At 38.1% G+C, this 57,671-nt stretch carries 48 protein-coding genes, 4 tRNA genes, 1 pseudogene and 1 CRISPR repeat array (2 of these 54 cut by a window edge); of the genes and pseudogenes, 18 read left to right on the top strand and 35 right to left on the bottom strand.

The genetic code is table 11. The features are described from left to right. From gltB to CFY84_RS08575, 9 genes are all read right to left on the bottom strand, one after another. Positions 1-301, bottom strand: partial view of a glutamate synthase large subunit gene (gene gltB, locus CFY84_RS08615; RefSeq protein ID WP_171289069.1) — the start only. It extends 4,175 nt beyond the left edge of the window; 301 of the gene's 4,476 nt are visible here — the first part of the coding sequence; the start codon lies at positions 299-301; the stop codon falls past the left edge of the window. 462 nt (positions 302-763) lie between these two features. Beyond that, positions 764-1,561, bottom strand: a complete 798-nt coding sequence (locus tag CFY84_RS08610) for a hypothetical protein (protein ID WP_088823812.1) — start codon at positions 1,559-1,561, stop codon at positions 764-766. Positions 1,562-1,565: 4 nt separating this feature from the next. After that, a complete protein-coding gene (gene aroB / locus CFY84_RS08605) occupies positions 1,566-2,651 on the bottom strand; it encodes a 3-dehydroquinate synthase (protein WP_088823811.1) in 1,086 nt (361 codons plus the stop codon). 35 nt (positions 2,652-2,686) lie between these two features. After that, complete coding sequence (aroK, locus tag CFY84_RS08600) at positions 2,687-3,214, bottom strand: shikimate kinase AroK (RefSeq protein ID WP_088823810.1); 528 nt, start codon at positions 3,212-3,214, stop codon at positions 2,687-2,689. Positions 3,215-3,262: 48 nt separating this feature from the next. After that, on the bottom strand, positions 3,263-5,416 hold the full coding sequence (pilQ, locus tag CFY84_RS08595; protein ID WP_088823809.1) for a type IV pilus secretin PilQ: 2,154 nt from the start codon (positions 5,414-5,416) through the stop codon (positions 3,263-3,265). A gap of 59 nt (positions 5,417-5,475) precedes the next feature. Further along, positions 5,476-6,000 carry a pilus assembly protein PilP gene (locus CFY84_RS08590; RefSeq protein ID WP_088823808.1) on the bottom strand — a complete coding sequence of 175 codons (525 nt, stop codon included), beginning with the start codon at positions 5,998-6,000 and terminating at the stop codon, positions 5,476-5,478. A 2-nt stretch (positions 6,001-6,002) separates the two neighbouring features. Then, positions 6,003-6,728, bottom strand: a complete 726-nt coding sequence (locus tag CFY84_RS08585) for a type IV pilus inner membrane component PilO (RefSeq protein ID WP_088823807.1) — start codon at positions 6,726-6,728, stop codon at positions 6,003-6,005. Then, complete coding sequence (locus CFY84_RS08580) at positions 6,725-7,369, bottom strand: PilN domain-containing protein (RefSeq protein WP_088823806.1); 645 nt, start codon at positions 7,367-7,369, stop codon at positions 6,725-6,727. The genes CFY84_RS08585 and CFY84_RS08580 overlap by 4 nt, the downstream gene beginning before the upstream one ends. After that, the gene (locus CFY84_RS08575; RefSeq protein WP_088823805.1) at positions 7,369-8,427 is read right to left on the bottom strand and encodes a pilus assembly protein PilM; all 1,059 of its coding nucleotides are present in this window, start codon (positions 8,425-8,427) and stop codon (positions 7,369-7,371) included. The genes CFY84_RS08580 and CFY84_RS08575 overlap by 1 nt, the downstream gene beginning before the upstream one ends. Positions 8,428-8,588: 161 nt before the next feature. Here CFY84_RS08575 and CFY84_RS08570 point away from each other — a divergent pair, with 161 nt between their 5' ends. Further along, positions 8,589-11,090, top strand: coding sequence for a penicillin-binding protein 1A (locus tag CFY84_RS08570; protein ID WP_088823804.1), 2,502 nt, complete (start codon positions 8,589-8,591; stop codon positions 11,088-11,090). Positions 11,091-11,105: 15 nt separating this feature from the next. Here CFY84_RS08570 and CFY84_RS08565 read toward each other — a convergent pair whose 3' ends face one another. Genes CFY84_RS08565 through rsmH form a run of 7 tightly spaced genes read right to left on the bottom strand, consistent with a single transcriptional unit; the run spans position 11,106 to position 19,105 of the window. Further along, positions 11,106-11,933, bottom strand: coding sequence for a putative RNA methyltransferase (locus CFY84_RS08565; RefSeq protein WP_213062829.1), 828 nt, complete (start codon positions 11,931-11,933; stop codon positions 11,106-11,108). Between the two features lie 52 nt (positions 11,934-11,985). After that, complete coding sequence (mraY, locus tag CFY84_RS08560) at positions 11,986-13,104, bottom strand: phospho-N-acetylmuramoyl-pentapeptide-transferase (protein ID WP_088823803.1); 1,119 nt, start codon at positions 13,102-13,104, stop codon at positions 11,986-11,988. Next, positions 13,105-14,505 carry a UDP-N-acetylmuramoyl-tripeptide--D-alanyl-D-alanine ligase gene (locus CFY84_RS08555; RefSeq protein ID WP_088823802.1) on the bottom strand — a complete coding sequence of 467 codons (1,401 nt, stop codon included), beginning with the start codon at positions 14,503-14,505 and terminating at the stop codon, positions 13,105-13,107. It lies immediately after the preceding gene. A gap of 12 nt (positions 14,506-14,517) precedes the next feature. Beyond that, positions 14,518-15,999 (bottom strand): UDP-N-acetylmuramoyl-L-alanyl-D-glutamate--2,6-diaminopimelate ligase, encoded by a 1,482-nt coding sequence (locus CFY84_RS08550; RefSeq protein WP_088823801.1) that lies wholly within the window; start codon positions 15,997-15,999, stop codon positions 14,518-14,520. Positions 16,000-16,004: 5 nt separating this feature from the next. Beyond that, positions 16,005-17,828 (bottom strand): penicillin-binding protein PBP3, encoded by a 1,824-nt coding sequence (gene ftsI, locus CFY84_RS08545; RefSeq protein WP_088823800.1) that lies wholly within the window; start codon positions 17,826-17,828, stop codon positions 16,005-16,007. A gap of 10 nt (positions 17,829-17,838) precedes the next feature. Then, positions 17,839-18,180: a cell division protein FtsL gene (ftsL, locus tag CFY84_RS08540; protein WP_088823799.1), complete on the bottom strand. Its 342-nt coding sequence runs from the start codon at positions 18,178-18,180 to the stop codon at positions 17,839-17,841. Positions 18,181-18,187: 7 nt separating this feature from the next. Then, positions 18,188-19,105: a 16S rRNA (cytosine(1402)-N(4))-methyltransferase RsmH gene (rsmH, locus tag CFY84_RS08535; RefSeq protein ID WP_088823798.1), complete on the bottom strand. Its 918-nt coding sequence runs from the start codon at positions 19,103-19,105 to the stop codon at positions 18,188-18,190. A 361-nt stretch (positions 19,106-19,466) separates the two neighbouring features. Between rsmH and CFY84_RS08530 the strand changes: the two genes are divergently transcribed. The 4 genes from CFY84_RS08530 to CFY84_RS08515 all read left to right on the top strand — a co-directional run bounded on the left by CFY84_RS08530 (position 19,467) and on the right by CFY84_RS08515 (position 21,637). Continuing rightward, positions 19,467-19,793, top strand: a complete 327-nt coding sequence (locus CFY84_RS08530; protein WP_143218780.1) for a DUF4179 domain-containing protein — start codon at positions 19,467-19,469, stop codon at positions 19,791-19,793. Between the two features lie 103 nt (positions 19,794-19,896). Continuing rightward, positions 19,897-21,402 (top strand): glutamate--tRNA ligase, encoded by a 1,506-nt coding sequence (gltX, locus tag CFY84_RS08525; RefSeq protein WP_088823797.1) that lies wholly within the window; start codon positions 19,897-19,899, stop codon positions 21,400-21,402. A gap of 61 nt (positions 21,403-21,463) precedes the next feature. Beyond that, a tRNA-Ala gene (locus CFY84_RS08520) sits at positions 21,464-21,539 on the top strand. A 22-nt stretch (positions 21,540-21,561) separates the two neighbouring features. Beyond that, positions 21,562-21,637, top strand: a tRNA-Glu gene (locus CFY84_RS08515). Between the two features lie 120 nt (positions 21,638-21,757). On the opposite strand, the gene CFY84_RS08510 is transcribed toward CFY84_RS08515, so the two are convergent. From CFY84_RS08510 to cas1f, 6 genes are all read right to left on the bottom strand, one after another. Beyond that, positions 21,758-23,941, bottom strand: a complete 2,184-nt coding sequence (locus tag CFY84_RS08510; RefSeq protein WP_088823796.1) for a TonB-dependent receptor family protein — start codon at positions 23,939-23,941, stop codon at positions 21,758-21,760. A 130-nt stretch (positions 23,942-24,071) separates the two neighbouring features. After that, positions 24,072-26,379: a CRISPR direct-repeat array (repeat unit 28 nt; unit sequence TTTCTAAGCTGCCTATGCGGCAGTGAAC). 132 nt (positions 26,380-26,511) lie between these two features. Beyond that, positions 26,512-27,117, bottom strand: a complete 606-nt coding sequence (gene cas6f, locus CFY84_RS08505) for a type I-F CRISPR-associated endoribonuclease Cas6/Csy4 (RefSeq protein ID WP_088823795.1) — start codon at positions 27,115-27,117, stop codon at positions 26,512-26,514. A 9-nt stretch (positions 27,118-27,126) separates the two neighbouring features. Then, on the bottom strand, positions 27,127-28,149 hold the full coding sequence (gene cas5fv / locus CFY84_RS08500; protein WP_088823794.1) for a type I-Fv CRISPR-associated protein Cas5fv: 1,023 nt from the start codon (positions 28,147-28,149) through the stop codon (positions 27,127-27,129). A 12-nt stretch (positions 28,150-28,161) separates the two neighbouring features. Then, entirely contained in the window at positions 28,162-29,106 is a 945-nt protein-coding gene (gene cas7fv / locus CFY84_RS08495; protein WP_088823793.1) for a type I-Fv CRISPR-associated protein Cas7fv, read from the bottom strand. Between the two features lie 91 nt (positions 29,107-29,197). Further along, entirely contained in the window at positions 29,198-32,227 is a 3,030-nt protein-coding gene (locus CFY84_RS08490; protein ID WP_088823792.1) for a CRISPR-associated endonuclease Cas3'', read from the bottom strand. Then, a complete protein-coding gene (gene cas1f, locus CFY84_RS08485; RefSeq protein WP_088823791.1) occupies positions 32,224-33,186 on the bottom strand; it encodes a type I-F CRISPR-associated endonuclease Cas1f in 963 nt (320 codons plus the stop codon). The genes CFY84_RS08490 and cas1f overlap by 4 nt, the downstream gene beginning before the upstream one ends. 245 nt (positions 33,187-33,431) lie before the next feature. Between cas1f and CFY84_RS08480 the strand changes: the two genes are divergently transcribed. Both CFY84_RS08480 and CFY84_RS08475 read left to right on the top strand, forming a co-directional pair. Beyond that, positions 33,432-33,770, top strand: coding sequence for a hypothetical protein (locus CFY84_RS08480; protein ID WP_088823790.1), 339 nt, complete (start codon positions 33,432-33,434; stop codon positions 33,768-33,770). A 177-nt stretch (positions 33,771-33,947) separates the two neighbouring features. After that, a complete protein-coding gene (locus CFY84_RS08475) occupies positions 33,948-34,748 on the top strand; it encodes a DUF4198 domain-containing protein (protein WP_088823789.1) in 801 nt (266 codons plus the stop codon). A gap of 51 nt (positions 34,749-34,799) precedes the next feature. On the opposite strand, the gene ettA is transcribed toward CFY84_RS08475, so the two are convergent. Further along, positions 34,800-36,461 (bottom strand): energy-dependent translational throttle protein EttA, encoded by a 1,662-nt coding sequence (gene ettA / locus CFY84_RS08470; RefSeq protein WP_088823788.1) that lies wholly within the window; start codon positions 36,459-36,461, stop codon positions 34,800-34,802. 350 nt (positions 36,462-36,811) lie between these two features. On the opposite strand from ettA, the gene CFY84_RS08465 reads away from it, so the two are divergent. Continuing rightward, entirely contained in the window at positions 36,812-37,699 is an 888-nt protein-coding gene (locus CFY84_RS08465; RefSeq protein ID WP_088823787.1) for an SDR family NAD(P)-dependent oxidoreductase, read from the top strand. A 48-nt stretch (positions 37,700-37,747) separates the two neighbouring features. Here CFY84_RS08465 and CFY84_RS08460 read toward each other — a convergent pair whose 3' ends face one another. Next, entirely contained in the window at positions 37,748-40,087 is a 2,340-nt protein-coding gene (locus CFY84_RS08460) for a Tex family protein (RefSeq protein ID WP_088823786.1), read from the bottom strand. A gap of 326 nt (positions 40,088-40,413) precedes the next feature. On the opposite strand from CFY84_RS08460, the gene ompR reads away from it, so the two are divergent. From ompR to CFY84_RS08440, 4 genes are all read left to right on the top strand, one after another. Next, a complete protein-coding gene (gene ompR, locus CFY84_RS08455; protein WP_088823785.1) occupies positions 40,414-41,178 on the top strand; it encodes an osmolarity response regulator transcription factor OmpR in 765 nt (254 codons plus the stop codon). Between the two features lie 41 nt (positions 41,179-41,219). Further along, the gene (locus CFY84_RS08450; protein WP_088823784.1) at positions 41,220-42,629 is read left to right on the top strand and encodes an ATP-binding protein; all 1,410 of its coding nucleotides are present in this window, start codon (positions 41,220-41,222) and stop codon (positions 42,627-42,629) included. A gap of 121 nt (positions 42,630-42,750) precedes the next feature. Further along, complete coding sequence (locus tag CFY84_RS08445; protein ID WP_088823783.1) at positions 42,751-44,241, top strand: succinate CoA transferase; 1,491 nt, start codon at positions 42,751-42,753, stop codon at positions 44,239-44,241. Positions 44,242-44,291: 50 nt separating this feature from the next. Then, positions 44,292-44,711, top strand: coding sequence for a GNAT family acetyltransferase (locus CFY84_RS08440; RefSeq protein WP_088823782.1), 420 nt, complete (start codon positions 44,292-44,294; stop codon positions 44,709-44,711). Between the two features lie 2 nt (positions 44,712-44,713). Here the strand turns inward: CFY84_RS08440 and CFY84_RS08435 are convergent, their stop codons facing one another. From CFY84_RS08435 to CFY84_RS08420, 4 genes are all read right to left on the bottom strand, one after another. Then, positions 44,714-46,063, bottom strand: a complete 1,350-nt coding sequence (locus tag CFY84_RS08435; protein WP_088823781.1) for an Nramp family divalent metal transporter — start codon at positions 46,061-46,063, stop codon at positions 44,714-44,716. Between the two features lie 270 nt (positions 46,064-46,333). Further along, positions 46,334-46,409 (bottom strand) — tRNA-Phe (locus CFY84_RS08430). A 126-nt stretch (positions 46,410-46,535) separates the two neighbouring features. Then, positions 46,536-46,611 (bottom strand) — tRNA-Phe (locus CFY84_RS08425). 83 nt (positions 46,612-46,694) lie between these two features. Further along, positions 46,695-47,084: a GNAT family N-acetyltransferase gene (locus CFY84_RS08420; protein ID WP_171289068.1), complete on the bottom strand. Its 390-nt coding sequence runs from the start codon at positions 47,082-47,084 to the stop codon at positions 46,695-46,697. A gap of 83 nt (positions 47,085-47,167) precedes the next feature. Between CFY84_RS08420 and hisB the strand changes: the two genes are divergently transcribed. The 4 genes from hisB (at position 47,168) to hisA (ending at position 49,845) form a co-directional block, all read left to right on the top strand. Then, positions 47,168-47,761: an imidazoleglycerol-phosphate dehydratase HisB gene (gene hisB, locus CFY84_RS08415; RefSeq protein WP_088823779.1), complete on the top strand. Its 594-nt coding sequence runs from the start codon at positions 47,168-47,170 to the stop codon at positions 47,759-47,761. Beyond that, positions 47,761-48,378, top strand: a complete 618-nt coding sequence (gene hisH / locus CFY84_RS08410; RefSeq protein WP_088823778.1) for an imidazole glycerol phosphate synthase subunit HisH — start codon at positions 47,761-47,763, stop codon at positions 48,376-48,378. The genes hisB and hisH overlap by 1 nt, the downstream gene beginning before the upstream one ends. A gap of 153 nt (positions 48,379-48,531) precedes the next feature. Beyond that, positions 48,532-48,966, top strand: a complete 435-nt coding sequence (locus CFY84_RS08405; protein ID WP_171289067.1) for a DUF805 domain-containing protein — start codon at positions 48,532-48,534, stop codon at positions 48,964-48,966. Between the two features lie 153 nt (positions 48,967-49,119). Further along, entirely contained in the window at positions 49,120-49,845 is a 726-nt protein-coding gene (gene hisA, locus CFY84_RS08400) for a 1-(5-phosphoribosyl)-5-[(5-phosphoribosylamino)methylideneamino]imidazole-4-carboxamide isomerase (protein WP_088823776.1), read from the top strand. A 62-nt stretch (positions 49,846-49,907) separates the two neighbouring features. Here hisA and CFY84_RS08395 read toward each other — a convergent pair whose 3' ends face one another. Further along, positions 49,908-51,332, bottom strand: coding sequence for an NAD(P)/FAD-dependent oxidoreductase (locus CFY84_RS08395; RefSeq protein WP_088823775.1), 1,425 nt, complete (start codon positions 51,330-51,332; stop codon positions 49,908-49,910). Between the two features lie 12 nt (positions 51,333-51,344). Further along, positions 51,345-52,664 carry an APC family permease gene (locus tag CFY84_RS08390; RefSeq protein ID WP_088824050.1) on the bottom strand — a complete coding sequence of 440 codons (1,320 nt, stop codon included), beginning with the start codon at positions 52,662-52,664 and terminating at the stop codon, positions 51,345-51,347. A gap of 148 nt (positions 52,665-52,812) precedes the next feature. On the opposite strand from CFY84_RS08390, the gene CFY84_RS08385 reads away from it, so the two are divergent. Further along, positions 52,813-53,172, top strand: a complete 360-nt coding sequence (locus CFY84_RS08385; RefSeq protein WP_088823774.1) for a COG3415 family protein — start codon at positions 52,813-52,815, stop codon at positions 53,170-53,172. 549 nt (positions 53,173-53,721) lie between these two features. On the opposite strand, the pseudogene CFY84_RS11385 reads toward CFY84_RS08385, so the two are convergent. From CFY84_RS11385 to CFY84_RS08365, 4 genes and pseudogenes are all read right to left on the bottom strand, one after another. After that, positions 53,722-53,935 (bottom strand): annotated as a pseudogene (locus CFY84_RS11385) (DUF4870 family protein); the annotation flags it as partial. 214 nt (positions 53,936-54,149) lie between these two features. Then, positions 54,150-54,548, bottom strand: a complete 399-nt coding sequence (locus CFY84_RS08375; RefSeq protein WP_088823772.1) for a DUF4870 family protein — start codon at positions 54,546-54,548, stop codon at positions 54,150-54,152. 29 nt (positions 54,549-54,577) lie between these two features. Next, positions 54,578-55,207, bottom strand: coding sequence for a cold-shock protein (locus CFY84_RS08370; protein ID WP_088823771.1), 630 nt, complete (start codon positions 55,205-55,207; stop codon positions 54,578-54,580). A 3-nt stretch (positions 55,208-55,210) separates the two neighbouring features. Further along, complete coding sequence (locus tag CFY84_RS08365) at positions 55,211-56,167, bottom strand: homoserine kinase (protein ID WP_088823770.1); 957 nt, start codon at positions 56,165-56,167, stop codon at positions 55,211-55,213. 104 nt (positions 56,168-56,271) lie between these two features. Here CFY84_RS08365 and hisF point away from each other — a divergent pair, with 104 nt between their 5' ends. After that, positions 56,272-57,030: an imidazole glycerol phosphate synthase subunit HisF gene (hisF, locus tag CFY84_RS08360; RefSeq protein WP_088823769.1), complete on the top strand. Its 759-nt coding sequence runs from the start codon at positions 56,272-56,274 to the stop codon at positions 57,028-57,030. 50 nt (positions 57,031-57,080) lie between these two features. On the opposite strand, the gene CFY84_RS08355 is transcribed toward hisF, so the two are convergent. Beyond that, positions 57,081-57,671, bottom strand: partial view of a CDP-diacylglycerol diphosphatase gene (locus CFY84_RS08355; protein WP_088823768.1) — the 3' portion only. The gene runs 141 nt beyond the window's last position; only the last 591 of its 732 coding nucleotides appear in the window; its start codon lies off the right edge, out of view; the stop codon is at positions 57,081-57,083.

Here is a 57,671-nt window from a genome sequence, read left to right as displayed (position 1 = left end):
TTAAAAACACTGACCCAACGGCAAAAATTTCACTCAGTGTAATGTCACTGATTTTTTTTGCTTCATTACGGAAAAAGCGTTTTGGCATGGCTAAAAGCAAACCACAACCATCTCCTGTTTTACCATCTGCGGCAATACCACCACGATGGGTCATACAACTGAGACTATGTATGGCTGTTTTAACAAGATCATGACTTTCATTGCCTTTCATATGGGCAATTAAACCAAAACCACAATTATCCTTAAACTCATCAGGTTGATATAAACCTTGAGCGGGGGCTACAGTTTTTAGCGATGGCATGTGCATAGCGTACCCTTCTATCTATCTATGCTCATAAGAGCAACACATTTGGAGGTTTATTGGAGACAAACCAATGCAGAATAAAGTAATGACTTGGCTTGTCTTTCAACACAGTGCAATTGGCTTGCTTAAGCAATCTTAAAGCAATACTGCAAATGACAATAACAGCATTTTGCAGTCGAACCGTTTGGCACGTTCACTTCATTCACTTGCACAAAGTATACGCAAGTGAGTCGCATAAAAACAAATGTATGCACCAATTGCATGCAATATAAATGCCAAGCAGTAATTTTAATATTTAATGATTAATTAACAGTACCTTAGGTAACTTTATAATCTATATTTATTCTTATAAAGATTCAAAATGGTGCAATAACATCAAATTTAACGTTTATTGTTTTATGATGGTGCATAAAATACACACAAATACTACTTTAGTATAAGGCATTTAAAGCTTTCAATTTAAGGTGTTGCTGTGGTGGTGTTGTCTGCATGGCTTTTAGATTGCTCAACATGAACAACCTGACCTTTTTGGTCTTTTTGTGTCACAACAATTTGTGTAGTTACCGGTTGTTTTGGTTCTTCTTGATTAAATACATCAGTTGAGTTTTGCACTGGGTTTGGTAATGCTGCACGCGGTACAGGTGCATTACTAAGCTTCACATCATACACAGGTTGGCCAGATGAAAACTCATCTGTTCCTAAATCATTCACTTCTTTAGCATATTGCTCAAATGCCATCACTTTAGGTTTTATTGACGCTGGCAAATTTAACTGAAGCCGTGCCAACATTGCTTGTGCGTCACGTGCAGTACGGTATACACCATAAAGCAACACATAACGTTCTGGCTGATTCACTGAAGATAAGCGTAAATAAACAAATTGCTGTCGGTCATTTCGTTGTGCTAAAAAATCTTTTAAAATGTTTTCTTTGCTGACCTGTAATAATTCAATACTGTAATTCTTTTTAACAGATTCGACATATTTTGTACCGCGAAACTCAGGAGCATGAACACCTGTAGTCACCACACGAGTAGTTTGTTGTAACGGGCGAACTTGTTCAGTTAACACCCCTAAACTTGGTACTGCAGCAACTTGCTCTGATTGAAATTGAGGATGAATGTCCTCTTCAGCTGTCGCTTCTTTTTTTTCAATCGCCTTGGTCATCAAGTTAAAAATGCAAGCAGCAATCAAACATAAAATCCCTGTCACAAACAATAGACGATATTTAACTTTATTTGGTTGAGATTGCTGCTGCATATTCTTATTCCTTTAATTGATTATTCACAATTGCTTGTTTCATTGCCTCAAGATTAAATTCTTTGGTAATAACAGCTTGTCCTACACCTTTCATTAAAATCAAACGTAACTGACCGTTTAACACTTTTTTATCATGTACCATATATTCCAAAAATTGTTCTAATGGAATTGGTGGACAGGCAATAGGTAATTGTGCACGCTGAAAAATCACTTTGGTACGGATGAGATCTGCCTCTGAAATCCAGCCCATTTGGCATGATAAATCAGCAGCCATAACCATACCTGTGGCAATTGCTTCACCATGCAGCCAAACACCATACCCTAAATAGGATTCAATGGCGTGGCCAAATGTATGACCTAAATTTAACAACGCGCGTTCACCATGTTCTTTTTCATCATTAGCCACAATACGGGCTTTATGTGCACATGAGCGATATACTGCTTCGGCCAATAATGCTTCATCACCTTGTATTAAACCATCCATATGCATTTCTAACCAAGCAAGAAACTCGATATCTCCAAGGAGTGCATATTTAATAATTTCAGCTAAACCTGCTGAGAGCTCACGTGGTGGTAAAGATTTTAGCTGTGCCATATCTGCAAATACCACAGACGGCTGTTTAAATGCACCAATCATGTTTTTGCCAAGCGGGTGATTTATTCCAGTTTTTCCACCGACACTTGAATCGACTTGAGATAACAATGTGGTTGGTACTTGGATAAAGTTAACCCCGCGTTGAAAACTTGCAGCAGCAAAACCTGCCATATCGCCAATGACACCACCGCCTAAAGCCAGTACCGTGCAATCTCGATTAAAGCCTGCTTGTAATAATGCATCAAAAATTAAATTTAAATTTTCTAAATTTTTATATTTTTCACCATCACGCAGCACACATAACTTGACTGTTTTACCAAGTGCTTGTAAAGCCTGTTGATAGGTATTGGCATATAATTTTTCTACTGTGTCATTGGTGACAATCATCACTTGATGACCTGTTATATAAGGCAACAACAGTTCATTTATATTTAAATGACTACCAATAAAAATTGGGTAACGTCGATCACCGAGTTCTACATGTAAAGTTTGCATAGTTGAAACCATTTATCCATTAAATATGCTAAAAGCTAGAAAATATCTTCTAATATTTGATAAGCAAGGTCACGAGCAGCACCTGAATGTGTATTAATAATATGGTGTGCAATTTCTCGATATAAGGGATCACGAATACTCAGTAAATCATGTAAACGTTGTTCAGGATTTTCAACCTGTAATAAAGGTCGATTTTTATCACGATGTGTTCGCTGTAACTGAACTTCGACAGGTGCAAATAAGTAAACCACAATACCGCGACTTTTTAAATGAAGTCTATTTTTATTTTGAGTCACAACACCACCACCTGTGGCAAGCACGAGGTTGGATTGCTGCGTTAATTCATCAATAACAGCTTGCTCGCGCTGTCTAAATCCAATTTCACCTTCTTTTTCAAAAATCCATGGAATTGACGCGCCAGTTTTTTTTTCGATTTCATGATCGCTGTCTATAAATTCACGACCAAGAATCTCTGCAAGATGACGACCGACTGTGGTTTTACCAGCCCCCATAGGCCCTACCAAGTAAATGTTTGGTAGGGAGTCTATAGCTTGTTTTGGCACGAGGCCACCTATTTTATTACATCGATTAAGCTTATATTAATGATTTCTTTAAAAGGTGTCATTAACAATTCGTGGTGTAATAAAAATCAGCAGCTCTCTTTTTGCTTCAGTTCGGGTTTTATTTTTAAATAAATTACCCACCACTGGAATATCACCTAATACAGGGACTTTATTGGTTCCATTCGAAGTTGTGTTCTCATAGAGACCGCCCAGTACAACCGTTTCACCATCACCAACCAATACATTGGTTTGTAACATATTGGTATCAATTGCATAACCTGCTTCAGTTAATATCCCAAGAGTATCTTTTGTGATATTTAACTTCATTTGTATACTGCCATCAGGTGTAATACTCGGTGTCACTTTAAGCTCTAATACAGCATCTTGGAAAGTGGTGGTTGTACCATTATTCGCACTTGACGTCGTATAAGGTACTTTAGCACCTGAACGAATGACTGCTTCTTGCTTATCACCAGTCATGACTTTTGGTGTTGATAATACTTCACCTAAACCATCTGACTGTAAAGCAGAGAGCTCTAAATTCAAGATCGAATTCGCTGTATTTAATAAACCAAATGCAATACTTGATGAGCCAGCCAAAGTTGAACCTAAGTCAACGTTCAAATTATTATCTGTTGTTGTACCATTATTTCGAAGACCGACTACATTATTAATCGTACTGCCATATAATGTACCGCCACCATTTTCACTACTACGGCCTGAATAACCCCACTTAATCCCCATTGAGCGTGAAAAGTCAGTTGATGCACGAACAATACGAGCTTCAACCATGACTTGTTTTACCGCGCTATCAAGCTTTTTAATGAGTTTTTGAATTTGTTCAATTTTTTGCGGTGTTTCATTAATAATAATGGTATTTGTACGTTCATCTGCTACAACACTGCCACGGGAACTAATTAAGAATTGATTTTCACTTTCTTTGGCTGCCGAATTCTTTTCAACTTGTTCCTGTGTTTTCAATTCATTTTTGTCGGTTTGAGATGCATTATTTTTCTCTGAATTTTTAAGTAACTTAAAAATTTCTGAGGCTTTTGCATAATTCAATTGAATATATTCGGTCACCAGCGGGACTAATGTAGCTGATTGCATATAACGTTTCGCTTGGTCTTCGTCATACTTAATCATTTCAGTAATAGGACTGATCCAAACCACATTGCCAGTTTGTTTTTTTGCTAAATTCTTTGCATTTAAAATGACATCAAGCGCTTGATCATAAGGCACATCTTTTAAACGTAATGTGATGTTCCCTTGTACACTGTCAGCTGCAATGATATTAACACCTGAAAAATCAGCCAAAAGCTGCAAAACACGACGCACTTCAATATCTTGAAAATCTAAAGAGACCTTTTTACCTGTATATTTCGATTCATTAATACTGGTAGATTGCTGACTGATTTTAGGCGATACATTAATGATGAGCTTATTTTCAGTCTGGTAAGCCATATAATCAAAGCTACCGTTATTTTGAATTTCAATGACACCATTGCTGCCATCATTAAAGCTATTAATCCCTGATACTAATGTCGCGAAATCATTGACATTTAAACGGCGTACCAAATCAAGTGGTATTTTTGCACCCACTAAACGTACAATAATTTTGCCATTTTTTTGTTGCACATCCACAGGGGTGTTTGAATCTAAAAGTCCAATCAGAACCTGACCATCACCTTTGCTGCTACGCTGAAAATCAATTTTTGATACGCCTTGTGTCGGCTTAGCTACTTGTAATGCTTGTGGCTTTTCAACAGCAGCAACTGCTTGTATTGGTAATTTACCAACAGATGCAGGTGTCACAGCAGGTGAAATCTTTAATACATAATTATTGCCATCTGATTTCGCAGAAAACTTTGCTTCTGATTTCAAATCAATAGTTAATCTGGTTTTATCTGTATCTGCCACCACATTAAATTGTTTAACCAATTTGCTATTCGCAATGGCAATATCTTTTAACCCTGAAACACTTTGTGTTTTTGGAAAATCCAAAATCAATCTGGCTGGTTTTTCCAGTTGATAAGCCGTTGGCTGAGATGGCAAATTATTAAAAGCCACACGCAACTCTGTTGTATCAAGTGTCTGAATTGGTGTAATACTTGTGATGGTTAGACCACTTGCTTGTACTGTTGATATTGATGCTGTAATTACAATACCACCAAGTAAACTTCGGTAAGTTCCTAGATACATAATCAGTTTATTCCCCAAAATATTTAATAAATGTCACACTATCTTTAGCCAATATGGGCTTAGGAAATTTGTCCAATTAAGATAAGTGATCGTGGTCTTTCTACATATCCATCTTGGCCATCCGAAACGATTTCTAAGATTTGGAGACCTTCTGAATTTAAGCCAACAATTCGACCTTGGTTTAAACCCAAATGACTCCCAACTTCTACACGATACACTTGCTTGGTTGGCGCTTGGATTAAAGCAATCAATTGACCCTTTGCATTTTTCATTGTTCCACGCATCAACAATGATTCAAGTGGAAATGACTCTAATGGTTCTGCTTGACGAGATAAATTTGGATACACTCGTTTGCCTGCATTTAAACTCAGCTCTCTATAAAGTGAGCTTGGTAAAAATGGGCTTCTCAAGTTTTGTGCAGCATATTGAAAACTTGGTACGGTATCAAATTTTGGTGGTTCATCTGCTTTTAGCGGTGGCTGCTTTTTAATTTCTGCAATTTGATTCTCAACATCTTCTATACGAGAACTACACCCCGTTACTAAACTAACAAGACAAGCAACATAAATCAAACGCTGTAACATTTCTATGGCCCCTTCTTCACAGGTGAACTACCTGTAGCATTAACTTCTTTATCTTCCCCGTCTTTATCATGACTATCACCTAAATAACGATAAGTCTTAGCTTTAATCATGTAAGTCAGTTCAGGTACATCTGTTTTTTGATTGCTACTTGGTGATGCAGTCACGGTAAAGTCATGCAGTGTCACAATACGAGGCAGCACAGCTAAGTCACTGGTAAATTGAGCAAAAGCATGATAGTCACCCGTTGCCTCAATAAAAATAGGTTGTTCAACAAAAAAATCTTGTTCAATCTCTTTTTCTAAACGAATATTTTTCAGTTTCAGTCCTGCTTTTACGCCAGTTCTATTGATATCTTCAACTAAGCCCGGAATTTCAGATTCTTTAGGTAGTTGCTGTAGTTGTTTATTAAAACTCAGTCGCATCGAATCAAGCTGTGTTTGATAGCGCTCTAAATTACGTAACTTGGATTCTTTATCACGATATTCATTTAAAAGCACTGTTTCTTTCGCAGCTTCTAGTGAGCCTTCTTCAATTACACTACTAATAAAAGTGAAATAACCCAAAGCACCAATGAACGCGACAATAAAAACCCAACAGGTGATCTTGACTGACTTGGGCCAGCTGCCATAATTATTTGGGTCTAATGCATTAAATTGATCTAAAAACTGTTGTACAGACAACCCTTTTTTTGCACCATCTGCATCTATCGAAGGATTTTTTTTACTCATTGCGCACTCCCCCCTTGCACTGATGCTTCAACTGACTCATCAACATTTTTTTGTGCAATTTTATCTAAATTCGCAGTCACCATAAAAGTGCCATACTTTTCTTCTTCTCTTGGAAGTATTGACATCTTTTGTGCGGTTTGTTGGTTATCTTTCTCTGTAGATGTGATGAACGAGCTCATAAATACATTACGAAACCATAATGAGTTTTCCATTGATCGCATCATTTCAGCCACTGCATCTGGATTTTCAGCTTTGCCATCTAAGACAAACATATCACCATCGCGAGATAATTTTTGTAGGAAAACATGTTTTGGTATGACATGAACCAGCTCATCCACAATTCGTACAGTCACAGGACGCTGACCCTGTAAATCTTGAATTAGCCCCATACGTGCAACAATCGCTTTCTTTTGTTCTTGTAAACCGTCTAAAGCTTTCAGTTTTGCATCAACTTGAGTGTTGTTATCAATAATCAATTGGTTAGCTTTAAGCTGGTCAGTCAATGCATGATCAAAGTAAGACCACACCCCAGCCGTGAGTACGATACCAACAACGGCAACTGCTGATGAAATCAGCACAAATGATTTTTTTCGTGTTTCACGAAGCTCTTCACGCCATGGCAATAAATTAATTTTTGACATTAACTAAAGCTCCTTAAAGCAACACCACAGGCAACCATCAATGCAGGTGCATCTTCTTTAATTTTTTGCAAATTAACCTGTGGTGAAAAAGACATTTGCAAAAATGGATTGGCTGTAGTGACACGATAATTCAAATCATCTTGTAGATATTTAGCAAGTCCCTTTAAATTTGCACTTCCACCCGCCAATAGCACATGATCAATTTCTGTATATTGAGACGTTGAGAAAAACAATTGTAAAGAGCGTCGTACTTGCTGAGCAATTGTTGCCATAAATGGCTCTAATACAGCGAAATAATAATCTTCAGCCAACGTATTATTTCGTTTTGCTTGTTCTGCATCAGGATAAGACAATCCATAATGACTTTGAATATCTAGTGTCAACTGCTTACCACCAAACATTTGCTCTTTGGTATAGACTGTTTCACCATTATTTAGGACGGTAATGGTCATCATCGATTCGCCAATATCAATGACAACAACAGTCTTAGCAGAGATCGGTAACATGTCAGAAAATGTTTCATAAGCACGTTCTAATGCCAAATTCTCAACATCAGCGACTTTTGGTGTTAAGCCAGCATAAATGAGAACTTCATTACGGGTATCTACATTTTCTGTACGTGTTGCCACTAATCGAGTCTTCACTCGATCTGTACGTCCAAGCTCATCTGCCAATACTTCAAAATCCAAACTGACTTCATCAAGTGGAAACGGAATGTACTGTTCTGCATCCAAACGAATTTGTATTTCTCGCTCGTCATCAGTCATATTACGATCCATATCAATCGTTTTATAAATGACATGTGTCGTTGGTAATGCAAACACAGCCAAGTCTGATGCTGGATTTGCTTCTTGAATTGCAGCTTCAATGGCCTCAGTCACCGCTTCTGCATTTACAATGTTACGATCTACAACAGAGCCTTCTGCCAGTGGTACAGATGCATAGCTATTTACGACATAGCGACCATTTTTCACTGACAACTCAAGCAATTTTACAGAGGAGGAACTGATGTCCACTCCCACTAACCCCTTTTTTGGTTTACGATTGAACCTAAACACGATAATATCCCCAAGAAACTTTTATAAGCAAAATGCTTGTTTACAATATACCACTTGCAATATTATCCGTACTATAACCTATATAATGACCAAGAGGCGACACTTACTCACCAGACTTTTGTTTCAAGCCCTAAATCATGCCCTAAAAATTAATACTTATTATGACAAAATCTTCTTCAGCTGGTCGAATCTATCCGTTTTTTCTTCTTATTCTGATTCTTCTCATGACGATTCCGATTGGATTTTATGGCATGTATTTATACATTGCACCGTCATTACCAGATATGAGTAATATGAAAAAGGCGCCCTTACTCAAGCCTATTCAGATTTATACCTCAGATCACCAGCTGATTGGAGAGTACGGCGGAAAACTATCAATTCCTGTTGAATATCAACAAATACCGCCACAGTTTATTCATGCATTTTTGGCCGCAGAAGATTCTTCTTTCTTTGAGCACAGTGGTATTAGTTTTAAAGGGCTTGGACGAGCAATCAGTGAAAGTGTCACAGGTTCTGATGTTCAAACCGGTGGCTCGACCATCACCATGCAAGTGGCAAAAAACTATTACCTCACGCCAGAGCGCACATTAAAAAGAAAATTAACTGAAGTTTTTTTAGCACGAAAATTAGAAGAAAATTTAAGTAAAGAAGATATTTTAATGTTGTATGTCAATAAAATTTTCTTAGGGAAAAATGCATATGGCATCGCAGCAGCTGCAAAAATTTATTATAACAAAAGCATCGATCAGCTCAGCATTGCACAAATGGCAATGATTGCTGGACTCCCTAAAGCACCTTCTCGTTATAACCCTGTGGCTGATCCAGAGCGAGCTTTAGAACGCCGAAATTGGATTCTAGGGCGCATGTTACAGCTTGGATATCTTGATCAAAAACAATACCAAACAGCAATTGCTGAATCTATTAATTTAGATATGCCCGATCGTGGCGTAATGACTCGTTTTCCGTATATCGGTGAAATGGTACGTGCTGAAATTGTCAATAAATTTGGTGAGCATGCGGTCGATTCTGGCTTTAAAATTTATACCACCATCAATAGTAAACGCCAAGCGTATGCTGAATCTGCTGTACAGTCAGGTTTAGAAGAATATGACCGCCGACATGGCTGGCGCGGTGCTGAAGCAAATGATAAACCGCTAAGTCGTTATTATGCATTTGCTGATATTTATCCTGCCAAAGTAATTAAAGTTACAAGCAGTACCTTTGAGGCTGAATTTAAAGATGGGAGTAAAACCACTGTTCCTTGGTCAGGTATGGCATGGGCAAGACCATATCGAAGTGCCAATAGTGTTGGTCTTGCACCAACACAAGCATCACAAATTGTAAAAATCAACGATATTGTTCGTTTAAGACCAAATGCCAATAAAACATTATGGTCGTTGATACAAATTCCAAGGGTTCAAGGACAGCTCATTGCACTTGATCCAAACAACGGCGCCATCGAAGCGGTCGTTGGTGGTTATAATTATTATCAATCGACATTTAATCGCTCAATGCAAGGCTGGCGTCAGCCTGGTTCAACCATCAAGCCATTTATTTATGCCTTAGCGTTAGAACGTGGTATGACACCTTTTACCATCGTGAATGATGATCCGATTACCATTGGCAAATGGTCACCAAAAAACTCAGATGGTCGATACTTAGGTGCAATCCCACTTAGACGTGCCTTATATTTATCTCGAAATACAGTATCCGTTCGCCTATTACAAGAAGTGGGTATTGAACGCGCACGTCAATTGCTGATGGACTTTGGATTACAAGAAAATCAAATTCCACGAAATTATACCATTGCACTAGGTACACCGCAGGTCTTACCTGTACAAATGGCAACAGGCTATGCTGCATTTGCCAATGGTGGTTACCGTGTTGAACCTTATTTCATTGACCGAATTGAAGATGCTTATGGCAAAACCATTTATAAAGCCAATCCTGAATATGCATGTATTTCATGTATAGATCAAAATAACTCTACGGCACAAAATACTATGGCCACCCCTGATGATGAAGCTTTTCAACACCATATGGACTCAGCCAACCATGCCTCTCAAGGCAAAGCCACTGACACCAATAAAAGCGATTATCGTCAAGCTCAGCGTGTGATTAAATCAAGTTCAGCCTATGACATGGCCAATATTTTACGTGATGTAATTCAGGTCGGTACTGGACGAGCAGCGCTTGCGATTGGGCGTGATGACTTAGGTGGAAAGACAGGAACAACCAATGATGCACGTGATGCATGGTTTGCAGGCTTTAATGGCCGATTAGTGACCATTACTTGGGTTGGCTTTGATCAACCTACAACATTGGGACGACGTGAATATGGTGGCATTGCAGCACTGCCTATTTGGGCTGATTTCATGAAGAATGCTTTGGCAGGTACACCTTATGCTTGGGTTAACTTAGATAAAAATGCAGCAGATCCAAGTTTACATGCCAGTGTATCTACCATCTCTCATCGTGAAAATGGTATTGCACCGCCTATGGCTCGACCTATTTATAAACCAGCACCAGTCGTTCAAGCACCACAAAATAATGACTTTGCAGACTTAAATACCGACAATGAGTTACCAAATACTCAACCACAACCCGTTAAAAAGCCAGAACCTAGAGATGATCTTGAAGATCTGATTAACCAAGTACAATAAAAGAAAAAAGCCGTTTTATACGGCTTTTTTCTTGAATAGGTAAATCTGAAAACTGGCATTTACAACAAAAGCTTGCTGTTGTTCGAGCTGTACGCGTTTTTCTAATTTTGCTTTATAAGCATATGGTGTCATAGCAATAAGATGTTTTAAATCAGCTTGTGACAATGTCATGGGATAGGTTAATTTTTCCTGCTCAATCAAGTCAAAATGTTCAGAAAATTGTGTCGAAAACTTAGATGGATCATGTAAATTGACCTGATCAAATAATGCATCACGCATGGCATATAAATGATCCTCAGCTGGCGTCACAATCAGCATATAGCCATTGGCTGTTAAAACACGTTGTATTTCAGATAAAGGGAGTGGACTAAATAAGCTAGTGCATAAATCGATTTGTGCTGATAGAACAGGTAAAATAGTACCTGTACCCACCACCCAAGTGACATTGCTATTTAATTTGGCTGCACGTTGTACCGCAGTTTTCGCAATATCTAAGCCAATAACATGCTCAGCATGCTGCTGCATTGCATGAGTATAATAACCTTCGCCACATCCAATATCTAACACAGATTGAATATGATATTTTGCAATGAGTTGAGTCATGGTCTGTTGCAATGGGGCATAAAAACCAGCTGACAAAAACTCGCGCCGTGCTGTAACTGACACGGTGGTATCACCTGGTGTTTTACTGTGTTTATGCTGTACCACATGTAAATTCACATAGCCTTGCTTAGCAATATCAAAACTATGGTTGGTATCACATTGCCATGTACGCTCAAATAAATATAACGGTGTACGACATATTGGACACATCAAAGGTACAGATGATTGTTGCTTACTCATTGGTTCTCCCCATAAAAAAACTGGCCGCAGCCAGCTTTTAATTTCAGATTGCTTAACGCAATTTTAATGTCATTAACCCAACAACCACCAAGAAAATTGTAATAATCCAAAAACGGATGACAACTTGTGTTTCTTTCCAGCCTTGTTTTTCATAATGATGATGTAATGGTGCCATCAAAAACACGCGTTTATTACGCATTCTTAATGAACCAATTTGTAAAAATACAGAAATTGCTTCCATCACAAATACACCGCCCATAATAGCAAATACAATTTCTTGACGTACCATGACAGCAATGGTTCCTAGCATGGCTCCAAGTGCTAAAGCGCCGACATCACCCATAAAAATTTGCGCAGGATGTGCGTTATACCATAAAAATGCAAGGCCAGAACCCACCATTGCTGAGCAAATTACCACAAGTTCAGATGTATATTTTATATACGGAATATGTAAATAATTGGCAAATCTTACATCACCTGATAAATAGGCAAAAACCCCTAAGCCTGCTGCAACCAAGACCACAGGCATAATAGCTAAACCATCTAACCCATCTGTTAAGTTAACTGCATTTGATGCGCCATTAATTACCAAATAAGTGAATGCAATAAATGCTAAGCCGTAAGGCACCATTGACAATGGAATATGTAAGTTCTTAAAAAACGGAATTAACAGGTCTAACATGTTGTGTGTTGTGACCGGATGGGCTTGCGATTGTGCAATATAATAAAGCGCAATCCCTGCACCTAATGAGGCGATAGACGTCCATAAAAACTTTTTACGTGCAGGTAATCCTGCATTGTCTTTATAGCGAATTTTAATCCAATCATCAGCCCAACCCACAGCACCAAAAATCACCATCACACCAAGTACAATCCACACATACGGATTCGATAAATCGGCCCACAGTAAGGTACTGATTCCAATGGACATCAGCACCAATACACCACCCATGGTAGGTGTACCCATTTTTTGCGCATGGCCTTCAGGAGCAAAAGAACTGACAGCTTGACCATATTTCAATTCACGTAATTTACGAATCATGATTGGACCTAAAAAGAGTCCAATAATTAATGCCGTCATGACACTGAGCAAGGTTCGTAATGTGAGATAACGTACCACAAGAAAAGTACTGTCGTACCCACCTAATAATTCAAACAACCATAACAGCATTTAAAGTGTCTCCATCAATTCAGCCATCAACGTTTCCATGTGAGTAAAGCGAGATCCTTTAAATAAAAAATTCATGGTCTGAGGTTGATGTGTTTTAATTAAATTAACCAAATAAGGCAATGCCTGTGCTTGCGTATCAAAAGCAACCACAGATGCAATCTCTCCCGCCCCTGTTCTCACAGCCGCTGCATAATCTCCAACCGCGATCAAATAATCAATAGGTAATGTCGATAATTTCTGCCCAAGCAGACGATGTTCATCAAATGCTGCTTCACCAAGCTCACCAATATCGCCCATGACCATGACATGAATGCCATCTTGCTGCAAAAGAACATGCGCAGCTGCCAACATTGAAGTTGGATTGGCATTATAAGTATCATCAATAAATAAATGCTGTTTGTGCTTTATAAAATTCAAGCGTCCTTTGGCTGCCACAGCATGTGATAACCCAAGGGCAATATCGTCTAGAGCAACATCTAACGCCAAAGCAAAGGCAACAGCAGCTAAAGCGTTTTGAATATTATGTGCACCTGCAAAAGGCAATTGAATTGTGGTTTCACCTGATGGTGTATGCACCTGAAATGTTGAATAGGTTGCATACAGCTGAATATTTGTTGCAAAAACATCGCCACCTTGCCCAAAACTGATTCGTCGCTGATGTGTTGTTACGCTTGCAATCTGATCTGCGTAATCATCATCACTTGGAACTATGGCATAACCGTTCGGTTGAATATGCTGATATATTTCTGATTTTGCAGTACAAATGCCATCACGACCACCAAATTCACCTAGATGTGCTGTACCAATATTTAAAATGCCTGCAACATCAGGCAAAACGAGACTAGATGTATAGTCAATTTCACCTTGATGGTTTGCACCCAATTCCATGATGGCATAGCGATGTGCATGCGTCAGTTCAAGCAACATCATTGGTACGCCCAAGTCATTATTTAAATTGCCACGTGTTACCAAAGTTGGTGCCAAACGCGCAAAAATACTGCCTAGCATTTCTTTAGTCGTGGTCTTACCACTACTGCCTGTTAAGGCAATGACTTTTAAATCAGTACAATGCTTACGGCGATAAGCACCAAGATGACCAAGTGCCAAACGAGGATTAGCAACAACCAATTGGTATAAATCAAGGTCTTCTCGTGCTTGGCTTACAATTGCAACCTGTACCCCTTGTGCAAACACTTGATCTAAAAACTGATGTGCATCAAAACGCTCACCCTTTAAGGCAAGGAATGCATCACCTGCGACAGCGTCGCGTGAATTGGTAACAATACGCTGAATGTGGTCGGCTGGCTGCTTACCCTGATACCATGTACCCTGCGTCACATCTGCCAATTCATCGGCAGACCAAGGCATCAGGGGATTTGTACTTGTTGTTGATGTATGCATCATGTTCACCACTTAATTTGCAGCATCAGGCATATGCCCTAATGCCAATTTCACTTCGACGACATCATCAAACCAATGTCTTACACCATCAATCTCTTGGTAATTTTCATGCCCTTTACCCGCGATCACAATAATATCCCCAGCTTGAGCATGCTGTACCGCATAACGTATTGCATCACGGCGATCTTGGATGTTTTGACATGTTGCTGTAGACAGATCCACTCCCTCTATCATATCTGCAAAAATTTGTGCTTTAGGCTCAGTTCTTGGATTGTCAGAGGTCAATACCACTTGATCTGCATGTGTTAAAGCCGCTTGAGTCATTAACGGTCTTTTGCCTCGATCACGGTCACCACCACAACCAAAGATGGCCCACAATTGATGATCTACATGACGTTTTAAACTGATTAATACTTGTGACAGTGCATCGGGTGTATGCGCATAATCCACAATAAATAACCGCTGATTGTCTTCGATCACTTGCATGCGTCCTGGCGCACCGACAAGTTGATGTAATTTAGGCGCAAGCGGATGCAAATCTACACCAACTGCACTGACTGCAGCCAAACTGGCCACTAGATTTTCAATATTAAATTGGCCCAATAATGGACTGCTTATTTCAATCAAGCCTTTTGGCGTATGTAATTTAAACTGCGCACCTTTTAAATTAAACTCAATCTGATCAACAAAAAAATCAGCATTTGATGCTTGTCTTGAATAGGTCAAAATTTTAGGTTGAGCAGGGTTTTGACGCGCAGTCGTTAACATTAACTCGGCATAGTCATCATCTAAATTAATCACTACAGTTTTTAACGAAGGTAAAGCAAATAACTGAGCTTTTGCTGTCGCATAAGCATCAAGCGTATGATGAAAATCTAAATGATCACGGCTTAAATTACTATACACAGCCACTTGAATATCACAACCGACCAAACGCCCTTGCACTAAACCATGTGAACTGGCCTCAAGTGCCACAAAATGAGCACCGTCTTGTGCATATTCAAACAGCATGTCTTGCAATGTAAGTGCATCTGCTGTGGTATGTGTTGCAGGTACTAAATGAGGAAGTATTCCATTGCCTGTGGTTCCCATCACTGCACAACATAAATGATTTAAAGTTAATAATTCAGCCATTAAGCGAGCAATGGTGGTTTTTCCATTGGTCCCTGTCACTGCCAATACAGGTGGTGGATCAATGGCATATTTTTGTTGTAAATAATGTTTTTGCCAAAGCCCCATTTGCTGCCGAACCTCTGGACAAACCACACACGGTATAAGGTCAAGTGGGACTTCAGAAATAATTGCCAAAGCACCTTTATTTAAAGCAGCTTGGGCAAATTCAATGGTTTTTTCAGGTCGGGTATAACTGTTTAAAGCAATAAAAATTTGTTTGGGACGCACATAACGGCTGTCTAGACAAAACCCTTCAAAAGCCTCGTTTGCCCATGCTTCTGAATATGTAGTGCCGCAAATTGTGTTTAAAGTCATCGACATTCTCTCTATCGCCGAGGGTTTGTAGGCTGTAAGGGTTTATCAAGTGGTACATTCAATAAGCGCAATGACTCTTGCATCATGCGAGAAAATACAGGTGCTGCCACCAAGCCACCATAGTAGGCACCTTGTGGGTTTTCCACCACCACAATCATGGCAATACGTGGGTCACTGATCGGTGCAATCCCTGCAAACAATGCACGATATTGTGTTTTTGAATAACCTTTACGATCAGGATTTAATTTATGTGCCGTACCTGTTTTACCACCTACACGATAACCAGGAATTTGGGCTTGTCTTGCGGTACCGCCGGGCAATGTGACTTGTTCAAGCATACTCACAATTTCATCGGCAATTTTAGGCTCTAAGACTTGTTTGGCCTCAGCAGGCTTGTCACGCTTATACAATGACAATGGAATTTCTTTACCATGATTCGCAAGCATGGCATAGCCTTGAGCCAACTGTAACACCGTGGCATTAAGGCCATAACCATAGGCCATGGTGCCAATTTCAGAAACATTTAAATACTTTTGCGGCAAGATTAAACCTGCACTTTCACCAGGAAAACGCACAGCCGATTTAGAGCCAAAACCAAAACGTCTGAATGTTGTTGGCAAGGTGGTTGAAGGTAGCGATAATGCAATCTTCGCAGAACCGACGTTAGATGATTTGATAATCACACCAGCTAGAGTTAATACACCATGGTCATGGGTATCACGAATGGTATGCCAACCAATTCGCATAGAACCTGGATGTGTATCTATAATCGACGATGTGCTGTATTTACCACTTTCTAATGCAGCAGCAATGGTAAATGGTTTCATGGTTGAGCCTGGCTCAAACATATCAATTGCACCCCGGTTACGCATCGCATCTTTATTGCTTAAATCATTTTTATCATTTGGATTATAAGATGGCCAACTGGTCATCGCCAAAATTTCACCTGTTTTTACATCCACTGCAATCGCTGTTGCTGAACGTGCGTTATTCGCAACACCTGCTGCTGTCAACTCACGATACATGACATATTGAATGCGAGAATCAATACTTAAAGTAAAGTTTTTACCATTTTCAACCGGTCGAACCACTTCAGGATCACGCACACGATTACCAAACTTATCGCGAATATTGGTTTGTAACCCAGCTTCACCTGTGAGCTCTTTATTCAGCTTCATTTCTAAGCCTTCCACCCCTTTGCTGTCATTATTGGTTAGACCAATAATTTGTGCATTCGGCTGAGGCTGTGGATAATAACGTTTATATGATTTTTCAGTATAAACACCTTGGAAATTACGCTGTAAAATAACATCTGCTTCTGGTGGCGGCACTTCTGTTTTCAACACCAAATAACGAGAACGTGGATGCGCAAGCATTTTTTGTTTAAGCTCTTCACGGTTCATCCCTACAGCATCGGCCAACTCATCCAAATTAAAATCTTTATCTGGCAATTTTTGTTTTGGTTTTTTTCTTTTTCCATCTGTCGATGGTGCTGTCATTTCATCATAGAGCTTTTTATTTTCAAAATAGTCACGTGGGTCCATGACAATTTTCATAATGGGTGAGCTGATCGCCAAAGGCACACCATTTCGATCACTAATCACACCACGCATAGGCGCTATTTTTTGATCTCGCTGAATTAATGCATTGGCTTTAGTTTGTAAAAAGGCTTTATCAATGACTTGAACATAAAAAGCTCGTGCAATTAATGCAAAAAAGCACAACAGGACAATGCCCCACATCAGATAAAAACGCCATTTATCAAATGCAACTGTTGGTTTCTCAGTGACTGAGTGTTTTATTTTACGCGTGTTCTTCATGTGTTTTTCAGCCATAGAGCAAATCCTATTTATTTTGCTCTAGTGATGGTAAAGAGATAACAATGGTGTCAGAGGTTGGAGGTGAAAACATCCGCAATTGTGTCACTGCTCTTGTACCAATCTGAGAGGTCGAACCAAAGGTTTGCTGCTCAATTAAAAGCCGTCCCCATTCTGCATTTAAATCATCTTGCTCACGTAAATACGTGGTCATTTGACGATAATCATGTCGATACTCATAAACTTCAAATACCACCATAGTGGCACTAATGAAAATGAGTACAACCATAATTAAATATGTAATCAGTTTTTTATGTACGACCGACAATCCGCGAGGTTTGTCTTCTTCAACTAAGACGTCTTTATTCATGATGTGCCTATATTTCGCCAAGCCCTTCTGCCACACGCAACCATGCACTTCGAGAGCGAGGATTTCCTTTAACTTCATCTGCACTTGCAGATACACGTGCTATTTTTTTTAATCGTCTTGAGTCAACTTGTTGTTGTGGTAATCCCCACCCTGAATCTTCAGGTAAGGTTGATTCTTTTTGAATAAACTGTTTAATCATTCGATCTTCTAAAGAGTGAAAACTAATCACAGCCAATCGCCCTTTGGGTTTCAATAAAGAAACCGCCTGCGGTAAAAAAGCTTCAATATCGTCAAGTTCTTTATTGATTGCAATTCGAATGGCTTGGAATGTCCGCGTGGCTGCATGCTTATTTTTTTCCCATTTTGGGTGTGCTCGTTTAACCAGCTCTGCCAATTCCGCAGTTGTTTCGATATCGCCTGCCATTTTAATTGCTTTTGCAATTCGACGACTATAACGCTCTTCACCATATTTAAAAATAATATTGGCCAAAGCTTCTTCTTCTATGCTTAGCAACCATTCACGTGCAGTTGGACCACTTGAGTTGTCCATACGCATATCAAGCGGCCCATTGTTCATAAAACTAAAACCGCGCTCTGCTTGGTCAAGTTGTGGGGAAGATACGCCTAAATCCGCCATAATGCCATCAACTTGTGTAATTCCAAGTGCAGCAAGCGAGGTTGCTAAATCAGCAAAACTTGCATGAATAATGTGAAAACGTGAATCTTCTTTGGCTAAATCTTGTGCTACAGCAAGTGCTTGTGGATCTTTATCAAATGCATATAAACGGCTATTTTGGTCTAATTGTGCTAACAGTGCTTTGCTATGACCGCCTCGGCCAAATGTTGCATCAACATATATTCCTGTGTTTTGGTGAGCCAATAATGCATCGATCGTTTCATTAAGCAGTACAGAAATATGGGACATAAAACACAACATCAAAGAATGAGAATCTAATTGCATATTATCTCTAGCTTTATAGCAAGTGCCAAATGGCTTTTTGTAGGAAAATATTAATTTTTAGCGCTTATTATCATTTTTTTCTAAAGACCAACATGTTTTACAGTTTTTTGCGTCTATTTACACAATGGACAGACATGTTCATTTTTAATACACATTGATTTGTTATAAGACATTAATAGAATGTAACAATAGCCACTGTACACATTTTGTAAAACAAATACGTATTCATTTATCAAATTTTGGGGTAAGCTGCACGCCAGCCGATAACCTGCATTATGTAAATGATGGTGTGGCTGTATTGATTGTTTGAAAAGGTTAAAGTGAGATGACATTGATCCGTTTGGTTATGGTTAGCTTGTGTTTAAGTGCACCGATCTCTCAAAGTTATGCAAGTAATATTGATAAGTTGGATAAAGCACCTGTTTTACCCACGACTACAATGCCATTGCTCATCAAAAAAGATATCTCACATAAAAATACATCTTTTATTGAGCAAGCGCTTAATAAACAAAAACAAAGTTTAAATGAGCCTAATTTAAACAATGATGATATTAAAATCATCACCACGATTCGCTCACAGAACTTTTTTGCTGCGCAACATCAGAGTTTTTCACGCTTCATTCAAAACTTTTTCTCTCCACATGAATCATAGCGTATTCATGAAAAAACGATGTGTTTACATGTCGTTAATCATCGCGTTCTGCTGTTTTTTTTCGCTATAATAGATTTAATTTAGACTTAAATTAGAATTTATTATGACTGTCCGTACCCGTATTGCCCCATCCCCTACAGGCTTTCCACACGTTGGAACGGCATATATTGCCTTGTTTAATTTATGCTTTGCTAAACAACACCAAGGCGAATTTATTTTACGTATTGAAGACACTGACCAACAGCGATCTACTCCTGAATCAGAAAAAATGATTTTAGACTCACTGCGTTGGCTTGGCATTGAATGGTCAGAAGGTCCTGATATTGGCGGACAACATGCACCATACCGCCAATCTGAGCGTATGGGGATTTATAAGCAATATGCACTTGACTTAGTTGAAAAAGGTCATGCTTTTTACTGTTTCGCAACCCCAGAAGAATTAGATCAAATGCGCGCTGAACAGCAAGCGCGTGGTGAAACACCAAAATATGATGGCCGTGGCTTGGCACTGTCAGATGAAGAAGTACAACGTCGCTTGGCTGCAGGCGAACCACATGTAATTCGCATGAAAGTCCCAGCGAATGGAACCTGTCAATTCAATGACTTGTTACGTGGTGAAGTTGAAATTCCATGGGCTCAAGTAGATATGCAAATTCTGTTAAAAACAGATGGCTTACCAACATATCATTTAGCCAATGTGGTAGATGACCATTTGATGGAAATTACGCATGTTATTCGTGGTGAAGAATGGTTACCATCCGCACCAAAACATCAATTGCTATATCAATATTTTGGCTGGGATATGCCAACGCTCTGTCATATGCCATTGCTTAGAAATCCTGATAAATCAAAATTATCTAAGCGTAAGAACCCAACTTCAATCAATTACTACAAAGATATTGGGGTACTGCCAGAAGCTCTTTTAAACTATTTAGGTCGTATGGGCTGGTCAATGCCAGATGAGCAAGAAGTTTTCACCTTGGCTGACATGATTGCGAATTTTAATATTGAACGTGTTTCATTAGGTGGACCCGTGTTTGATGTGGAAAAACTCAATTGGTTAAATAGCCAATGGATCAAATCATTGACCCCAACAGAACTGTTACAGCGTATTTTAAATTGGCAAAATAACACGCAAAAACTAGAAGACATTGCGCAAGCAATTCAACCACGTATCCATTTATTGTCTGAAGCTGTGCAATGGTCAACGTTATATTTCAATCATAAACCGAATCTAACGGCTGAAATGTTTGAACATAAAAAATTGACTCCTGAGCAAGTTCGTCAAAGTTTACAATTTGCCATTTGGCGTTTAGAAAAAACATTTACATGGAATAACGAAACTGTTAGCCAAATTTTGATGGACTTAGCCAATCAAATGGAGATCAAACTACGTGATTTCATGCCAACCTTCTTTATTGCAATTGCAGGCTCAACCAGTGCGACCCCAATTATGCAAGCAATGGTCACCATTGGTCCTGATTTAACATACGCGCGCTTACGCCATGCTTTAGATGTGGTGGGTGCACCAAGCAAAAAAGAAGTTAAAGTATGGGAAAAACTCAATGAATCAATCCAATTGCCGAAAAATGATGCAATTGATTCATAAATTTATATTTTCTCTTGACGCGGTAAAGTGATCACCCTATTATAGCGCTCACACGGCCACTGGGGTCATAGCTCAGTTGGTAGAGCGCTACAATGGCATTGTAGAGGTCAGCAGTTCGATCCTGCTTGGCTCCACCAAGTCGCTAAATGTGTATTATATGTCCCTATCGTCTAGAGGCCTAGGACATCGCCCTTTCACGGCGGTAACCGGGGTTCGAATCCCCGTAGGGACGCCAAATTCTAAAAAAGCCACTATATTGCATAGTGGCTTTTTTTATAACTCAATAAAAATATATTCAATCATTAATGGTATAAAAAATTAAAAAAGGTACAAATAATGCACCTTTATATTATGACTAAAAATCAAATGAGGTCTGTAAAAAGATAGTTCTTGGTTGTCCTTGAAACTTACCACCATTTGCATCAGAGGAACGAGTAAAATAGTTTTTATCAAACATATTTTTAATACCTGCTGCAACTTTAAAACCATTTAAATATCGACTTAAATCATAACCTACGCGCACAGCCATTGTTGCATAGCCAGGAATAGAGCCATACATAGCAGCAGAATCCTCAACTACTAAATCATCTTTATTGGGTGCGACTTGTTTTGATTGAGCAAACACATCGGTATTAATCGACCACTGTTCATACTTATACCCTAAACCAATATTAGCGACCCAACGCGAAGAAAATGAAAGATCCTTTCCTTTTCTAATGCCAGCTGCTGCTGTAGCATGGGTATAAGTTAAATTAGTATATGTACTTAAACCTGTTAGTGCATCATTTAGCTGACCAAAATCATAACGAGCACCAAACTCAAAGCCCATATGTTTAGTCGCACCCAAATTAGTCCAGCCTTCTGTACCACCTAAATTATAACGTAATAATTCTTGATCAAAATCAATATAAAATACAGTAAATTCAGCTGTGAGTGCATCACCTAAATAATGTGTTCCTATTTCATAATTTTTTGCTTTTTCTGGGTTTAAACCATCTGTTTGTGATACCGCAAGTTTACTGGTGTCATCAATTTTTGCCATCTGGCTATATTGCTGTGGACCAAATGAAATCCCATAATTTGCGAATACATTCCACTGGTCATTTACTTTATAAAGTACAGATAAGTTAGGCAAAACTTCATTAGATTTCACATGTGTACTGACTTCATTTTTAATACTATTATTGGCATTTAATTTGTAGTAATTTTCTCTTGTTTTGATCGATTCAAAACGAACGCCTGGCGTAATTGACCATGCTCCTAAATCTATACGATTGTCCAAATATACCGCATGTGCAATTGTTTTACCTGCGGCCGCACTATAACCATCTACAGATAAAGGTGTTGTACCATTTTTATACCAAGCACTACGCCCAATATACTCTTTACTGTCTTCATTCAAATAACGGTAGCCTATCGATATTTCATTGGCTGTATTACCTAATACGTAAGCATGTGAATAACGTGGTTCAAATGCAGTCACTTGATATGTTCTTGGTGCATTACGTAATTGCTTTTTATTTTTATCTGTATCGTTTATTTTTTCCATTACAGCATTACGATACGTATCTGTATGGTATGCCAGTAGCTCAAATGTATTAGCATCATCTTTATGTGTATACTTTAAAGCGCCATCTGTACGATGCCCTTCAAAATAGTCGTACGGTCGAGTAGATTGATTTGAGTCAGCTTTATACTCTTGAGTCGTTAACCCTCCGGGCATATCTGCTTTACCATCATAACGATGAAGATTAAATTCTATTTGATCCTGATCTGTAAATGCATACGCGGTTTTAAAAATGACATCATTAATATTATTATGGTCATTACTGTCACGATACCCATTACCTTGAGTTCCTGAATAAAGTAGCGCAAGGCCTAATCCGTTATCGAGCGTTGTACCTAAAAAAAGATTAGGGCTTAACTTTACATTACCATTTCGTGCAATTTCAGTCGTCATAGCAATATTGCCTTGAAACTGCTTTGGTATAGACCGCGTATTAAAGTTAATAATTCCGCCCACATTTTGAGGCCCAAAACGTACAGAACCTGCGCCACGAATCACATCAATTGATTCAATATTACCTAAACTAGTCGGTGCTAAAGATAATTGTGGCTGGCCATAAGGTGCAAATGCCAACGGTACCCCATCCATCAATACAGTTGAACGTGGTGAAAAACGCGATGTTAATCCGCGCACTCCAAAACTAAGTGATAAATCACTACCTGCTGTTCCGGCATTATCTTGAACTTGTACACCAGGAACTTGTTTAAGTGCATCCTTGATTGTAACTGATGCTGTCTCATCTAGTCGTTTACGATCTATAATTGTACGTGCACCTGCATGTTCAAATACTTTTTTAGCAGTTACATCATCCAACCAATTTCCTTGTGCTTGCAGTTGAATTGTTTCTAACACAGCCGCTTTACTGTTGTTATTTTCAGCATGAGCATATGTTAGCGTTCCAACCGCAATTAAAACAGCTAGAGCGCATTGGGTATATCTTAACTTTGAGACTAAAATGCATTTGTTTTTCATAAAAATGAATAAATGTAATATTGACTTTAAATACTAACAAAAAATTAAATTAATACAACTATCATTCTCATTTGCACTAATAAATAAGATTTTAATCACGATTTTAAATCTAAGTATAAAAAATAGCCATTACCTAAGCTACCTATGCGGCAGTGAACAATTAGTTAAACATGATAATTATGTTACTTGGTTTCTAAGCTGCCTATGCGGCAGTGAACGCCATATTGTCAAAGTCGTACCATCGGCTATTTTTCTAAGCTGGCTATGCGGCAGTGAACCTGTAAGTCGTTATATGCATTGTATGCTGATATTTCTAAGCTGCCTATGCGGCAGTAAACTTCAAGGCGCGTTAAAGATTGGCGGTTTCGTTTTTCTAAGCTGCCTATGCGGCAGTAAACAATGCCACTGTGAATAATGTGATCTTCTATCATTTCTAAGCTGCCTATGCGGCAGTAAACTTAGGACCATTACTGATGACACTTATGGCATGTTTCTAAGCTGCCTATGCGGCAGTAAACGGAAACTTTCACGGTCAGGGTATTTCCCTTTATTTCTAAGCTGCCTATGCGGCAGTAAACTTAAGGATTCTTATGATGCAGCTGTTAAGGCTTTTCTAAGCTGCCTATGCGGCAGTAAACCTAATCCATTCTGAAATATCAGAGGCAATGGATTTCTAAGCTGCCTATGCGGCAGTGAACTCTTCTTAGTGATTACATTAGCGAAGATGAATTTTCTAAGCTGCCTATGCGGCAGTGAACTTTGATAAGACGATGTAACAAGCTTTTGATCATTTCTAAGCTGCCTATGCGGCAGTGAACCTAAATCTGTTAAAGCAGATGCCGAAGATACATTTCTAAGCTGCCTATGCGGCAGTGAACGTGGTCGTCAAAACTATTCACCATTGCCTGAATTTCTAAGCTGCCTATGCGGCAGTGAACATTTTGAAACAATTGCTAGATAATCGTATTTATTTCTAAGCTGCCTATGCGGCAGTGAACGCTAGTTACCTGTCAAAAATGTAGTTAAATATTTTCTAAGCTGCCTATGCGGCAGTGAACTTTCGGTTCAATCATTTGCATGCTCCTAAAACTTTCTAAGCTGCCTATGCGGCAGTGAACGACATCGTAGAAGTTTTTACACGGCATGGATTTTTCTAAGCTGCCTATGCGGCAGTGAACTAATGGATATTCAAACAGCAAGAGATAGTATCTTTCTAAGCTGCCTATGCGGCAGTGAACCCGAAATGCAACAAGTATATGAATGGATTACATTTCTAAGCTGCCTATGCGGCAGTGAACAAATAAAGACCGAGTAAACATCAATTCCCAATTTTCTAAGCTGCCTATGCGGCAGTGAACACTGAGGAACAAGGATGTATTCATTTTGACTATTTCTAAGCTGCCTATGCGGCAGTGAACGCATCAAGCCTTTGTACTTCTGTGTATCAATTTTTCTAAGCTGCCTATGCGGCAGTGAACTGATTATTACTACTCTACAGCACAAGCTAAATTTTCTAAGCTGCCTATGCGGCAGTGAACGATACAAAGAATCTATTGTTGATATTGCTAGATTTCTAAGCTGCCTATGCGGCAGTGAACATGGTGAATTTGATGAACATAAACTTGTTATCTTTCTAAGCTGCCTATGCGGCAGTGAACAGCCTTTGCTCTCTCAAGTGCATTCATCATAATTTCTAAGCTGCCTATGCGGCAGTGAACTATTGCTAACTTAACAGGTGTTGTCGATGTATTTTCTAAGCTGCCTATGCGGCAGTGAACCATAACCAATGCGTATCGTGTTAATTACGATTTTTCTAAGCTGCCTATGCGGCAGTGAACGTTTTCGCTACTTTAAAAGATGGCGGGAATTTTTTCTAAGCTGCCTATGCGGCAGTGAACCATCTAATTCGTTGATCATTCTACTAACAGTATTTCTAAGCTGCCTATGCGGCAGTGAACTTATACACCTACATGTCTTGGCGGTAATGTATTTTCTAAGCTGCCTATGCGGCAGTGAACTACCGTTGATGTTGTTGGCCATAGTTAAAGTGTTTCTAAGCTGCCTATGCGGCAGTGAACTTACGCGACCATGAAGACCATAAATCAAGATTTTTCTAAGCTGCCTATGCGGCAGTGAACACCGAAGGGTGCTTTTTTTATGTCTAAAATTTTTTCTAAGCTGCCTATGCGGCAGTGAACTTGTTTGCGATACGCCATTTACACCATTTAGTTTTCTAAGCTGCCTATGCGGCAGTGAACTACTGCCCTTTTTCATGCAACCGCTAAAGACATTTCTAAGCTGCCTATGCGGCAGTGAACAAAAAGATTTAGATGAAAAATATTGTGAAACATTTCTAAGCTGCCTATGCGGCAGTGAACCCAAAACCTACCTAAATCTACACTATGGGCATTTTCTAAGCTGCCTATGCGGCAGTGAACAATAAAAATAACACAAAAAATATAGTTATAACAATAAGTTAAGTATTGAATTTGCATAAACACCAATATTTATACTTAAAGTTATAACTTATTCATTTCATTAAGATTTTAAAGAGTGAAAAATTAATTGGGTTAAAACTCAGGTACTGCACTCACTGAACTCAATCCATAACAGCTAAAAACTTCGCTTTGAGTTACTGCTTCTATCGACTCCTTTTCAATAAATAATTTAAAACTTTTCTTCTCTTGCTCATTTGAAGTACTCAAACTAAGCAACTGAACATAAGGCAAATTAGTCGTCTTAACAACTTGATTATAACGAGCTAAAGCCTCTTCATATGTAATATCACCGCGTTTCACTCGACGCCGAGCTAAACGTGGTGCACCCGTTTTCAACTGCTTTCTTTTATAAAAAGCATACCCTTTAACGTTTTGAGGAACTTCACGAACAGAAGTCAAATGTACATAATCTGTCAAGTGCTCTAACCATCGAGTAAGATTAAGCTGTTCTAGCTGATCTTTTGTTTGAGCAAAAACACGAATTTTAGTACCTAAAGAACCTATATTTTTTTGTTGATTATATTGATACTGTGGAAATGAAACGCCAAAAAATACTTTTTGTTGCTCATCTTTATGTTCAACAAAAGCAATATGTAACTGTAGATAAACCTTTGACCACAGCTCAAAGCACATGAGGTCGGGCTGATCAAGTAAAGTTAATTCTATGTAATAATTCATAGTCTTCCTTTATCGTAAATGCATTGCGGACACATAAGCTAAGCCTTTCTTTCCTAAATAAAAGCTTGATACGCCTGCATCATCTATCATTCTTTTTAACTCTTTAGCTGTATCTGTTGAAATATCTAAAGTAATCTCAAGTTGACCACTGGCTTTAGTTAAATAATGTTTCACCTTACCTTCACCTTTAATATACTGTTCATGAAGGTATGGACTACCATAAATCAGTTTTTTCGCACCCGTTGTATACTTGTCCATAAAATCTTTTGAAGTAAAGCCATTATTTGAAATACCACTAATTCCACCCATTTTAGATTTAGCAGTTGCCATGTTGTATTTTTTTTCCAACTGATTTAACTGTAAATACAGTGCCGAACAATACATAGGTAAAATAAGCTGTAGCCCCTTGGTATTCAGTGGCTTATATTTATCAAACAACTGTTCCAACTTCTCTGATGCTTGCTTTATCCGAGGTTCAGCAACAATAGGTTTCATTTTACCAATATCACTTAAACGATTTAAGATAGAGACAGGATCAAGAAGCGCTGAATACGTAATGTCTAGATCATTTACACACACGTCATCTAGAATAAAGTCACATAGCTGCTCTAAACTCAGCGACAATATGCCCCAAAACTCCTTTGAATAGTCAGACAAAAATACAGGGTCATTAACATTAATCATTCCTGTAAATGAATTTTGATCTGTGCTTCCTTTCATATTACGAAGATAAGTCATTTCATGGTTAATAACATGTGGTTTATCTTGAAAAGTAATAACCTGCTCTTTATCTGCAAAATAATAATATTCACTTTGACGTGCGCTATACAACTTACGTTGGTCTCCAATAAGGCGACTTAATATGCCCATAACAGTATTTTTATTGACAGCTCTAGGATAAAAATTTTCAGGTTTTTTGAGTTCAGTCATAGAAGCAATAAAATTACGCCCTTTTTTAGGTAAAGGTTCATCATTACTTCCATCTAAAAATGAATTTCGCCAAGAGGACTCATAGTCAATGATTATTCTCATATGATCCTCAATTTATTTTGCTGAAAAATAAACAGCATAGTCAGTTTTAGCATCAGATGATATTTCATGAGGACTACGTTTTATTCTCATCATTTTATTACTATCATTATAATCTACCTCCACACTATCAACGTACATGTAACCCTTCGCTTGACGGATGGATAGTTCAGAAATGAGCTCCAACGTTGCCTTAACTAAAATATCAACTGCCTCTTGATCGAGTAATATTCCAACTTCACCTTCTTGATAAATTGTACCTTTACGCACGTAATTTGTATGGAAAATAGCCTTAGGATGACGTTCTGGCGCAAGCGATTGGATAAAACCTTGTATGGTTTGAGCGATTTTTTGACCTTGATTATCTTTAATAATCATTGCAGCACGATCAAATTTATTATCTAAAGAAATAAACGCCAGTTGCTCTATACTGATAGATCCGTGAGAAATATATTCAGTATCTCCAAACGTTGTTTTAGAAAAAAAAGATGAGCTATCACGTTCACCAGCTTGTCCAAATTGTTCAAAATTACCGTTATGTAATTGGTCAACAAAATCTTCAAGTAATAAAGGACTGGTACGTTTACATTGACTAGATGGCACAACATAACCGCGAATGAGCCCAGTAAATGATGCCAAGACTTGCTCTAAACTTTTTTCTGCAGCAAAGTGTAAATCAAAAGCTTGATCCCGAAATAAATGATGGCGAATACAGTTTTGACTAATATATAAAGGTGTTTCTTTAAAGTTAATATCTGCTGCTTCTTTTTTATACTTATATCCTGTGTCTTCTTTTATTTTTCCTGTAAGGTTTGTATAACCACGTAATTTAGGAAGTGTGTGATTATCTACAGTACGTCCTTCATTACTTAATGTCGTTGGTCCATTCCAGTTAACAACGCCATGACCAAACGCACGAATTTTAAAATCAACACTTTTAATGCCTGTTACTTTTTCCATTGTTATGATTCCAGTATTATTTCTATAAAATTATTTAATCATATGTTGTAAAGTTACATTTCCTGCTGCATAAGCAACAATATTGAAAAACTCATGCCTCAATAGATTGAGGTTGAATCAGCTTATCAATGCTCATCATACCCACAGGCTGCTTAATGGTTTTGACATAGTAAATTGCATAATTATGTCTGACCTGCTCGCCTCCTACAGATTCTAAATCCAATGGAATATAGCTTAAATAAATCGGATACTCAGGAGAGCGAGCCAATTTAAGTAACTCCCAATCTCGATATGTTTTTTTATATTCAATCTCTGATTGTTTAGCTTTAATAATGTTATGGTGCTTTGCATGCATAAAAGCCAATAGATTTTTATTGCTATCTCTCATTTCGAAGCGACCACCCTGTATGCGATCGACCGATTCTGTTAAACCTATACTGCTGCTTGTATGATCATGTTGCTCAGAATAAGCATACTCATTTACAAATGTATATTCTAGGCAATGATTTACTTCGCATACAGCCATCTGTACAAAACGACTATCTCCACGAAGTGATCCATTTGCAATTTTAGCAATACCGTTTTTATTATTTTTATTTCGGCTTGGCATACTGATGGGATCCATCACTTTATGCTGGATTAACTGAACACTTTCTCGTAAAGATTTTTCTAAATCTTTTACAATATATTTTCGACTTGAACTATCAGCATAAAATTTTTGGTAGATGATATATAAATCATGAATTTTAATGACTGACTCACTCTCTATATTGCTTTGTAAAAAGCGTAACCAAGCTAATGTACTTTGCCAAACATTCATATTAGCTAAAAATTTTGCTTTTTGGCTCGTTTGCTTGGCTTGCTCAATAGATTTTGGAAAAACAGTCGTATATACATTAATGGAATGATTACTATCAAAACGATCTAGCCTGCCTAGTCTCTGCAACCAGTTTTCAGCGCTCGTTAAATCAGTATACATACGCTCACAACTAATATTGAGTGAAGCCTGTACAATTGGGCCACTTCTTAAAATTTGATAACGTTGCTCTCCATTTCTGCTAAAACTTTCAAACACTCGATTAAACCATGTTGATTTATCTGTTTTGGTATATTTTGAATGCAGTAAAATACTATTTTCTTGATGTTGATGAAGTAGAAAACCAAGTTGGGCATCTTGTGCAGTATTGGTAATCACAAATGTAGTCTGATCTTGGTTCATAGTTGTTGTAATGAGCGGACTAGATTCACTTGTTTCATCATAGCTCACAAACTCAATTTTATAGTTAGCTTGGTTAAAACTTGGTACATGTACAATATAATTTGGGTCTATCTTTAAAATATGTTCTATATAAAAATCATGAGGTGTTGCAGAAACTAATAATGTATTTGCTTCATGTTTTTTAAATTTTTTTGCTTCAATCAACTCTGCAAAAAACAAATTAAATGCTGGCATAACAATCAATTCATGAAACTCATCAAATACAACATGTGCTTGCATAAAATCCATCATACCTCCAATTTTCTGATGCGAAATAACAGTATTAATGACTTGATCAATCGTAGTGATAATAATATCACCAGTAAAATATTGATCAGACTCAGTTTCAGGCGCATCATCAAAACTTATTCCGCCATGTAATATTTTTTTATATTCACCAGTCATGATTTCAATACGGCTATTCGGCAAGTAATCTTCTGCTGTTAAGTCATGTAAAATACCTAAACACACTTGAACTCTCGGACAAATCCAAATAATTTTCTGCACTTTAGTTTTTAAAGCCCATTCAAGTGCAATCTTGGTTTTACCACAACCTGCTGGGCCTTGAAGAACAGTTACATTTGATCCACCGTCAAATTCTGCATCTTCTTGTAGTTCGGCAAGTTTAGATGACGCCTGATCTTGTACAAGATTACGCTCACTATTTGGGTACTTTTGATTAAATTGATCAATACAACGTTGAATTTGTTGAGACAAATCGGTGCTATCTTGCCAGATATCATCAAGTGCATGAATCAAAGTGCCTTCGGCTAAGTATTCTGTTAAATCTTCAGGAGTCATTTTAGATACAATACGATCTGCACTAATCACTGCCATACGTACTAAATTATTAAGTGCATTTGGTTGAATATCTTGAACAAATTCATCTATTTTTTCAGATAACTCATTATAATTTTTATAATTAGGAATACTGTTTTTTGTAAGTTGATAACTATATGACCATTTTGGTATTAAATTATCAATATCAAAATGCTCAGTTTTAAAATGAAATCCTATTTGATGAATATCTTTTAAAATAGCAATAATCTGCTCTGTTAACTTTTCAATGCTCATTTCAGTAAAAGAGTTTTTAAATTTTTTATCAATTCCTTCTGCTTTATTAAAAAATGTATCATCTTTACGAAAAGGGCGTGTATGGTGCCAATAAATAGTATGAAGAATTTGATGACATTGTGAGGTGTTAAGTTGTGTATTATTTAATAATGATTCAGCCAATAACCAAGAAATTTCATTGTGCCTTGGATGATGTTCAAAAGAAAAATCTTTAAATCCTCGAATGGTCGTATCAATATGTACACCATCCTCTGGAATGAAAATGTCATCAGATGGGCTAATCTTTTTAACTAACCATTGTTGGAATTGTGGATCTAGTTTTCCAATATCATGCAAGATTCCAGCTAAAAATGCAGCCTGTGCCAAATTTTTATGATTAATATTCAATTTTTCAATAATTTGGTGTGCTAAATAACCCACTGCAAATAGATGTTGGCTTAAAGATTGTCCAGATGTATTTGCTAAAATTGTTTTTGTTTCTATAGGCAAATCCATAAATAACTCCTTTGCTGTATAATTTACAGGCACTACGCCGTGGATATTAAATTTACTTCTATTTCCAACGATCCAAACTAATGTTGTTGTTCTGCGAGTAGTGATTCGATGACATGCTACAGCTGTATTTTTACTTACAGTGCTTAATAACAATCTCTTGACTGCATTTAATCCCTCTTCTGTAATCACAGTCTGCCATGTATAACTGCCTATTCGATCTGCAAATGCATCTAAAACTTGGCGTGTTCTGGGGATCGACTTTTTTTCACACTCACTAATGAAAGTCACGATCATATTTCACCTGCAGTCTTATCAAATGTTTTACAAGCTTGTAATTTAACTTGATCAAACATAAAGTCTAAACATTGATGCTCTGTCATTTTTTGCAATAAATACTGACGAAACTCTTGTTGTGTCATTTTTTCTTTAGCACAAATAAAAGCATAAGGTAGAACTACTGCATCTTTGACTAAATCTGCAACATCAAATACCAATGCTCCACGGCGTGTTTTGCCATGCATGACCGCAAAACTGTGTGAAATACCAAGCACCCACAAGGTTGTTGCTGCCAACCCGTAAGCCAAATAGTTACCGTGATTTAAAAAATCATTTGCAAGATCACCTTCTTGTGGGTCACGAATAAATGATTTTTGCCCACAGCGTGTGATAGCAACTTTATAAAGTTGTTTTGTAGTTTGTGCTTCTGCTAATAATAAATCTCCAACACGTTTAACCTCGACAATTTTTTGGCAAAATCCTTTAATCGCTAAAGCAATGTCATCGTCATCAATACAAAAACCATACTCTTTTAAATCTTTATCTTTTGCCCAAACTTTTCGAATAAAATCAATACGAGCATATTGAAACTGTTTTGCTGCATATAAACGTTTTTGCTCATCAAACCAAAAACCCATCCAACCTTGCATATATTCTGTAGGACGATATTCGCTTTGTGGAGTGAGCCATTCAATTTCACTCCCCATAAATAATGGTGTTGCACCACTGCCAGAAAATCCAACAAGTACACCTGCAGTTGCCAACATACGCATAGCAGCTTGAGTAATTGATGTTCCAATTCCTAAAATAATGACAGTCGTATTAGCAATTGGAATATTCCAATAGTTATTTTCATTTTTAGATTCTGCTAGATATAAAACACGACCATCTTTTTGCAAAACACGGCAATATTCTAAGTAATATATATTCGCTCTTTTTGAGTGTAAAATAGCTTTCAAGTCTGTGAGCTGTTGCATTTTTGATACACTTAATAATTGACCAAAAGTTAAACATATCTAGTTTTAATTTCTATAGCAAGTTGTATACCCTATTACTACGACAACTACTGTCTTTTTATTTTCAGGACTAGTAAGTTTTCTTCAGTCCAATGCTTTGAGATGTTTCAATGATCAGAAGGTATAAAAAATATTACAACTGGAGAATTCTACTCATTCAGTTAAAATTAGCTTATTTAAATAGTACAATTTAATTTGGAGTTTTTATGCAATACCGCTGCCCACAATGTCAAAGCGTAAAAATTATGCCTGTTCCTCAAAGTGGTCAAGCCACTCGTCCAGATGTACCTAAAAGTTTAGTCATTTTAGTCTTTTCTATTTTTTTATTACTTTTGCTTGTGATCTCAAGCATTGTGTTGTGGATCTTTAGCAATGGTGCAGGTACAAACTTACAAGTAGCAACCATTATCGTATTCTTTATTACTTTAATTGCAGGCTTTTTATTTTGGCGTGACCTGCCAAGTTTTAAAATTTCAATGCAAGCATTCATGCAATCACAAAAAATTTGGAAATGTCGTGACTGTAGCCACCAATGGCAACGTTAATTTAAAGAAGATGGGTATGATCAGCATACCCATCGATTACATAATTCATATAATGATCAATAATAATTCTCCTTATACTTTTTTAATCCATTAATTGTTTTTAAAAAATCAAAAATAGTTTTTGTGAATACAATTAAAAATCATTACTATTTAAGTCAATCCTTTTTCGAGTCTCCCATGAAAAAACTTATTGTTTTGTCTTCTATTTTATTTGCAGCACACAGTTATGCACATCAACCATATGTGTCTACCTTGGTGCCAACAACAGAAAATTCAAGAACACCAATTATCGCAGGCTATGCAGAAGAAACGCTAAATAGCGAAGCTGCATTAAAAAAAGCGGTGTTTACTATTGTTGATCCGGACGCAAAAAGCAGCCAAATCACACCAGAGAGTCAATTAAAATCTGCGACTGTATTTGATCTTGATTTGCCAAAAGATGGTACATATAAAATCACATCAAGCCTTGGCTATCCGATTAAATATGCGCTGTATAACAAGGAATGGCATATGTATTTAGACATGCCTGCAGACAAAGCGCCAAAACAGTCTGCACGTGAATACGTCATTCCAAGTGACTTTAAAAAAGCACCTAGCTTGGTTGAAGTACAACGAGAATGGACTATTCAAAGTTATATTACCAAAAAACACACCACTGAAATTAAAGAAACAGAAGTGGCACCTCGTGATGTGACCTTTAGTGTTCACCCAAATCAAATTAAAGTGAACCAAGATGTGACCGTACATGTACATGATCATGCCAAGAACGAACATATTGAGCATGCCATTGTGTCTATTACGCCAATTGGTGAGTCAGATGACAAAGCTAAATCTGTAACCACCAATGCTGAAGGTGAAGCTGTTGTTCGTTTTGATCGTCCAGGTCAATACCTTTTGGTTGCATCACAAAAATTTAATCCAAAAGTAAAGCCAACAACACAGTACTACACCATTGTTAGTCTACATATTGCCAATTAATCAAAAAGAACCAGCTCATTGAGCTGGTTCTTTTATGCAGATAGCTAAAACTTATCCACCAATTTTTCTGTATTTTGCACGTGTAGGACGCGCATCATCCCCTAACTTTTTCTTACGGAATGCTTCATATTCGGTATAGTTACCGTCAAAGAATTCAGGACCTTCATCTTCAAATGCCAAGATGTGTGTTGCAATGCGGTCTAAGAACCAACGGTCATGCGATACCACCATTACTGTGCCTGGGAAGACTAAAATTGCATCTTCAAGCGCACGTAAGGTTTCAACATCCAAATCGTTTGATGGTTCATCGAGTAAAATGACATTGGCACCTTGCTGAAGAATTTTAGCAAGTTGTAAACGGTTACGCTCACCACCTGATAAATCACCAACACGCTTTTGCTGATCCGAGCCTTTAAAGTTAAAACGTCCAATATAAGCACGAGATGGGATTTCATAATCACCCACTCTTAAAATATCTAGGCCACCAGACACTTCTTCCCAAACGGTTTTGCTGTCGTCTAACGCTTCTCTAATTTGTCCAACATAAGCAACTTTTACTGATTCACCAACTGTAACAGTTCCTGTATTTGGCGCTTGCTCACCGGTCATCATACGAAAGAGCGTGGTTTTACCTGCACCATTTGGACCAACGATCCCAACAATAGATGCTGGTGGTACAGAGAAACTTAAGTTTTCATACAGTAAACGATCACCGAATGACTTACTGATATTTTCAACTTCGACCACTTTATTGCCTAAACGCGGGCCAGGTGGAATGTAAATTTCAGATGTTTCATTACGCTCTTGGAATTCTTTTGAGTTTAACTCCTCAAAACGTTCCATACGGGCTTTGTTTTTCTTTTGCTGGCCTTTGGCATTGGTACGAACCCATTCAAGTTCTTTTTTCAATGCTTTTGCAAAAGATTCTTCCTGTTTATTTTCTTGCTCTAAACGGGCATTTTTCTGTTCAAGCCAATTGGTATAATTGCCTTGATATGGAATACCATGTCCACGGTCAAGCTCTAAAATCCACTCAGCAACATTGTCTAAGAAGTAGCGGTCATGGGTAATTGCAACGATGGTGCCTGCGAAATCTTTTAAGAAACGCTCAAGCCAAGATACAGATTCTGCATCTAAATGGTTGGTCGGTTCATCTAATAAAAGCATATCTGGTTTAGACAAAAGCAAACGACACAATGCAACACGGCGACGTTCACCACCTGAGAGTTTATTAACATCTGCATCCCAAGCCGGTAAACGCAAAGCGTCTGCTGCTTGTTCCATTTGATTGCTTAAATTATGTGCATCCCATGCATGGATAATGCCTTCTAATTTTTCTTGTTCTTTTGCAAGGGCATCAAAATCCGCATCTTCTGCTGCATATTCAGCAAACACTTCATCAAGACGTGCAAGCGCATCTAATGGTTCACGTAAACCGTCTTCCACATTCCCACGCACATCTTTATTTGGATCAAGCGGTGGTTCTTGCTCTAAATAACCAATTTTAATCCCTGGTTGAGCACGTGCTTCGCCTGAGTAATCTTTATCTACACCTGCCATAATACGAAGCAATGTTGATTTACCTGCACCGTTTAAGCCAAGCACACCAATTTTGGCACCTGGAAAAAATGATAAAGAGATATCTTTTAAGATTTCGCGCTTAGGCGGAACCATTTTAGATACTCGATTCATTGTATAGATATATTGGGCCACGCGGACTCCTCAATTAAAATGTAAGTAGCACAAAAACGTTTTGACGTAGTATACCTGAAAGTGGTTAAAAAATAAGGCTTCTGAGATTTTAAAGCAGCAGATGAAATGAATTACCCGCAACTGTCATTCAATATCGGCTATACTGTTGGGCTGTAGGAATATGTTAATTTTCATTTACCTATAAATCATTGCTCTTCTGAAATGAATAAATTCAATATTTATTTTAAAAGTGCATTTTTTTACGTGTATTTTTTGTTATATTCCTCTCCCATTTTCAACGTGTTTGCCATTAAATGGGGTCTCTATTTAATGCACACTGATCTAGATAATATGAGCCTAGGTATCTTCTCGTGAAAAAAAAGTTTGAGCATATTTTTCAAGAAAAAGTTCAAGGAAAAGTTGCACTGATTACAGGTGCATCAAGCGGAATTGGCTTAACCATTGCCAAACGCCTCGCTCATGCAGGTGCGCATGTTCTACTTGTCTCACGTACAGAAGAGACATTACTCTCAATCAAAGCTGAAATTGAACAAGCAGGTGGTCAAGCATCTGTGTTTCCATGTGATTTAAATGATATGGAACAAATTGATCGTTGCTCAAAAGCAATTCTAGACTCGGTTGATCGGGTTGATATCCTGATTAATAATGCAGGTCGTTCAATCCGTCGTGCTGTTGAGGAATCACTTGACCGCTTTCATGATTTTGAACGTACCATGCAACTGAATTATTTTGGTGCTGTACGGTTGGTGCTTAATCTATTGCCGCACCTCATTAAATCAAAGCATGGGCATATTATTAATATCAGTTCTATTGGTGTGTTGGTCAATGCAACGCGTTTTTCTGCTTATGTAGCCTCTAAAGCTGCGCTTGATGCTTTTAGCCGTTGTTTGGCTGCTGAAGTACACCGCCATAAAATTGCAATTACGTCTGTATATATGCCACTTGTTCGTACACCCATGATTGCACCGACTAAAATCTATAAATATGTGCCAACACTCTCAACTGAACAAGCAGCCGATTTAATTGCGAAAGCGATTGTCACACGACAAAAAAATGTAGCTACGCATTTAGGTCGTTTTGCATCACTAACCTACGCAGTATTGCCTGAACTCAATAATAAATTAATGTCCATTGGTTTTCATTTGATCCCAAGCTCAACAGCAACTGCAGAACCTGAGCAAAAGCTGACGTTGATCCAAAAAGCATATGCCAAACTGTTTCCAGAAGATAAAAAATAAAGCATAAAAAACCTCTCACTTAGAGAGGTTTTTTATGCTTAGGCTCGATTATTTCGAACCTTTAATTCCAGCTTGTAACAACAAAGCACCTAAACCACCAATTTTTTGCTCTTGTGGTTTCGCAGGCTTTTGCTGTTTGTTACGCTCAGGCTGATCTTTACGTGCTGCAGGGCGTTTCGCTTGTGGCTTTTCGTCCGCAGGTTTATCACGACGTGGAGCACGTGCAGGTTTCGCTGCAGGCTGACTATTTTCAGGACGCATACTCAAATTGATACGCTTACGCTCAGCATCAACTTGAATCACACGGACTTGAACAATTTGTCCAGGCTTCACAATTTTTTGTGGATCAGAAACAAACTCATTTGCAAGCTCTGAAATGTGGATTAATCCATCTTGATGAACACCCACATCAACAAAAGCACCGAAATTCGTCACATTGGTAATCACGCCTTCAAGTTCCATACCCAGCTGTAAATCTGTCACTTCTTTGACATCATCACGGAATTTAGCTGTACGGAATGCTGGACGTGGGTCACGGCCTGGTTTTTCTAATTCAGCCAAAACATCGACAACAGTCGGTAAACCAAATTCATCGTTAATGAAATCTTCTGCTTTCACTTGACGAATAATTTCGCTTTGACCAATTAAATCCTCTACTGTTTTTTCGTGTGCTTTTGCAATACGTTCAACCAGTGCATAGCTTTCAGGATGTACCGAAGAGGTATCTAAAATTTGATCGCCTTGATGTACACGCAAGAAGCCTGCTGCTTGCTCAAAAGTACGCTCACCTAAACGAGGTACATTTTTAAGCACTTGACGGTTTTCAAAACGTCCATGCTGCTTACGGTATTCAACAATTTGCTGTGCAATGGCTTTATTTAAACCTGCGATATACCCTAAAATTGCAGGCGATGCTGTGTTTACATCAACACCAACCGCATTAACACAGTCTTCAACCACAGCATCAAGTGCAGCAGCTAAACCGGTTTGGTTAACATCATGCTGATATTGACCCACACCAATTGATTTAGGATCAATTTTAACAAGTTCCGCCAACGGATCTTGCAAACGACGTGCAATAGACACCGCACCGCGAATTGCAACATCAAGCTCAGGCAATTCTTGAGTTGCCAATTCGCTTGCAGAATAAACAGATGCACCTGCTTCACTTACTGTAACGCGGGTTAAAGATAAATCTGGATGCTCTGCCATCATTTCAGTGATCACAGCTTCTGTCTCACGACTGGCTGTACCATTGCCAATGGCTACAAGGTCAACAGAAAACTCACGGCATAAACGCGCAAGCTCTTCTTTTGCCCCTGTTACATCTTCTTTTGGTGCAAATGGGTAAACTGTACTGTGTGCAACTACATCGCCTGATGCATTCACAACAGCCAACTTCACACCAGTCCGTACACCTGGGTCCACACCTAATGTGGTACGACCGCCAGCTGGCGCAGACAATAAAAGATGGCGCAAGTTTTCAGAAAATACTTGTACTGCTTCCGCTTCAGCCGAAAGACGTTTTTCTGTTAATAATGAATGTTCAATTTGTGGGCGTAACTTTGCTGACCAAAATTGCTTTGCCGTTTCTTGTAAGAATGATTGGCGAGTTTCTGGCTGCACAGTAGTTAATTGATATGCATCAACAATACGCGCTAAAGGCGCATCATTTTCTCCATCAACTTTTAAGCCCAACACGTTTTCTTGACGGCCACGAAGCATTGCCAATAAACGATGAGACGGTAATTTATTTAAGTTTTCTTTGAAATCAAAGTAATCTCTAAATTTCTTACCAACTTCTTTTTTCTCGTCTGATGCCACTGTACTTTTTAATACGGCTGTTTTTGCAAAAGTTGCTTTTAATTCAGCAGACAATGCAATATTTTGCGCCCATGTATCAATAATAATATGCTGTACTGCATCTAATTGAGTGGCTTCATCTGGATAATCTGCATGCTCAAAACCAGCCAATGCTGCTTTTGGATCAAGATCTTCAGTTAATATTTTGTCTGCAATTGGGCCAAGACCTGCTTCTTTTGCTTTAAATGATTTACTGGTGCGCTTTGGACGATATGGCGCGTAAATTTCTTCTAATGCATTTTTAGTTGCAGCCCCATTGATGCGTGCCAACAGATCATCACTTAGCTTATCTTGCTCAGTTAATGACTGGATCGCTTTTTCACGGCGCTCGTTAAGATCACGTAAATAGCTTAACCGCGTGTTGAGCAGGCGAAGTTGTACATCGTCTAACCCTTCTGTCGCCTCTTTACGGTAACGTGCAATAAACGGCACGCTAGCGCCTTCATCAATTAAACGAATTGCAGCTTCTACTTGGTTCGGACGTGCGGCAAGCTCACTTGCCAACTGCTGAACGAGGTCAGTCATCGTGTGAAAATCCTATTTAAGGAACATACTAAAAACAGAGATTATAAAGACCATGCTTGTAAAATCTACAGTTAAAACAACAAAATTTATGATTTACTTGACTCAACAGGGTTGAATTTCGTGAAAATACATATATATGTCATTATTTTATTTAATCTGATTAAATATTAACACACTTTAAAAAAAATAGATAAAAACAAAAAAATTGCCTATATATCTGTATATATTTGTAAAATTGAACGCATTAATCCATAGCCTTTGCATGCTTTAAGGCATTATACTCAAGCTATCTAATACAAAATTAACAAATAAAAAGGGAGCACTTTATGAGTTTAGTGGTACCTGCTGAAAACACAGAAAATGTGGCACATGACACTGACCGTGTTGAGCGGATTTTAGTGGTGGATGACGATGTACGCTTACGTACATTGCTACAGCGCTTTTTAGAAGATAAAGGCTTTGTGGTCAAAACAGCACATGATGCAACACAAATGGATCGTTTACTGCAGCGTGAATTGTTCTCTTTGATTGTGCTTGATTTCATGCTTCCTGTTGAAGATGGCTTAAGTATTTGTCGCCGTTTAAGACAATCTAATTTGGATACGCCAATCATCATGCTTACAGCACGTGGCAGTGATGCAGACCGTATTGCAGGCTTAGATGCTGGAGCCGATGACTACTTACCAAAACCATTTAATCCAAATGAACTCTTGGCACGAATCCGCGCTATTTTACGCCGTCAAGTACGTGAAGTACCGGGCGCACCAAGCCAGCAAATGGAAGTGGTAAGTTTTGGGACATGGTCACTTGATTTATCAACTCGTACACTCACCCGTGAGGGGCAGGTAGTTACATTAACGACAGGTGAATTTGCGGTTCTAAAAGCCTTGGTTCAACATCCTCGTGAGCCGCTTACACGTGATAAACTAATGAATCTTGCACGTGGCCGTGAATGGGGTGCGATGGAGCGCTCGATTGATGTTCAAGTGTCTCGTTTACGCCGCTTAATTGAAGATAACCCTGCACGTGCCCGTTATATCCAAACGGTTTGGGGCATTGGTTATGTATTTGTTCCAGACGGCTCTGAATAAAGATTGAGAGCCGCTTTTATCTAGGTTTAAATTGATCACTTATGACATCAGCTCCTCACAAAGCGCAAAGCGATTCTTCAGGTTATTGCGATATTAAACGTACGCCGACAGAGCGATTCTTAGATCACTTTAAGCCAAGATCAGCAGCAATGAGAACCACGGTTCTTGTTGCTTTTGTCGTATTTTTTAGCTTATTTACATCTATTTTATTTTTTTGGCGCACTTTATATTTGCCAGAAATTCAGCAGCATGCGCGTTATCTTGCTATTCAGCTTGATATTATCCACAATCCTAACTTTCATATTTATTATAAAAACCAAGATATTAATGTAGATGATTGGTTATATAAACGCATTGGGGTCGAATACATTACGGATCCTAAACAATATCCGCAAGTTCAAGACAAATTCATCGCTGATATTTTTACAGACCGAATTGAAAAACGTTTAGCCCAAGAAATTCAAGTCAACCGAGATCAGGTTACGGTTTACTTTAAATTTAAACCTACACCAACCATTTGGATTCAAACTCCAGATATGCATGGCAATTGGTTAAAAGAACCTATCAACACGTATGCAGATTATAGTGTTGAATTGATTGCAGCATGGCTCATTGGTATTCCATTATTTTCATGTTTAATTATTTTAACATTGGTTCGGCAGCTCAACCGCCCGCTTAAACGGTTACAAAATGCAGCTCGCTCTTATAGCCAAACAGGTGGTGCGCCTTATTTAACCACCAATCATGGTCCGCTTGAAATTCGACAAGTTAATCAAGCGTTTAACCATATGATTTATACTCTTGAACAGACAGAAAAAGACCGTAAAATCATGTTGGCCGGTATTTCACATGATTTAAGAACCCCACTCACCCGTATCCGTTTAACTGCAGAAATGTTGCCTGATGAGTTTTTAAAAGAAGGTTTGATTTATGATGTCGATGATATGGATGCTATTTTAAATCAGTTCATCTCATACATGCGTGATGGCTCAGATGAAGAGCCGTCTGAAACTCAAATCAATCAGTTGCTACAAGAGCTAATTGTTCAATTTCAACCGCTTAACATTCAATTTGAACCACAAGATATTCCTATCATCTTTGCACGTAGCTTATCATTAAAACGTTTAATTGGTAATTTGATTAATAATGCCAAACGCTATGGCGCAGAACCGATCCATGTTGCCACTTATGTCGAAGGTCAACACATCAAAATTAGCATTTCTGACCAAGGTGAAGGCGTTCCTGAAGAACAAATACAAGATTTAATGCAACCTTTCGTTCGTGGTAATGCAGCACGTACCATTCAAGGCAGTGGTTTAGGACTTGCAATTGTAAAGCGGATTGTTGACTTACACCAAGGCGAAATCATTTTACGTAATTTAGAAGAAGGCGGCTTTCAAGCCATTATTGCATTACCCATCGCGCTGAACCAAAAAACCGAAAATAAATGATTTTTTTGAATATCTTATAAGATATTTACTATACCTTAGCCTAATAAGCATCCTAAAAAAGCCATACAACGTTAGAATTCATGTTGTATAGGGTTTAAATAATTTTGATCGAGAAATAAGTATGTCATTAGAACGGATTGGCCTGACACAATTAAAGGATAAAGTCATTTCAGCACAAGATGCAGCACGTTTAATTCAAAACAATATGATTATTGGCATGAGTGGTTTCACACGTGCTGGAGAAGCAAAAGCCATACCGCTTGCGCTAATTGACCAAGCAGCACAGCATCCTTTAAAAATCACTTTAGTCACAGGTGCAAGTTTAGGCAATGACCTCGATAAAAAACTCACTGAGCAAGGTGTATTAGCACGTCGAATTCCCTTTCAGGTCGACAGCACGCTTCGTAAAGCAATTAATCAGGGTCAGGTGATGTTTATTGATCAACATCTATCAGAAACTGTTGAACAAATGCGCCATCAAACCCTAGAAAAGCCTGATTTAGCGATTATTGAAGCTGTTGCAATTACTGATGATGGTTTGATTATTCCAACAACCTCTGTGGGTAACTCTGCAAGCTTTATTGAGTTTGCCGAAAAAATTCTGATTGAAATTAATACCTCAGTCAGTACCGATTTTGAAGGCATTCATGATATTTATATTCCATCACAACGCCCATCTAGAGCCCCTATCCCACTGACTGATATTCAACAGCGGATTGGTACACGCGGTATTCCTTTTGATGCAGATAAAGTAGTTGGTATTGTTTTTAACCATACATCAGATTCTCCATCAAACATTACTGAGCCAGATGCAGATACACAAGCGATTGCAGATCATCTGATTCATTTTTTTAAAGATGAAGTCCGTGCAGGCAGACTGCCAGAAGATCTTGGACCATTACAAGCAGGGATTGGTTCAATTGCCAATGCAGTATTGTCTGGTTTCAAAACATCAGGTTTTCACGATCTCAAAATGTATTCCGAAGTACTACAAGACTCTGCATTTGAGCTTATTGATGCAGGGGTAATGACATTTGCATCAGGCTGTTCAATGACATTGTCTAAAGCCTGTGGTGAGCGTGTATTTAATCATTTAGACAACTATAAGGATAAGTTTGTTTTACGTCCGCAAGAGATTTCCAATCACCCTGAGATCATTCGACGCTTAGGTATCATCAGCATCAATACAGCGCTTGAATTTGACATTTATGGCAATGTGAATTCAACCCATGTGGGTGGCACCAAAATGATGAATGGCATTGGTGGATCAGGCGATTTTGCACGTAATGCACACCTTGCTATTTTTGTGACCAAATCGATTGCAAAGCAAGGCAATATTTCATCAGTAGTGCCTATGGTAAGTCATGTGGACCATACAGAACATGACACTGATATATTTGTTACTGAGCAAGGCTTAGCAGACTTAAGAGGACTTGCGCCACGAGAGCGTGCAGCCGTCATTATTCAGCACTGTGTTCATCCCGACTATCAGGCAAGCATATTCGATTATTTTACACGAGCATGTGAAAAAGGTGGTCATACTCCACACCTGTTGCAAGAAGCGATTGATTGGCATATTAATTTTGAAAAATATGGCAGCATGAAAATATAGAATTAAGGCGGCAGGTCATCATTGAAGACCTGCCATTTTGGTGGTGATTTATGTTTATTATCAGACCTATAGAAAATAAAGATGTTGATACAGTCGTTGAGCTTTGGGAAACCTGTCATTTGACTCGCCCATGGAATCACCCTGAAATTGATATTTTTAGAAAAATTCAGCAAAAAGATGATTTGTTTTTAGTTGCTGAAAAAGACCATATGGTCATTGCAACGTTAATGGGTGGTTATGATGGCCATCGCGGTTGGATCCATTACTTGGCTGTTCAACCCAAATACCAACGTCTTGGTATTGCAACAGCACTGATTCAAAATATTGAAAAACGGCTTATTGCTATGGGTTGTCCTAAAGTACAACTGATGGTACGAGCAGAAAATCATGCCGTCATTCAATTTTACGAACAGCTCGACTTTACAGACAACAAGGTTACTTGCTTGGGCAAGCGTTTAATTCCAGACTAAAGCTAAGCAAAAATCTTGTGTGCAACTTCAATAATCAGCTGAATATTTAAAATCACCAATGCTGTAGTCGATAAACATGCAAGTGTAATTAACCATTTAGAATTGGCAAATTCCCCCATCCATTTTTTTCTTGATGTAATCCATACCAGCGGAATCATTGATACAGGCAATGCAATACTTAAAAAAACTTGTGAGTAAATCAATAACCCTTCAATAACATCTTCTCGCTCACCCCAAACATAAATAGCCACCAAAATTGGCAATGTTGCCAAGGCACGTGTAATAAAACGGCGTAACCAAGGTGGCAATTTCAACTCAATAAAGCCTTCCATGACAATTTGCCCAGTCAAGGTCCCTGTAATGGTTGAATTCTGCCCTGATGCCAATAGTGCCACCGCAAATAATGTGGCAAGCGTAGCACTGGCAATATGCCCCACGATATTCGGATTTTCTAACGCGGCATAGAGTTGTGAAAACCGTCCAAGTTGTTCAGGATCATGACCAAAAAATAAAGCAGCGCCTAAAATAAGTAATAAGCAATTAATGACAAAAGAAAAGCTTAATTGAACATTCGAATCTAAAATTGAAAAGCGAATAGCCTCTTTCATGCCTTCAGGATCACGGCGATATTGCCTCGACTGCACCAAAGAGGAATGTAAATATAAATTGTGCGGCATCACTGTTGCCCCCACAATTCCAAGCGCAATGAGTAAAGCTGAGTCCTGCCCAGTTAAGGTTGCAGTAAAAATTTCTTTTTGTGGAATAAAGCCTTGTAAAATATCACTCATCTGTGGTGAAGCAAGCATCACTTCATAAGCAAAAATCAAAAATACAGTTAGAATTAAAGTAAAAACAAAAGCTTCTATTTTACGAATGCCCAAAGACAAAAATAGCAATAATAGAAACACATCCAATAAGGTGATGATGACACCCATCATCAGTGGAATACCAAATAACAGGTTTAAAGCGATTGCTGTTCCAATTACCTCAGCCACATCTGTGGCCATAATTGCGAGTTCAGCAACAATCCAAAGCACAAAAGACCAGCGACGGCCTGCGAGTTTTCGTGTGGCTTGTGCTAAATCAAGTCCAGTGACAATGCCTAACTTGCTACACATGGCTTGCAACAGCATGGCAATTAAACTTGAGAGTAAAATGACTGACAATAATAAATAGCCATACAATGCCCCACCCTGAATTGACGTAATCCAATTACCTGGGTCCATATACCCCACAGCAACCAATGCACCTGGACCAGAAAACGCTAAGAATTTACGGAAGAACGAAGCACCTGGCGGGATTGGCACCGTATGATGGACACCATCTAAACTGAGTGGTTGTTTTTGTTTCATATTAAGATCACTACTGTTCAATCGCGAACCCACAAATAAGAATGATTATTATTTATAATAATAGATCTTCCCTTAAATTACATCCCATACCAACGATAGACATTGCTCATCTACCCGCAATAGTGCTTGGTATGATATTGATCCATCTATTTTAATTATTTGATGAATCCATCTGTGTATTACTTATACAGTGATTTATAGATTTAACAAGTAAGATCATGTGACGTATTAAAAAAGCCCTAAATCAATTAAGATTTAGGGCTTTGAATATGGTGGCGTGAGGCAGGATCGAACTGCCGACACACGGATTTTCAATCCGTTGCTCTACCTACTGAGCTATCGCGCCAATACGGGCTATTAAGCCTGAGTTACACTAAAGAGTCAACCAAAACTATAAAAATTTCAAATGATTGAACAATCTTTAGGCAAAAAAAACCCTGATGGGATCAGGGAATAAAAACAACAAATTTGATGGTGGCGTGAGGCAGGATCGAACTGCCGACACACGGATTTTCAATCCGTTGCTCTACCTACTGAGCTATCGCGCCAACTTGGAGCGTATTAAACACTTAAAATAAAATATCGTCAACAGTTAATCTTAAAATTATCAAGCTTTAGTACTGTTTGATGCTTAAATATTCACATTTGGTTTAATTTTAGTCAAAATACGCTGAATTACAGGACATCCTGTAATAAACTCAGCAGATGGTACTGCTAAAGATTCGAAACGACAAACTTCTGAGACCAACCGATCTGCTACACCACGGCCTCGGTACAGCGGATCAACCACAACATAATGTAATTTAAATGATCGCGAATGACGAGTACACCAAATCACAGCGACAACTTGGTCATTAAATTTTGCAATATAGAGTGTTGTAGTCAGTAATAGCGCATCTTTCAACTGTTTCAGTGCATGCTCTCCAGAACAAAACTCATGACTCGTTTGGTAAAGCTGCTCTATTTGTCGGGCCAAGTCTTGATTTTCTAAAGAAGTGCACGCATGTACTGTAATGGGCATTGATAAACCCTCCTTTGCCATCTAATATGAGCGACATTAAATCATTTTTTAACTTTTAAACAGCCATTTTAAGGAATGTGTGCATGACACAGCGTATCAGTGAAGTAGTGAGAAACACCAACGAAACCAAAATTCAGGCACGTGTCAATCTCGATGGTACTGGTCAAGGCACATTAAATACAGGCGTTCCATTTTTAGATCACATGATTGATCAAATTAAACGACATGGTCTGTTTGATATTGACCTGCATTGTGATGGTGATTTAGAAATTGATGATCATCATACTGTTGAAGATTGCGGCATTACATTAGGTCAAGCATTTGCAAAAGCGTTAGGTGATAAAAAAGGCATCCGCCGCTATGGTCATTTTTATGCACCGCTTGACGAATCTTTATCACGTGTTGTCGTTGATTTATCAGGGCGTCCTGGACTATTTATGGATATTCCTTTTACACGTGAACGTATCGGGACATTTGATGTCGATCTATTCTCAGAATTTTTTCAAGGCTTTGTGAATCATGCGTTAGTCACGTTACATATTGACAATCTAAAAGGCAAAAATAGCCATCACCAAATCGAAAGCACATTCAAAGCCTTTGCACGCGCACTTCGTATGGCATGTGAGTCAGATCCTCGTGCTGAAAATACCATTGCTTCAACCAAAGGGAGCTTATAATGACACGTATTGCACTATTAGATTATGGCATGGGTAACCTCCACTCTGCTGCCAAAGCCCTTGAACATGTGGGCGCAACAGTTGATATTACCAATGATCCCAAATTAGTGGCTCAAGCAGACAAAATCGTGTTCCCTGGCGTTGGCGCTATGCGAGATTGTATTCAAGGCATGCAAGATGCTGGTATTGATGAAGTCGTTCGTCAGGCTGTATTGAATAAGCCTGTGCTTGCAATCTGTGTAGGTATGCAAGCATTAATGCATCATTCCGAAGAAAATGGTGGCAGTCCTGCATTAAACATTTTTGATGGTGTCGTGAAACGCTTTCCTGAAATACAAGACTTGAAAGTACCGCATATGGGGTGGAATCAAGTAAAACAAAGTGATCCATCACATCCAATGTGGACTGACATTGAACAAGATACACGATTTTATTTTGTACACAGTTATTATGTCGAGCCGACAAATTCAAACTTAGTTGCTGCTACATGTGATTATGGTATTGATTTTTGTGCAGCACTACATCAAGAAAACTTATTTGCAACCCAATTTCACCCAGAAAAAAGCCATACAGCAGGATTACAGCTACTGCAAAACTTTGTGAATTGGAAGATTTAATTTCCATCATCAGCTAAACACCGAAAAAGAGGATAATTTTTAATTATCCTCTTTTTTTTAACTTACAAATAATGCATACTAGTTTACATATTAACAACTTTAAGTTACATGATGAACATATTTAATCAATTTAGAATACAGCATCAAGGCATTATGAGTACACAAGGTCGTATTGGACGATTTACTTATTGTGCATGGACATTTGTTATCTTACTACTCGTTTCAATTTTTTGGATCGGTATATTAAAATGCATGGAACATGGACTTATTCAGCGAGAGTACTTGGTCAACATGCAGTTGACATTGATGGTAATAACCCTGATTTTTGTTCAGGGATTTCAAATGATTATTAGTATAAAACGTTTACATGACCGTAATTTAAGTGGTTGGTATTGGCTATTTAATTTTGTTCCTTTTGCAAATCTATGGTTATTCATTAACCTAACATTCCTTCCAGGAATCTCTAATGAAAATAAATATGGTCCACAAAGAGCTACCACGAACTTTGAAACGATCATGGCTTGGCTATCCATTATTATCTACTCATCAATAATACTATTTGCCGTGATCATGCTTTCAAAGCGATAAACTGCATATAAAACATATACAAGATATCATTTTGTTTTAAATTTTCTATAAAATAAATTGATCAAAGCGCTGAAGCAACTTTTACTAAAATATCGTCTAATTGTTTGTTAATATCACAGCATCTATTCATTCTTGTTTTAAAGGAAAGAAAACGTGCTAATTATCCCTGCAATTGACCTTAAAGATGGAAAATGTGTTCGACTCAAACAAGGTCGTATGGAAGATGATACTATTTTTTCAGACGACCCTGTTGCAACAGCAACCCAATGGGTCAATCAGGGTGCACGTCGTTTGCATTTAGTCGACTTAAATGGTGCATTTGCGGGAACACCCATCCATAAAGATGTTGTAGAAGCGATTGCAAAAGCGCACCCAACATTACCAATCCAAATTGGTGGTGGTATTCGCTCTTTAGATACCATTGGTCATTATTTAGAAGCTGGTGTTTCTTATGTCATTATTGGTACTAAAGCCGCAAAAGAACCTGAATTTGTAGAAGAAGCATGTAAAGCATTTGATGGTCGAATTATTGTGGGTATTGATGCTAAAGACGGTTATGTAGCAACAGACGGCTGGGCAAACGTACTTGATGTGAAAGCCACTGATTTAGCAAAGCGTTTTGCAGATGCAGGCGTATCTAGCATTGTATATACCGATATTGCCCGTGACGGGATGATGCAAGGTGTAAATATTGAGCAAACAGTTGCTTTAGCAGCATACAGTGGATTACCCATTATTGCATCTGGTGGTGTTACTGACTTAAATGATGTTCGTTTATTAAAAGGGCAGCCTGGAATTCTAGGGGCAATCACAGGTCGTGCAATTTATGAAGGGTCGCTCAATTTAAGCGAGGCCCAAGCACTATTAGACCAAGCTTAATTTTAAAAAATGATAAAACTAAAAAGGCTATATCCTCTTTGGTTTTATCATTCATATTTAAATTAAAAAGATAAAATTTTTCCAGGTTGAATCGCAGCTTGGATGGTTAACAAGCATTTTGCCATTGGAATAGCAACAGGAGCAAATGTTCGCCCAAATGGAATATTGGTGTGTTGAATTTGCGTCAACATACTAAAATCAGCAGTATTTTTACCAACAAAATCCTCAGCGATTGCTTTACCAATCCGAACCGTTTGTGCCACACCGTGACCACTCCACCCATGTACTGCATAGATTGGAAATTGATCGCCTGATTTGCGATTATCTGTCGCGCCATTTACAGTTAAATCCGTAGTTCCACTCCATGCAAAATCCATACTCAAATTTTGAATTTGTGGAAATACATGTCCAATACGATCTTGTAAATAACTTAAAATCTGATCTTTACCCCAACAGGTTCCTGTACCTTGTCCACCAAATAGTAGTCGGTTTTTAGAAACACTGCGGTAATAGTCGATCTGCAATTGCGTATCATATACAGGATGGTCGTATGGTAAGAGTTCTTTTGTATCGATGTCTAAAGGTGCAGTCACCCCAACGTAAGTATAAAATGGAATTGTAGTTTGGCGATTCTCTTTTAATAATTCAAACGTTGAACTATGTACAGCAAGTACCACACCTTTTTTTGCTTTAATCACACCCTGTTCTGTTTTGATATATACCCCATCAGCCTGTTCATCAACACTTAATGCACACGTATTTTCAAAAATACGGCCACCATGTGTTAAAAAGCCATAGGCCAATCCACGTGTTAATGCCAGTGGGTGAACATGTCCGCCTAAATGATCAATTACACCACCAAAATAATTATCGGATTTGATATAGTCATAAAGCTCATGCTTTCCAACCAATTGAGTATGATCTTCACCTAAATATTTCCGTGCATCAGACCCTTCACCCAAACCAAGCATATGACCTGCATGCACAGCAGCTGTAATATGACCCTGCTTGCGGTCAATATTTAAAGCATAGCGACTTGCAAGATCATCAATCAATTGCATCGATTCAACAGACGTAAAGTGCCATAGTTTTTTGGCTTCTTCATAACTAAACTGTTTAATCATGTCGGCAGCTTCCCAACGCGCTAGACCAGGTGTTAATTGTCCACCGTTACGTCCAGAAGCTGCACTGCCCACACGATCTTTATCAATTAAAATAGTGTCTACACCATGTTCAGCCAAATGTAAGGCTGTTGATGTACCCAATAATCCAGCACCGATCACCACAACATCACATTCCAAATCTGTTTCTACCGAACCAAAGGTGTGCCATGGCGCTAAAGAACTTTCATAATAGTTTGCAGGAACTTCATTCGGGTCAATTTCAGGTGAACTGACCCAATTCCAGTCTTTACTATTTAGACTATTGTCACTGGTTTTAAACTCAACATCGCCCAATAACTCAGGCCTCAGAAAATTATTACTCATATTCAAATCCTCTTATTCATAGCTGCTACTATTAATATTCATTTGTTGGCGGGTCATTTTTTTATACAGAAAAAAAGCACACCCTACACCTAACCATGCAAAGCCAAACCAAAGCGCAGACGCTTCTAAGTTGAACCAAAGCGCTGCAATTGCAATCACAGAAATCATTGGTAAAACAAGGTTCAGTAATTTATTGCGATAACCTTGTTGATGACCATCTCGGATATAAAATTTCATAAAGACAGAAAAATTCACTGCTGTAAAAGCAACCAGTGCCCCAAAGCTAATTAAGCTAACCACTTGTGCTAACTCCAAAAACATTGCGGTTAAAGAAATTACACCGACAAAAAGTGTGGCAAAAAGTGGTGTACCTAGCTTAGAACTCAATTGGCCAAACGTTTTTTGATGAAAAATTCCATCTTTCCCCATGATGTACATTAAACGTGAAGCACTAGCATGACTTGCTAAACCAGATGCAATGGTATTCATCACCTGACCTGTTAAAAACACAGATTGGAACAAAGCACCACCAACAATAAATACAATTTCTGGCAATGCTTCATCAGGATTTGTGAACATCTGATTTGTTGGAAAATACAATTGAATAAACCAAGAGGCAGTAAAGAAAATAAAACCACCAATTAAAGTTGTTAACATCACAGCAATAGGAATATTTCGCTTAGGATTTTTAGTTTCGCGTGACAATGTAGTTACCGCATCAAAACCTAAAAAGGAAAAACATAAAATGGATGCACCTGCAATTAAAGGCAATAAATGTGTTTGTCCATTTAATAATGGTGCAATCGTCATGACAGCATCTGCACCACGTTGATCCCCTACCCCTTGAATCACTAAATACACAAACACAAACATTAATAAAACAGGCGCTAACACAAAAATCAGACTAAGGTTTGCGAGAAACTTGAGTCGAAAACAATTAATTAAAGTCACTATCCCCGCAGTAATACATACCCAAACCCAATACGGAACACTTGGAACCAAGGCAGATAAATAAATACCGCACAACAAAACATTAATCAGTGGCAACAACAGATAGTCCAATAACGTACACCAGCCAATAAAGAATCCAGTTGATTGTCCACAACTATCAGCAGTATAAGTATAGGCTGAACCGGGCTTATCTGAAACGCGACTGAAACGGGCATAACTAAATGCCGTTAAGAGCATGGCAACCAAAGCCAATAAATACGCAAGTGGTACATGCCCATTTGTCGCACTTGAAACAATACCGAATGTGTCAAAAACGGTCATAGGTGTCATATAAGCCACACCAACCACCACAACCTGCCATAAAGACAGGCCAGAGGACATACTAGATGGCGCTATATTTGTATCATCTTTGGTGCGATGCGGTTGCTCATTCATAGTCTTACATCTTCATTATTCAAACCATATTGTCTGGTGTGCATAATCCGTGCCATATAATATAATGGATATTATTATTTATAGGAAGTATTTAATGCCTAGGTATAGCATTGAAATAAAAAAAGCTGCAATTGCTGAATACAAAAAAACAGATTATAAAGTGATGGTCTGTAAAAAATATAATATTTCTAGAATGACTTTAGACAATTGGATTAAGCTTGAAGAAGAAACAGGAAGCTTAGAGTTCAAGCCTACAAATAAACGTGGTGCACCAACACACATCAAAGATTGGCCTGCATTTGAAGCATTTGTAAAGAATGAAAAATTTCAAAATATTAGTGACTTAATTCCTATATTTGAGCTACATTTTGGTTATAGCGTATCTTATGCTGTACTTGTACGAGCAATTCATACCTTGGGCCTAAAACGCCGTAAGGGACGCTTTTATGCTTAATTGCTTGACTAGAATCAAAGTCTATAATGTCTAATTAATTTATTTAAAAGGTGTATTTTTTAATATAAAAATGTCTATTTATTTTATTTAAAAAGTAAATTAAATTATATTAAAATGTCTCTTATTTTATTTAAAAATGTATTTTTATTAAAATAAAAATGTCTATTTATTTTATTTAAAAAGTAAATTAAATTATATTAAAATGTCTATTTAATTTTATGCCTATAAAGACAAAAAAGAAGGAGGTTTGAATGGTGAGTTTGCTTAAAATTATCAATGCATTGAAATAGCTCATAAAAATGCACCAATATTAAGCAGACATAAAAAAAGAGGCTTTAGTTGCCTCTTTTATCGATGCTTTAGTACTTTAAATGGCTCGATTCTCATTTAAAACAATTAAGCCTTTGACTGCACGATAAATGATCCATACCCAAGAGACTAAGATAATTGTAATCCATAGCATCAAAGTTAAAGAAGTTAAGCTCAGCGCTGTATTTTCACTATAATTCATGTTACTTGCCATGAATAAAGAGACCACCAACGGTATACCGCCTAAAATATTCCATAGCAGATACCACCACACTGTACTGATTTGCCAATTAAAATGGCTTTCAAAAATTGTACCTTGTACTGAATCACGTTTTGCATAATTAATAATTAATGCAATCAAAGCCAATATACCGGCTGAAAAAATGGCTGCAATATAAAGTATATAGAGAATAAAGGTCAGTGTTTTATCAGATTTGAATTGTGAATCTGTCATTGATTGTTCCTTGTTTGAAAATGTTATGGTTCAGTCGACCCGCTTTCCGTGGAGTCGACCATTTATTGAACAGCCGTATTCTACACAAAGGTATTTTATTCAATGGTTGATTTTAGTAACGATGTTTAATCCTCGTTTACATTTCAAAGAAAGTATTTACATGCATTTAAAGCAAAAAAAGAGGCGTATATCGCCTCTTTTTTACTTGCTTTGATTAAATCGCTCGATTCTCATTTAGCACAATCAGCCCTTTAATTCCTCGATATATAATCCAAATAAACGAGACCACGACAACAGCACCCCAAGTGGTTAAGCCAAGAGATGCCAATGCAATTGCCATATCATCTGTATAAGTAAAACTGTCTACTGTGGCTAAATATGCAAAAAGCGGAATACACGCCAAAATATTCCATAATACATACCACCACACGGTACGAATCTGCCAAGCAAAATGCGTTTCAAAAATTGTACCGCGCACTGAGCTGCGTTTTGCATAGTTAATGATTAATGCAATCAGTGCCAAAATGCCCGCAGAGAAAATCGCTGCGATATACATGACATACAGTACAAATGTAAGCGTTTTATTTGATTGATACTGCTGATCAACATTCATGTGACACCTCAATTCGGTCTTATCTGACATCAAAATGGATAAGTTGCACCTACAATCCATAAAGTGCATAGGATATTAAGCGCTATAGTACCGATATATAGTGTTTTAAATGGTTGACTTTGTGTATTAAGTCGCAGTTTATTTTGCATCAAAACAAGAATTGGCCAGCCACCAAATACTGAAAAAACAAAGATAAATATCGATCTTGGGGACAATGACCACACAGGATGCTGAACCAATGGCTTAGATAAAAAATATATTACAATCTGTGCCATAAATAATATGCTAAACCAAATATTCGGTAACTGCCCCATGCTGTTGAGCACCAAAATTACAATCCAATAAATAATTATTGCAATCGTAGACGGTGCTAAACGTGAAGAAGATGTATTTTGCTGTTTTGCTGCACGATAAAGATGTGTTCTTTGATGAGCTGTAGACTGTTTGGCAGTCAAATACATCACATCACTCGCCCGAAAACGTCCTTTTTCGTCAATTCTCACTTGATAATCTAGTGCACAGCCAACAATGGGACGTGGACCGCGTTTGGCAAAATCTTTAAGACTTAAATAAACAGGTTGTTTTGATGAGTCATTTGGCTGAATAAGACCAGACTGCTCATCCTCTACCCATTGAATTAGTCGTCCTTGATCACGCATGGCTTAAATAGAAACCACATGAGTAAGACGCTGTTTTAGCATCGCACGCATTTCATTTGGGTCTTTTTGAAATACATCTGCCCCACCACGCCCATTTAAGCGGTTTAACCGTGCAACATTTAACCGTAGCAACCAAAAGCGACAAGCAACAATCGCCAAATACATGTTTAAACACGCATGTTCATCGGTGGTGAGTGGACGAATGGCTTGATAGGCTGATAAATAGGCTGCAACGCGCTGTTGGTCTAATGTGACTTGTGGGTATTGAGTACAAAAGTCATTAATAGTAATGGCAATATCAAATAAAAACTCATCAAAATTCAGTTCAAAGAAATCTAGAATACCTTGTAACTGATCCCCTTCAAACAATGTATTGTCACGGAATAAATCAGAGTGAATCCAGCCCGATGGACGGTTCGGATAACGTGCTTGATATGCTGCAAAAATTTGATAAACCTGATCAAAGAGTTCGGCATCTTCAGCTTGCATTTCTTCTTTTTTTAAAAAGTGACCAATATCTGTCCAATACGCATGCCCACGACTATGGCTCCTAGTCAGTGGAAAGTCTTGTAATGCCACATGTAATTGAGCTTGTGCTGTTGCAATGGCTGTCACTTGTGCTGCTGTAGTGGTCTCAGGATGTGACCCCCAGACACGTGGTGCAATTTGTGCTGGCTTACCGACCAAATAATGAATTGCACGCCCTGAGTGAATCAATGGTGTTGCCACAGGCACACCATGTTGTGCTAAACATTGTAATGCAGGAATAAGCTCTCCTGCACTTTGTTCAGTTTCATTTTCGAAAACGGTCAATACATATTGCGTCTGATCATCACAAATTATAAAGTAATTGGTGTTTTGAATACCGCCTTGAATTGGTACAAGTGCAATAACATTTAAGCCATAAGCCAAAGCAAATGGTTGAACTTCTTCTAAATTCAAAGGCGTATAAACAGACATAGAAAACCTGCGTGGAACAAAATAATTTTGCTAGAATACAGCAAGTTTACCAAGTTTGTAGCCCTTTACGGGAACTTTATTTTATAAATCACTGGATACCTTTTATGCTTGCGAAACGCATCATCCCATGCTTAGACATTGATAATGGCCGTGTTGTAAAAGGCGTACAATTTTTAGATGTTCGTGATGCAGGTGATCCTGTTGAAGTTGCACGTCGTTATAATGATCAAGGCGCAGATGAAATTACTTTTCTTGATATCACTGCAACCCATCATGGTCGTGATACAACATACCGTACAGTGGAAAGAATGGCACAATCTGTTTTTGTTCCGCTGACCGTGGGCGGAGGTGTAAGTAAAGTCGAACACATTCGTTTACTGTTAAATGCTGGCGCAGATAAAGTGAGCATTAACTCTGCTGCAATCACTCATCCAGAGCTCATACAAGATGCATCACAACGTTTTGGTGCACAATGTATTGTTGCAGCAATTGACGCTAAAAAAATAGCCCATGACAAATGGGAGATATTTACCCATGGTGGCCGTAAACCAACAGGTATTGATGCCATAGAGTGGGCTGTTAAAATGGCTCATTTGGGCGCAGGTGAGCTATTAATTACCAGTATGGATGCAGATGGTACAAAAGCAGGTTATGACATTGAGCTAATGCGTAAAATTAATGACTTAGTGCCTATACCCACTGTTGCCTCAGGTGGCGTCGGAAATTTACAACATTTAGCCGATGGTATTTTACAAGGTGGCGCAGATGCTGTGCTTGCTGCAAGTATTTTTCACTTTGGTCAGCACACAATTCCTGAGGCTAAACAGTTTTTAGCTAGTCAAGGTATTGAAATGCGTCTTTAAACTATAAAAAGCACCAAAGTCCCATTGTACTTTGGTGCTTAATAAAATATTTACTTGTTAATCAAGCAATAGGTATCTTGAATTTCTTCAATCGAACCAAAGTTCCATTCGAGTAGATTAATTTCTGTTGCCAATAAAATAATATCACCATCTTCAGCAGATACCATGGCTAAACCATAATTTGATAACTCTGTGTGATTTTCTAGGGTATATGCTTTTAATTGCTGAAACGGCTGAACTGAGTTTAAATCTGCTAATTTAATTTTTTGCGCAATATAGGTATGACCAAATATTTTCTCTGGCAATGTTGTCCATGCAGAGCCAATATGGTTACGATAACGATTGATTAGTGCATAAACCGTTGTATTTAAGCAAGATGAGTGAATATGCAATTGGTCTTGTGTGCGCCCATAAAATGAGTTGACTGAAAAAGATAAATATTTGGGGTCAATCACTCTTCGATTTTCTTGATTTAAAATAGCGCGATTTGCCCATGCATCCGCAAAATAATTTTTCGCAGATGGATCTAATAATTCAGGATCTTCGATGCCTGTGATTTTTGCAGTTGGAATTAATAACGTTTGTACAGGACCATTTAAATCCCTTAATACCACAAAGCCGGCTTTACGGTTCACCACTAA

It is taken from the genome of Acinetobacter apis (genome assembly GCF_900197575.1).
Classification (GTDB): Bacteria; Pseudomonadota; Gammaproteobacteria; order Pseudomonadales; family Moraxellaceae; genus Acinetobacter; species Acinetobacter apis.
This window is presented reverse-complemented; position numbering and strand designations above follow the sequence as displayed.

What these genes read in the sequence shown, in the direction of transcription:
- CFY84_RS08610 (WP_088823812.1), bottom strand. Translation starts at nt 1,561, where the DNA reads ATGCAGCAGCAATCTCAACCAAATAAAGTTAAATATCGTCTATTGTTT.
- aroB (WP_088823811.1), bottom strand. Translation starts at nt 2,651, where the DNA reads ATGCAAACTTTACATGTAGAACTCGGTGATCGACGTTACCCAATTTTT.
- pilQ (WP_088823809.1), bottom strand. Translation starts at nt 5,416, where the DNA reads ATGTATCTAGGAACTTACCGAAGTTTACTTGGTGGTATTGTAATTACA.
- CFY84_RS08590 (WP_088823808.1), bottom strand. Translation starts at nt 6,000, where the DNA reads ATGTTACAGCGTTTGATTTATGTTGCTTGTCTTGTTAGTTTAGTAACG.
- CFY84_RS08585 (WP_088823807.1), bottom strand. Translation starts at nt 6,728, where the DNA reads ATGAGTAAAAAAAATCCTTCGATAGATGCAGATGGTGCAAAAAAAGGG.
- CFY84_RS08580 (WP_088823806.1), bottom strand. Translation starts at nt 7,369, where the DNA reads ATGTCAAAAATTAATTTATTGCCATGGCGTGAAGAGCTTCGTGAAACA.
- CFY84_RS08570 (WP_088823804.1), top strand. Translation starts at nt 8,589, where the DNA reads ATGACAAAATCTTCTTCAGCTGGTCGAATCTATCCGTTTTTTCTTCTT.
- CFY84_RS08565 (WP_213062829.1), bottom strand. Translation starts at nt 11,933, where the DNA reads ATGAGTAAGCAACAATCATCTGTACCTTTGATGTGTCCAATATGTCGT.
- mraY (WP_088823803.1), bottom strand. Translation starts at nt 13,104, where the DNA reads ATGCTGTTATGGTTGTTTGAATTATTAGGTGGGTACGACAGTACTTTT.
- CFY84_RS08555 (WP_088823802.1), bottom strand. Translation starts at nt 14,505, where the DNA reads ATGCATACATCAACAACAAGTACAAATCCCCTGATGCCTTGGTCTGCC.
- CFY84_RS08550 (WP_088823801.1), bottom strand. Translation starts at nt 15,999, where the DNA reads ATGTCGATGACTTTAAACACAATTTGCGGCACTACATATTCAGAAGCA.
- ftsI (WP_088823800.1), bottom strand. Translation starts at nt 17,828, where the DNA reads ATGGCTGAAAAACACATGAAGAACACGCGTAAAATAAAACACTCAGTC.
- ftsL (WP_088823799.1), bottom strand. Translation starts at nt 18,180, where the DNA reads ATGAATAAAGACGTCTTAGTTGAAGAAGACAAACCTCGCGGATTGTCG.
- rsmH (WP_088823798.1), bottom strand. Translation starts at nt 19,105, where the DNA reads ATGTCCCATATTTCTGTACTGCTTAATGAAACGATCGATGCATTATTG.
- CFY84_RS08530 (WP_143218780.1), top strand. Translation starts at nt 19,467, where the DNA reads ATGACATTGATCCGTTTGGTTATGGTTAGCTTGTGTTTAAGTGCACCG.
- gltX (WP_088823797.1), top strand. Translation starts at nt 19,897, where the DNA reads ATGACTGTCCGTACCCGTATTGCCCCATCCCCTACAGGCTTTCCACAC.
- CFY84_RS08510 (WP_088823796.1), bottom strand. Translation starts at nt 23,941, where the DNA reads ATGAAAAACAAATGCATTTTAGTCTCAAAGTTAAGATATACCCAATGC.
- cas6f (WP_088823795.1), bottom strand. Translation starts at nt 27,117, where the DNA reads ATGAATTATTACATAGAATTAACTTTACTTGATCAGCCCGACCTCATG.
- cas5fv (WP_088823794.1), bottom strand. Translation starts at nt 28,149, where the DNA reads ATGAGAATAATCATTGACTATGAGTCCTCTTGGCGAAATTCATTTTTA.
- cas7fv (WP_088823793.1), bottom strand. Translation starts at nt 29,106, where the DNA reads ATGGAAAAAGTAACAGGCATTAAAAGTGTTGATTTTAAAATTCGTGCG.
- CFY84_RS08490 (WP_088823792.1), bottom strand. Translation starts at nt 32,227, where the DNA reads ATGATCGTGACTTTCATTAGTGAGTGTGAAAAAAAGTCGATCCCCAGA.
- cas1f (WP_088823791.1), bottom strand. Translation starts at nt 33,186, where the DNA reads ATGCAACAGCTCACAGACTTGAAAGCTATTTTACACTCAAAAAGAGCG.
- CFY84_RS08480 (WP_088823790.1), top strand. Translation starts at nt 33,432, where the DNA reads ATGCAATACCGCTGCCCACAATGTCAAAGCGTAAAAATTATGCCTGTT.
- CFY84_RS08475 (WP_088823789.1), top strand. Translation starts at nt 33,948, where the DNA reads ATGAAAAAACTTATTGTTTTGTCTTCTATTTTATTTGCAGCACACAGT.
- CFY84_RS08460 (WP_088823786.1), bottom strand. Translation starts at nt 40,087, where the DNA reads ATGACTGACCTCGTTCAGCAGTTGGCAAGTGAGCTTGCCGCACGTCCG.
- ompR (WP_088823785.1), top strand. Translation starts at nt 40,414, where the DNA reads ATGAGTTTAGTGGTACCTGCTGAAAACACAGAAAATGTGGCACATGAC.
- CFY84_RS08450 (WP_088823784.1), top strand. Translation starts at nt 41,220, where the DNA reads ATGACATCAGCTCCTCACAAAGCGCAAAGCGATTCTTCAGGTTATTGC.
- CFY84_RS08445 (WP_088823783.1), top strand. Translation starts at nt 42,751, where the DNA reads ATGTCATTAGAACGGATTGGCCTGACACAATTAAAGGATAAAGTCATT.
- CFY84_RS08440 (WP_088823782.1), top strand. Translation starts at nt 44,292, where the DNA reads ATGTTTATTATCAGACCTATAGAAAATAAAGATGTTGATACAGTCGTT.
- CFY84_RS08435 (WP_088823781.1), bottom strand. Translation starts at nt 46,063, where the DNA reads ATGAAACAAAAACAACCACTCAGTTTAGATGGTGTCCATCATACGGTG.
- CFY84_RS08420 (WP_171289068.1), bottom strand. Translation starts at nt 47,084, where the DNA reads ATGCCCATTACAGTACATGCGTGCACTTCTTTAGAAAATCAAGACTTG.
- hisB (WP_088823779.1), top strand. Translation starts at nt 47,168, where the DNA reads ATGACACAGCGTATCAGTGAAGTAGTGAGAAACACCAACGAAACCAAA.
- hisH (WP_088823778.1), top strand. Translation starts at nt 47,761, where the DNA reads ATGACACGTATTGCACTATTAGATTATGGCATGGGTAACCTCCACTCT.
- CFY84_RS08405 (WP_171289067.1), top strand. Translation starts at nt 48,532, where the DNA reads ATGAGTACACAAGGTCGTATTGGACGATTTACTTATTGTGCATGGACA.
- CFY84_RS08395 (WP_088823775.1), bottom strand. Translation starts at nt 51,332, where the DNA reads ATGAGTAATAATTTTCTGAGGCCTGAGTTATTGGGCGATGTTGAGTTT.
- CFY84_RS08390 (WP_088824050.1), bottom strand. Translation starts at nt 52,664, where the DNA reads ATGTCCTCTGGCCTGTCTTTATGGCAGGTTGTGGTGGTTGGTGTGGCT.
- CFY84_RS08385 (WP_088823774.1), top strand. Translation starts at nt 52,813, where the DNA reads ATGCCTAGGTATAGCATTGAAATAAAAAAAGCTGCAATTGCTGAATAC.
- CFY84_RS08375 (WP_088823772.1), bottom strand. Translation starts at nt 54,548, where the DNA reads ATGAATGTTGATCAGCAGTATCAATCAAATAAAACGCTTACATTTGTA.
- CFY84_RS08370 (WP_088823771.1), bottom strand. Translation starts at nt 55,207, where the DNA reads ATGCGTGATCAAGGACGACTAATTCAATGGGTAGAGGATGAGCAGTCT.
- CFY84_RS08365 (WP_088823770.1), bottom strand. Translation starts at nt 56,167, where the DNA reads ATGTCTGTTTATACGCCTTTGAATTTAGAAGAAGTTCAACCATTTGCT.
- hisF (WP_088823769.1), top strand. Translation starts at nt 56,272, where the DNA reads ATGCTTGCGAAACGCATCATCCCATGCTTAGACATTGATAATGGCCGT.